Source organism: Pseudomonas frederiksbergensis, from assembly GCF_000802155.2.
GTDB classification, from domain to species: domain Bacteria; phylum Pseudomonadota; class Gammaproteobacteria; order Pseudomonadales; family Pseudomonadaceae; genus Aquipseudomonas; species Aquipseudomonas frederiksbergensis_A.
In genome coordinates, this window is sequence record NZ_JQGJ02000012.1 from 57,672 (window position 1) to 115,342 (window position 57,671).

Annotated in this window: 47 protein-coding genes and 1 pseudogene (2 of these 48 cut by a window edge); 36 read left to right on the top strand and 12 right to left on the bottom strand. The window is 60.4% G+C overall.

Features of this window, described 5'->3' with window-relative positions:
- From JZ00_RS29775 to JZ00_RS20565, 3 genes are all read right to left on the bottom strand, one after another.
- A protein-coding gene (locus JZ00_RS29775; protein ID WP_152668460.1) for a hypothetical protein crosses the window boundary here: on the bottom strand, positions 1–604 show its 5' end (the start). The gene continues 890 nt to the left of window position 1, outside the view; 604 of the gene's 1,494 nt are visible here — the first part of the coding sequence; its start codon is at positions 602–604; the stop codon falls past the left edge of the window.
- A gap of 144 nt (positions 605–748) precedes the next feature.
- On the bottom strand, positions 749–1,144 hold the full coding sequence (locus JZ00_RS20560; protein WP_039593130.1) for a YbaN family protein: 396 nt from the start codon (positions 1,142–1,144) through the stop codon (positions 749–751).
- 8 nt (positions 1,145–1,152) lie between these two features.
- Positions 1,153–1,740 carry a UPF0149 family protein gene (locus tag JZ00_RS20565; protein WP_039593129.1) on the bottom strand — a complete coding sequence of 196 codons (588 nt, stop codon included), beginning with the start codon at positions 1,738–1,740 and terminating at the stop codon, positions 1,153–1,155.
- 313 nt (positions 1,741–2,053) lie between these two features.
- On the opposite strand from JZ00_RS20565, the gene recQ reads away from it, so the two are divergent.
- From recQ to JZ00_RS20580, 3 genes are all read left to right on the top strand, one after another.
- Complete coding sequence (recQ, locus tag JZ00_RS20570; RefSeq protein WP_039593128.1) at positions 2,054–4,180, top strand: DNA helicase RecQ; 2,127 nt, start codon at positions 2,054–2,056, stop codon at positions 4,178–4,180.
- Positions 4,181–4,296: 116 nt separating this feature from the next.
- Positions 4,297–4,731: a MarR family transcriptional regulator gene (locus tag JZ00_RS20575; RefSeq protein WP_003199001.1), complete on the top strand. Its 435-nt coding sequence runs from the start codon at positions 4,297–4,299 to the stop codon at positions 4,729–4,731.
- A gap of 113 nt (positions 4,732–4,844) precedes the next feature.
- Complete coding sequence (locus JZ00_RS20580) at positions 4,845–6,827, top strand: FimV/HubP family polar landmark protein (RefSeq protein ID WP_039593127.1); 1,983 nt, start codon at positions 4,845–4,847, stop codon at positions 6,825–6,827.
- 132 nt (positions 6,828–6,959) lie between these two features.
- Here the strand turns inward: JZ00_RS20580 and JZ00_RS20585 are convergent, their stop codons facing one another.
- Positions 6,960–9,161, bottom strand: coding sequence for a patatin-like phospholipase family protein (locus JZ00_RS20585; RefSeq protein ID WP_039593126.1), 2,202 nt, complete (start codon positions 9,159–9,161; stop codon positions 6,960–6,962).
- Between the two features lie 71 nt (positions 9,162–9,232).
- Here JZ00_RS20585 and JZ00_RS20590 point away from each other — a divergent pair, with 71 nt between their 5' ends.
- A complete protein-coding gene (locus tag JZ00_RS20590; RefSeq protein ID WP_039593125.1) occupies positions 9,233–9,520 on the top strand; it encodes an Rdx family protein in 288 nt (95 codons plus the stop codon).
- Between the two features lie 6 nt (positions 9,521–9,526).
- Here JZ00_RS20590 and JZ00_RS20595 read toward each other — a convergent pair whose 3' ends face one another.
- Both JZ00_RS20595 and JZ00_RS20600 read right to left on the bottom strand, forming a co-directional pair.
- Positions 9,527–10,417: a DMT family transporter gene (locus tag JZ00_RS20595; RefSeq protein ID WP_039593124.1), complete on the bottom strand. Its 891-nt coding sequence runs from the start codon at positions 10,415–10,417 to the stop codon at positions 9,527–9,529.
- Between the two features lie 92 nt (positions 10,418–10,509).
- Complete coding sequence (locus JZ00_RS20600; RefSeq protein ID WP_039593123.1) at positions 10,510–11,259, bottom strand: helix-turn-helix transcriptional regulator; 750 nt, start codon at positions 11,257–11,259, stop codon at positions 10,510–10,512.
- A gap of 135 nt (positions 11,260–11,394) precedes the next feature.
- Here JZ00_RS20600 and JZ00_RS20605 point away from each other — a divergent pair, with 135 nt between their 5' ends.
- Positions 11,395–12,213, top strand: coding sequence for a UDP-2,3-diacylglucosamine diphosphatase (locus JZ00_RS20605; RefSeq protein WP_039593122.1), 819 nt, complete (start codon positions 11,395–11,397; stop codon positions 12,211–12,213).
- 43 nt (positions 12,214–12,256) lie between these two features.
- Here the strand turns inward: JZ00_RS20605 and JZ00_RS20610 are convergent, their stop codons facing one another.
- Positions 12,257–12,838: an HD domain-containing protein gene (locus tag JZ00_RS20610; RefSeq protein ID WP_039593121.1), complete on the bottom strand. Its 582-nt coding sequence runs from the start codon at positions 12,836–12,838 to the stop codon at positions 12,257–12,259.
- An 11-nt stretch (positions 12,839–12,849) separates the two neighbouring features.
- Positions 12,850–13,161 (bottom strand): DUF962 domain-containing protein, encoded by a 312-nt coding sequence (locus JZ00_RS20615; protein ID WP_039593120.1) that lies wholly within the window; start codon positions 13,159–13,161, stop codon positions 12,850–12,852.
- A gap of 298 nt (positions 13,162–13,459) precedes the next feature.
- Between JZ00_RS20615 and JZ00_RS20620 the strand changes: the two genes are divergently transcribed.
- On the top strand, positions 13,460–14,515 hold the full coding sequence (locus JZ00_RS20620) for an AraC family transcriptional regulator (RefSeq protein ID WP_082112116.1): 1,056 nt from the start codon (positions 13,460–13,462) through the stop codon (positions 14,513–14,515).
- Here the strand turns inward: JZ00_RS20620 and JZ00_RS20625 are convergent.
- Complete coding sequence (locus JZ00_RS20625; RefSeq protein WP_039593118.1) at positions 14,472–15,926, bottom strand: TrkH family potassium uptake protein; 1,455 nt, start codon at positions 15,924–15,926, stop codon at positions 14,472–14,474. The genes JZ00_RS20620 and JZ00_RS20625 overlap by 44 nt on opposite strands.
- Before the next feature lie 154 nt (positions 15,927–16,080).
- Between JZ00_RS20625 and JZ00_RS20630 the strand changes: the two genes are divergently transcribed.
- On the top strand, positions 16,081–16,644 hold the full coding sequence (locus JZ00_RS20630) for an NAD(P)H nitroreductase (RefSeq protein WP_039593117.1): 564 nt from the start codon (positions 16,081–16,083) through the stop codon (positions 16,642–16,644).
- A gap of 75 nt (positions 16,645–16,719) precedes the next feature.
- Here JZ00_RS20630 and JZ00_RS20635 read toward each other — a convergent pair whose 3' ends face one another.
- The 3 genes from JZ00_RS20635 to phhA all read right to left on the bottom strand — a co-directional run bounded on the left by JZ00_RS20635 (position 16,720) and on the right by phhA (position 19,153).
- Positions 16,720–17,913: an amino acid aminotransferase gene (locus JZ00_RS20635; protein ID WP_039593116.1), complete on the bottom strand. Its 1,194-nt coding sequence runs from the start codon at positions 17,911–17,913 to the stop codon at positions 16,720–16,722.
- A complete protein-coding gene (locus tag JZ00_RS20640) occupies positions 17,913–18,269 on the bottom strand; it encodes a 4a-hydroxytetrahydrobiopterin dehydratase (RefSeq protein WP_039593115.1) in 357 nt (118 codons plus the stop codon). Before JZ00_RS20640 ends, JZ00_RS20635 begins: the two co-directional genes overlap by 1 nt.
- 98 nt (positions 18,270–18,367) lie before the next feature.
- Entirely contained in the window at positions 18,368–19,153 is a 786-nt protein-coding gene (phhA, locus tag JZ00_RS20645; RefSeq protein WP_039593114.1) for a phenylalanine 4-monooxygenase, read from the bottom strand.
- Positions 19,154–19,482: 329 nt separating this feature from the next.
- Between phhA and JZ00_RS20650 the strand changes: the two genes are divergently transcribed.
- The 29 genes and pseudogenes from JZ00_RS20650 to fliG form a co-directional block, all read left to right on the top strand.
- Positions 19,483–21,042 (top strand): sigma-54-dependent phenylalanine hydroxylase transcriptional regulator PhhR, encoded by a 1,560-nt coding sequence (locus tag JZ00_RS20650; RefSeq protein WP_039593113.1) that lies wholly within the window; start codon positions 19,483–19,485, stop codon positions 21,040–21,042.
- Positions 21,043–21,150: 108 nt separating this feature from the next.
- Positions 21,151–21,852 carry a WbqC family protein gene (locus tag JZ00_RS20655; RefSeq protein ID WP_039593112.1) on the top strand — a complete coding sequence of 234 codons (702 nt, stop codon included), beginning with the start codon at positions 21,151–21,153 and terminating at the stop codon, positions 21,850–21,852.
- Positions 21,853–21,901: 49 nt separating this feature from the next.
- On the top strand, positions 21,902–25,444 hold the full coding sequence (locus JZ00_RS20660) for a glycosyltransferase (RefSeq protein ID WP_039593111.1): 3,543 nt from the start codon (positions 21,902–21,904) through the stop codon (positions 25,442–25,444).
- A gap of 45 nt (positions 25,445–25,489) precedes the next feature.
- Positions 25,490–26,218: a class I SAM-dependent methyltransferase gene (locus JZ00_RS20665; RefSeq protein WP_039593110.1), complete on the top strand. Its 729-nt coding sequence runs from the start codon at positions 25,490–25,492 to the stop codon at positions 26,216–26,218.
- Positions 26,215–27,063 carry an NAD-dependent epimerase/dehydratase family protein gene (locus tag JZ00_RS20670; protein ID WP_039593109.1) on the top strand — a complete coding sequence of 283 codons (849 nt, stop codon included), beginning with the start codon at positions 26,215–26,217 and terminating at the stop codon, positions 27,061–27,063. Before JZ00_RS20665 ends, JZ00_RS20670 begins: the two co-directional genes overlap by 4 nt.
- Positions 27,060–28,037 (top strand): ATP-grasp domain-containing protein, encoded by a 978-nt coding sequence (locus tag JZ00_RS20675; protein WP_039593108.1) that lies wholly within the window; start codon positions 27,060–27,062, stop codon positions 28,035–28,037. The genes JZ00_RS20670 and JZ00_RS20675 overlap by 4 nt, the downstream gene beginning before the upstream one ends.
- The gene (locus tag JZ00_RS20680) at positions 28,018–28,695 is read left to right on the top strand and encodes a metallophosphoesterase family protein (RefSeq protein WP_039593107.1); all 678 of its coding nucleotides are present in this window, start codon (positions 28,018–28,020) and stop codon (positions 28,693–28,695) included. Before JZ00_RS20675 ends, JZ00_RS20680 begins: the two co-directional genes overlap by 20 nt.
- Before the next feature lie 51 nt (positions 28,696–28,746).
- Positions 28,747–29,898, top strand: a complete 1,152-nt coding sequence (rffA, locus tag JZ00_RS20685) for a dTDP-4-amino-4,6-dideoxygalactose transaminase (protein ID WP_039593106.1) — start codon at positions 28,747–28,749, stop codon at positions 29,896–29,898.
- A gap of 173 nt (positions 29,899–30,071) precedes the next feature.
- Positions 30,072–30,809, top strand: a complete 738-nt coding sequence (locus tag JZ00_RS20690) for a flagellar basal body rod protein FlgF (RefSeq protein ID WP_039593105.1) — start codon at positions 30,072–30,074, stop codon at positions 30,807–30,809.
- 49 nt (positions 30,810–30,858) lie between these two features.
- The gene (gene flgG, locus JZ00_RS20695; RefSeq protein ID WP_039593104.1) at positions 30,859–31,644 is read left to right on the top strand and encodes a flagellar basal-body rod protein FlgG; all 786 of its coding nucleotides are present in this window, start codon (positions 30,859–30,861) and stop codon (positions 31,642–31,644) included.
- Between the two features lie 63 nt (positions 31,645–31,707).
- Complete coding sequence (gene flgH, locus JZ00_RS20700) at positions 31,708–32,403, top strand: flagellar basal body L-ring protein FlgH (RefSeq protein WP_039593103.1); 696 nt, start codon at positions 31,708–31,710, stop codon at positions 32,401–32,403.
- Between the two features lie 45 nt (positions 32,404–32,448).
- Positions 32,449–33,519 carry a flagellar basal body P-ring protein FlgI gene (locus JZ00_RS20705; RefSeq protein WP_162488974.1) on the top strand — a complete coding sequence of 357 codons (1,071 nt, stop codon included), beginning with the start codon at positions 32,449–32,451 and terminating at the stop codon, positions 33,517–33,519.
- 14 nt (positions 33,520–33,533) lie between these two features.
- The gene (flgJ, locus tag JZ00_RS20710) at positions 33,534–34,832 is read left to right on the top strand and encodes a flagellar assembly peptidoglycan hydrolase FlgJ (RefSeq protein ID WP_039593162.1); all 1,299 of its coding nucleotides are present in this window, start codon (positions 33,534–33,536) and stop codon (positions 34,830–34,832) included.
- A 10-nt stretch (positions 34,833–34,842) separates the two neighbouring features.
- A complete protein-coding gene (gene flgK, locus JZ00_RS20715; protein ID WP_039593102.1) occupies positions 34,843–36,909 on the top strand; it encodes a flagellar hook-associated protein FlgK in 2,067 nt (688 codons plus the stop codon).
- A 13-nt stretch (positions 36,910–36,922) separates the two neighbouring features.
- Positions 36,923–38,488 carry a flagellar hook-associated protein 3 gene (locus JZ00_RS20720; RefSeq protein ID WP_039593101.1) on the top strand — a complete coding sequence of 522 codons (1,566 nt, stop codon included), beginning with the start codon at positions 36,923–36,925 and terminating at the stop codon, positions 38,486–38,488.
- A gap of 110 nt (positions 38,489–38,598) precedes the next feature.
- Positions 38,599–42,176: pseudogene (locus JZ00_RS20725) on the top strand (glycosyltransferase).
- Positions 42,177–42,238: 62 nt separating this feature from the next.
- A complete protein-coding gene (locus tag JZ00_RS20730) occupies positions 42,239–45,133 on the top strand; it encodes a TIGR00180 family glycosyltransferase (protein WP_039593099.1) in 2,895 nt (964 codons plus the stop codon).
- Between the two features lie 450 nt (positions 45,134–45,583).
- Positions 45,584–46,510: a ketoacyl-ACP synthase III gene (locus tag JZ00_RS20735; protein ID WP_039593161.1), complete on the top strand. Its 927-nt coding sequence runs from the start codon at positions 45,584–45,586 to the stop codon at positions 46,508–46,510.
- Positions 46,511–46,785: 275 nt separating this feature from the next.
- Positions 46,786–47,634, top strand: a complete 849-nt coding sequence (locus JZ00_RS20740) for a flagellin domain-containing protein (protein WP_039593098.1) — start codon at positions 46,786–46,788, stop codon at positions 47,632–47,634.
- A gap of 72 nt (positions 47,635–47,706) precedes the next feature.
- Positions 47,707–48,072: a flagellar protein FlaG gene (locus JZ00_RS20745; protein WP_039593097.1), complete on the top strand. Its 366-nt coding sequence runs from the start codon at positions 47,707–47,709 to the stop codon at positions 48,070–48,072.
- 82 nt (positions 48,073–48,154) lie between these two features.
- A complete protein-coding gene (fliD, locus tag JZ00_RS20750) occupies positions 48,155–49,585 on the top strand; it encodes a flagellar filament capping protein FliD (protein WP_039593096.1) in 1,431 nt (476 codons plus the stop codon).
- A 132-nt stretch (positions 49,586–49,717) separates the two neighbouring features.
- On the top strand, positions 49,718–50,113 hold the full coding sequence (gene fliS, locus JZ00_RS20755; RefSeq protein ID WP_039593095.1) for a flagellar export chaperone FliS: 396 nt from the start codon (positions 49,718–49,720) through the stop codon (positions 50,111–50,113).
- An 11-nt stretch (positions 50,114–50,124) separates the two neighbouring features.
- A complete protein-coding gene (locus JZ00_RS20760; protein ID WP_039593094.1) occupies positions 50,125–50,421 on the top strand; it encodes a flagellar assembly protein FliT in 297 nt (98 codons plus the stop codon).
- Positions 50,422–50,594: 173 nt separating this feature from the next.
- A complete protein-coding gene (locus tag JZ00_RS20765; RefSeq protein WP_039593093.1) occupies positions 50,595–52,070 on the top strand; it encodes a sigma-54 dependent transcriptional regulator in 1,476 nt (491 codons plus the stop codon).
- 128 nt (positions 52,071–52,198) lie between these two features.
- Positions 52,199–53,389: a sensor histidine kinase gene (locus JZ00_RS20770; RefSeq protein WP_200900494.1), complete on the top strand. Its 1,191-nt coding sequence runs from the start codon at positions 52,199–52,201 to the stop codon at positions 53,387–53,389.
- Positions 53,390–53,394: 5 nt separating this feature from the next.
- Positions 53,395–54,783 (top strand): sigma-54-dependent transcriptional regulator, encoded by a 1,389-nt coding sequence (locus JZ00_RS20775; protein ID WP_039593091.1) that lies wholly within the window; start codon positions 53,395–53,397, stop codon positions 54,781–54,783.
- Positions 54,784–54,980: 197 nt separating this feature from the next.
- Entirely contained in the window at positions 54,981–55,307 is a 327-nt protein-coding gene (gene fliE / locus JZ00_RS20780) for a flagellar hook-basal body complex protein FliE (protein ID WP_003199082.1), read from the top strand.
- Between the two features lie 15 nt (positions 55,308–55,322).
- A complete protein-coding gene (fliF, locus tag JZ00_RS20785) occupies positions 55,323–57,107 on the top strand; it encodes a flagellar basal-body MS-ring/collar protein FliF (RefSeq protein WP_039593090.1) in 1,785 nt (594 codons plus the stop codon).
- A protein-coding gene (gene fliG / locus JZ00_RS20790) for a flagellar motor switch protein FliG (protein WP_007958288.1) crosses the window boundary here: on the top strand, positions 57,100–57,671 show its 5' portion. 448 nt of this gene lie beyond the right edge of the window; the window shows 572 of its 1,020 coding nt (coding positions 1–572); the start codon lies at positions 57,100–57,102; the stop codon falls past the right edge of the window. The genes fliF and fliG overlap by 8 nt, the downstream gene beginning before the upstream one ends.

The window sequence follows — 57,671 nt, forward strand, 5'->3', positions numbered from 1 at the left end:
ACGATCCATCCGGCACATCAAATGAAACGGGTATATTGCCGATCACGAAGTCGATGTGGTCGTAACGTCTTCGGTTGGAATAGGTAAAACCAAACTTCACGCCCTCCGCCGCCCGCGCGGCATCGACCCCAGAGGCGATGACATCGGCCGGGATCACCAGATCCAAGCCTTCCGGCGCAGGAGCCCCAGGTACCCGTAGGTGGTACAGCACGTTCAGATCTTTGGAAATGCCCACATTCTGGCTCAAGCGGGTTATTTCATAGTGCAATCTGTTGACGCCCTCCCGCAGGTTGTGGCGGGGGAGGTAAAAGACAAAGACCTGTTTACTTTCTTCTCCTGGCTGGACGGTAAAGCCTGCCCCGTTGATTCGCCCGCCATTGACAAACAGGTCCACTCGGTCGAGCTCCGCCGTGGTCCATGTGCCACTCTTGAGTCCGCTCCAAGCATGGATGATGCACTGCAAACCCTCAGACCGATGATCATAAATGCTATGAGGAATACCGCCACGGGCGGGAACGTCCGACCGCACCGGCTCTACCCAACCCGGTATTTGAACAGGATACAGCTCCAATGGATGATTCAAGGCGGACAATAGAGGGTCCATGGTTTTTACCTTTTCCAAGTGGCGGACGCGTGATTTCGGCATGACGCTATGACACTCCAGCCAGGGAAGGCTGGCTACTGTCAGGATTGACAGGTGCGGACAGGTTTCGGACGAGCGGTTGGGGGCGTGGATACTAAATCGCGCTCAAGACTTACGCAGCGTCTTCTGCCTGAGGATATAGATCGTCACCAGCACAGCACTGGTCAGCATGAACCCGCGGGCCCATGGCAGCGGCACCAGGTAGCAGGACAGCAGGATGCTCGCCCACATCAACCCGATGGCGTAGACCTTGCCCTTGAGCGGAATGCCATTACCGCTGAGGTAGTCACTGATCCATGGGCCGAGGCGGGGGTGTGTTACCAGCCAGTGGTAGAAGCGCGGCGAACTGCGGGCGAAGCAGGCGGCGGCCAAGAGGAGGAAGGGGGTGGTGGGCAGGACGGGTACGAAGATGCCAATGACCCCCAGCACCACGCTCAGCCAGCCGATGGCCAGCAGAGCGTAACGCAGGATCAGCGGGCGCTTGCCGATGGGGGCGGGCACCCGGTGACTCAGTGGTGGCGAGGCTTGAGGATCGCCGGTTTCTCGTCCGGGGCATTGCACAGCAGGTACAGGGCCGTCAGCGCTTCGGGAATCTGCACGATCATGTCGTCCATCAGGTTCGCGTCGGCGGCGATGTCGGAAAACTCCGGTTGCTCGTCGAACAGGCCGGAACCCACCATGATCGGCAGCAGCATTTCGCTGACTTCTTCCTCGGCGGTTTCGAACCAGGCGGCTTCGCGCAGGAATACGCCTTCCATGAAACCGATGCACCAGCCACGCAGTTCCGAATCGTCCGGGTCATCGCCCAGGTCCAGTTCGCACGGCAGCTCGAATTCCTCATCGGAGGCCAACTGACGGGCGATGTGGGCCTTGAGGCCGACCAGTGTGGCTTCGATTTCGGCCCGCTGGGCTTCGTTGCTGTAATGCGGTTCTTCGGCGAACAGGGCGTCGATCCATTCACGGTCCGGCACCGCTTCGGAGCAGATCGACAGGGCGGTCAGATAGCCATGAGCGGCCACGTAGTCCAGCGCCTCTTCGTGCAGCTCATCGGCGTCGAGGAAGACTTGCAGGCGGGTCAGTTGCTCAGCGAAGGACATTACGGGCTACCTTGGGGAATAAACAATGCGGGAATTCTAGGCCTTCTTGAGCGGGCAGGCCAGCCGCGTTGTGGATTTGCCTCGTTGTTGACTGAGCTTAATCCAATGTCAGGGTTCCCTGTGGCGAGGGCGGGCCGGCCGTGATCATCACACCTCTGGTCAGCAGCCCCCTGCGTAACGAAGCCCTCGGGTATACTGCCGCGTTTTGTGATGCCCTGCGGTCGGTTGGAAACGCGCCCTTACGATTTGCCGGTGCAGCGTTTTTGATTCTGGACCAGCCTTGCGGGGATGTTTCGGTGATTTTGGAGTTTCTATGCTCGAACAGGCTCAACGCGTTCTCAAGGACATCTTCGGCTACGACAGTTTCCGTGGTCGCCAGGGTGCCATTATTGAGCGCGTGGCCAGCGGTGGCGATGCCCTGGTGCTCATGCCCACCGGCGGCGGCAAGTCGCTGTGCTTCCAGGTACCGGCGCTGCTGCGCAACGGCCTGGCGGTGGTGGTTTCGCCGCTGATCGCCTTGATGGATGACCAGGTCGCCACCCTGGAAGAACTGGGGGTCGCCGCCGCGTCGCTGAATTCCACCTTGAGCGCCGAGCAGCAGCGGGACCTGGCGGCACGCATCAAGCGTGGCGAGGTGAAAATGCTCTACCTGGCGCCGGAGCGCCTTGTACAGCCGCGCATGCTGGCGTTCTTGCAAAGCCTGGAAATCGCCCTGTTCGCCATCGACGAAGCCCACTGCGTGTCCCAATGGGGCCACGACTTCCGTCGCGAATACTTGCAGCTGGGACAGCTGGCCGAGCTGTTCCCCGATGTCCCGCGCATTGCGCTGACCGCCACCGCCGACAAGCGTACCCGCGAAGAAATCGTCGACCGCCTGCATCTGCGGGACGCCGAGCGGTTCCTCTCCAGCTTCGACCGTCCGAATATTTTCTATCGCATCGTGCCCAAGGAGCAGCCGCGCAAGCAATTGCTGGCATTCCTTGCCGAACGGCGTAGCGACGCGGGCATTGTTTATTGCCTGTCGCGCAAGAAGGTCGAGGAAGTGGCCGCGTTCCTCAGCGAACAAGGTTTCCCGGCATTGCCTTATCACGCGGGCCTGCCCAACGACCTGCGGGCCTATCACCAAAAGCGCTTCCTCAACGAAGAAGGCCTGATCATGGTGGCCACCGTGGCGTTCGGCATGGGCATCGACAAGCCCAACGTGCGTTTCGTCGCTCACCTTGACCTGCCCAAGTCCATGGAGGCCTATTACCAGGAAACCGGGCGTGCCGGCCGTGATGGCTTGCCCGCCGACGCCTGGATGGCCTACGGCCTGCAGGACGTGGTGATGCTCAAGCAAATGTTGCAGAACTCCGAGGGCGATGAGCGACACAAGCGCCTGGAGCAGCACAAGCTCGACGCCATGCTTTCGCTGTGCGAAGAAACCCGCTGCCGTCGCCAGACCTTGCTCGCCTATTTCGACGAAGACATGCCCCAGCCGTGCGGCCATTGCGACAATTGCGTCGACGGCGTGGAAACCTGGGACGCCACCGAACCGGCCCGACAGGCGCTTTCGGCGATTTATCGCACGGGCCAGCGCTATGGCGTCGGGCATCTGGTGGACGTGCTGTTGGGCAAGGACAACGAGAAAGTCCGCAGCTTCGGCCACCAGCACCTGTCGGTGTTCGGCGTGGGCAAGGCCCGCAGCGAGAGCGAATGGCGTTCGTTGTTCCGACAGTTGGTGGCGCGCGGCCTGGCGGACATCGACCTGGAAGGCTACGGTGGCCTGCGCCTGAGCGCGACCTGCCGACCCCTGCTCAAGGGCGAAGTCACCCTGCAATTGCGCCGCGACCTCAAGCCGGCGACAGCGGTCAAGAGCAGCAAGAGCCAGGCCAGCCAACTGGTGCGCGGCGAAGAGCGCGATCAATGGGAAGCCTTGCGTGCCCTGCGGCGCAAGCTGGCCGAGGAACACGGTGTTCCACCCTACGTCATCTTCCCTGACTCAACCTTGCTGGAGATGCTCCGCAGCCAACCGACTTCCCTGGCGGAAATGGCCCGGGTCAGTGGCGTCGGCGCGCGCAAGCTCGAGCGTTATGGCGAGGCCTTCCTCCAGGTGCTGGGCGGCGAAGCCGAGACACCGCCAGCGGTGGCCGATGTGCGCCACGAACTCATCACCCTGGCCCGGGCAGGCATGACCCCACTGCAGATTGCCGGCCAATTGCAATGTTCGGAAAAAAACGTCTACACGATGCTGGCCGAGGCCATTGGTGAACAGCAGCTGTCCTTGGAACAGGCTTTGGATCTGCCGGAAGAGTTGATGGGCGAAGTACAGGATGCGTTTCTCGACGGTGAAGGCGAGTTGCCTCCCGTATCAGAAGTTGCCGCATTGTTTGTCGGACGTGTCCCAGAGGGCGTCTTGTATTGCGTCAGGGCCGCACTGCAATCGGAATTCGAAGTCTGATCAATCCGTTACGTTCCTTTAACGATTCACTACAGTGCGAGCCTTGCCTGAATCCAAAGGCCATGCTTAGCTAACTAATAATTAGTTTTTCTCTATTTCAGATTGATGAGTTTTTTATGCCTTTGACCGATCAACACCGTTTTGGCATGCAACTGGCCCAGATGTCCCGTGGCTGGCGCGCTGAATTGGACCGTCGCCTCGCAGGCCTAGGCCTGTCCCAGGCGCGCTGGCTGGTGCTGCTGCACCTTGCACGTTTCGAACAGGCGCCGACCCAGCGCGAGTTGGCTCAGAGCGTTGCCGTCGAAGGCCCGACCCTGGCCCGCTTGCTCGACAGCCTGGAAACCCAGGGACTGGTGCAGCGCCAGGCTGTGGCCGAAGACCGCCGGGCCAAGAAGATCGTGCTTTGCGCCCCGGCGCTGCCGTTGATCGAACAAATCGAAACGATTGCCACGCAGCTGCGCCGGGAGTTGTTCGAAGGCGTCGACGAAGCGGATATGCGGGTCTGCATGCGGGTCCACGGCACTATCCTGGCCAATCTGGAAAAATCCTGAGGCATATCCCTGGCGCCAGGCTTTTGAGATTCGGCGGTTAGCGAACTATAACCAGTACTAAGCGATCGTATTGGAAGCGTTTGCGCTCAGTCTGGTAGTCGAAAGGGATACCCATGCTTGAAAGTTTGCAGTCCACGTTGCGCAGTTGGATCAACGTGTCGGTCGTCGTGGGCGCCCTGGGTTTTCCCGCCCTGGCGTCGGCGCTGGGGCTGGGGGAGATCACGCTCCATTCAGCCTTGAATCAGCCGTTGCGCGCCGATATCGCTTTGGTTGATGCGGCGGGACTCAGCGAGGGCGACCTGTCTGCAAGCCTTGCGGCGCCGGAGGACTTCAGCCGTGCCGGGGTGGAGCGGGTATTCTTTCTCAATAACCTGCGCTTCACTCCCGTGCTGCGTGGCGGCCGCAGTTTCATTCGGGTGACGTCCAGCAAGCCGGTGGAAGAGCCGTTCCTTAATTTCCTCGTACAGCTCAACCAACCCAACGGGCGGCTGTTGCGCGAGTACACCGTGCTGATCGACCCGCCGGGCACCCCAGGCGTTGTGCCGGTCGCTGATGAACCTTCTGCCGCAGCCCAAGCAACAACATCGGCCATCAAGCCGCCCCCGGCGACACAGGGCAAACGCTACACCGTCGTACAGGGCGACAATCCTTGGGTGATCGCCAAGCGTCTGCATGATGCGGGCAGCAATGCGTCGGTCAATGAACTGATGCAGGGGATCCAGGCGCTGAACCCTGGTAGCGAGCGGCTTTCCATCGGCCAGCGCTTGTTGCTGCCCGATTCGGCTATCTTGCCTCCGGCTGCCCAGCCCCCCGCAGCGGGGCGTTCCGGCGCGTCCGATAACAGCGCCGAACAATTGGCGGCCAGTGTGCTGCTGGGCCAACAGCAACAGCAGACGATCGAACAATTGCAGGCCAAGGTCCAGTCCCAGGACCAGGAAATCGCCGGTCAGCGCCAGCAGATCAGCGAGCTCCAAGCGCAACTGGCCCAGCCCTCGTCACCGACGATCACCTCGGAACTTGCTCCGGAACCCTCCGAACCAGCCGAATCCACCGAACCCGCCGAATCCGTTCCGGCGGTGGACACCGCGCCAGTCACGGAGACCGAAGGCGTTGATTGGCTTTGGGTAGGGGGATTGGGGGGGCTGCTTGGGTTGCTGGCGCTTCTGCTGTTCCTTCGTCACCGGCAACAGCAGGAATCGGCCGGGACCGGGCCATTGGCCGAACATCAGCGTGACTTGAACCTGGACGATGACACCGAAACCTATGCCGAGAGCGCCGACATCGAGCCCCCCGAGGTCGCCGCGTCCTTCAATAACGGCGATGCTCCCATGGGAGACGTGCTCGAAGGCGTGGGGATCTACCTGACCTATGGCCGCTTCACCGAAGCCGCGGGACTGCTGCGCGCGGCATTGCTGGCCGAGCCGGAGCGTACCGACCTGGGCCTGAAGTTGTTGGATGTACTGGGTAAGCAGGGCGACGTCATCGGTTTCCAGGCCCAGGAAAATCATCTATTGGCCCAAGGCGTCGATCATCAGGCCCTGGAGGATATTCGCAAGCGTTACCCGAAAATCACCCTCGTCAACGCGCCGCCGGAAACTTCTGCCGAACCCCAGGCTCCCGTGCCCGAACCTGTTGCTGCGCCTCACGATGAATTCGAGTTGAAGCTCGATGAGCTCTCCCTGGAGAACAGCTGGGATTTGGCCGATGAAGAGCCGGCGCCGCCAGAGCCAAAAAACACGCCGCCCACCGCTGCCGACACGCTGACATTATCGGGTTTTGACGAGCCTGACCTGCAATGGGGGGCGCCGTTGGAAACGGAGTCGTTGGACGATGATTTCCTCGATGGGTTTGCCGACGAAGAGCAGGCGCTGGAGCTGGAGCCGATGCCCATTGGACCCGAATTCGAATCCCTTTCGCTCGAACCTGTTTCCTTCGAACCGCAACTATCGGAGCATTCGGAAAAACTTGAAGAAGCCCAGAATCGCATCGACGAGGGCGACCTGAAGAGCGCCATTACGCTCCTGGAAGAGCTGCTGCAAGAAGGGGATGAGCCGCTCAAGGAAACCGCCCGGGTTTTGCTGGCCGGGATTCGTTGAGGCGTTTGCAAGGCCGGCGCAAGTCCTGCGTGCGAGCTGGCTCGCGATGACGGTTGTATATTCAAGACCAATGCAAGCAGGCCTACCGCTTTCGCGAGCAGGCTCGCTCCCCCAAGGCAGGGACTGTGTTCATCAGAACGTCTGCCCCAGGTTCAGATACACCGCCTGCTCGTCGTCATCATTGAAGCCATAGCTGAAGTTCAAGGGCCCCAGCGGCGTGTCGAAGCCCAGGAAGACACTGGCGGCGTTGATGTAGCCACTGTCGAACTCGTTGTCGTTGTTCCAGGCCCGGCCTCGCTCCAGCGAGCCGCCAATGTACAGCGGGAAGTCCAATGGCAAGTAGGCGCGAGGCGTGAGCCTGCGGTAATACACCGCACGCATCAGGCTCATGTTCTGGCCGGATATCCCGTCCTCGCGAAAGCCCGACAATTGCCGCGCGCCGCCGAGGACAAAACTGGACGTCACGACCTCGGCAGTGTCTAGGGTGCGACCATAGCGCCCGCCCAGAATGAAGGTGTCCGGGCCGCTGCTCAGGGCCTTGTCCAGCTTGAATTCCCACTGGCGATAACGCTGGTCCGAGCCCAGGCCCGGTTCGTACTGGCGCCAGGACAAACCGATATCTTCGCCTTCGTGGGGGAAATACACGCTGTCCAGGGAGTCGAACGAATACTTGAGCTCGTAGAAGCCCTCGTTGAAGTTTTCGCTGGGCTGGTCGTGGTCGCCGATGCGCACGTCTGCCTTGCCCCAGGCCTGGCCGACACCGAAGCGGATCTCCCCGCTGTTGCCTATCTGCCGGCCCAGGTTCAGGCCGAAGCCGTAGCGTTCGACCCTATACTGCGCCACCGGATCGTTGTCGAGGATCGACTCGACATTGCGCGATTCGAACTGTCCGTAGGGCGCGATGAAGTAGCGTGAGCCGACGTCCAGCGGCTGGTAGAACTCGCTGTACAACTCTTGTTTGTCGCCGATCTGCGCCCGGGTCAGCCATTCGGCACCCAGGCGATTGATGCCGTTGACCCGATAACTGGCGCCAAGATTGAAGGCGCTGTCGCCGCGCATGTCGTCTGACAGGCTCAAGCCCAGGCGAAGGTAATCAGTGCCGGTGCGTCTGCCCCGAGCGTTGATGACCAAGGTGTTGTCCGCGCCTTTGTGCACGACGCGATATTGCACCTGCTCGAAGTAATCCAGGCCGTACAGCGTGCCCATGTCGGTTTGCAGGCGACCCAGGTCCAGTGGTTCGCCGATTTGCTGGCGAATGTAATAGCGGATCACGTCGTCACCGACCTTCGAGTCGTTTTCCACCCGGATCCCGGTGATGATCGGCGTGCGCTCGCTCGGGGTGCGTGCCGCCAGCAGTTCGGCGTCGGCCGGCTCGGCAGGACGCAAGTGTTCCAGGCGCGCTTCGAGTATGCGTGTGGCGCGGTAGCCGGCATCGATCATTTCCGGAGCCCGGCCGAAATCGGTGGAGCCAAAACTCGCCAGGGCCGGCTGGATCAACACATCGTCTTTGCCTAACGTGGCCAGTTGCTCCTCGGAGTTGCGCCGGGTCATCAGCGTGGTTGACTGATTCAGCACATCCACCACCGTGACCAATTGCTTGCGGGTGCGCAATGGGGTGCCGATGTCCACGACAATAGCCACGTCCACACCCATTTCCCGGGCCACATCCAAAGGGATGTTGTCGGTCATGCCACCGTCCACCAATAGCCGACCGTCCAGTTCAACCGGCGCGAACACGGCCGGAATCGACATGCTGGCGCGGATGACCTTGGGCAGGTGGCCCTTGCGAAACACGACCTTTTCGCCGGTGGCGATATCGGTTGCCACGGCACGGAAGGGAATAGGCAGTTTGTCGAAATCCCGGGTATCGCTGGCGTGGGCCAGCAGGCTTTCCAGGAGCAGGGCCAGGTTCTGTCCCTGGATCACGCCCAGCGGCAGGCCGAGGCTGCCGTCGTCTCGAAAGCTCAGTTTCTGCTTTACCAGGAAATCACGGTCGTCCTGCTTGCGTCGGAAGGGTACGTCCTTGCGCGGCGGGGCATCGGAGAGGGCTTGTTGCCAGTCGATACCCAGGGCAAGTTTTTCCAGTTCGTCGATCTTGTAGCCCGAGGCATACAGGCCGCCGATCACCGCGCCCATGCTAGTGCCCGCGATGGCGTCGATCTTGATGCCTTGCTCCTCCAAGGCCTTGAGCACGCCGATGTGAGCCAGGCCACGAGCCGCGCCGCCGGACAGCACCAGGCCGATCTTCGGGCGCGGTGTTTCGACGGCAGGCTCGTTGGCATGGCCGAACAGGGGCAATAGCAGAAGAAGCAGGCAAGGCAGCAGGCGGCGCATGGTCAATCTCGAAGCAGGCGATCAAAGGCGAGTAGTATAACGACGCCTTTGGAACCAGGAGTTCACCCGCAATGAGCGCACACAAACCGGAAATCGTCATCACCTACTGCACCCAATGCCAGTGGCTGCTGCGGGCCGCCTGGCTGGCCCAGGAACTGCTCAGCACATTCGGCGACGACCTCGCCAAGGTGTCCCTGGTGCCAGGCACCGGTGGGGTTTTCCATATTGGCTGCGATGGCACCCAGATCTGGGAGCGCAAGGCGGATGGCGGGTTTCCCGAAGCCAAGGTGCTCAAGCAGCGGGTCCGCGACCAGATCGACCCGGAGCGCGACCTGGGGCACAACGACAGGATTCAATGACCGGGCTCAGTGAGATGGGGCCTGGGCGCCAGCGTTGGATTTCTTCGTGCCGTCCAGCTGGCTCGACACCACGATCGCAACGATGATCAGCACGCCACCGAGCAACATGCGCAACGTCGGGTTTTCATCGAACAGCAGCCAGGCGATGGTGATGCCGTAGACCGGCTCCATGGCGAACACCACGGCTGCCGTGCGGGCCTTGATCACCGCCAGGCTGGCGACGAACAGGCTGTGGGCCAGGCCGGTGCAGAACACCCCGAGCAGGCCGATCCACAACCAGTCGAGCGGACGAACCTCGGCCAATTGCGGCGCAGCCATCGGCAGCAGGCAGAGACCGACCACGACGTTCTGGCAAAGCGCGGCCTGTACCGGCGGCACGTGTCCGGAACCGGCGCGATTGGTCAGCGACAACAGTGAGAACAACAGCCCCGAGGCCACCGCCCAGAGCAGGCCAGTGGTAGCGCCGCTGGCCAGGTCGAAGGTTGGCGTGACCAACACCAGGCCGACGCTCACCAGCACCACCAGCAGGATTTCGTTGGCGCGGATTCGCTCGCGGAATACCAGCCCTTCGAGCAGTACCGTAAAGGCAGGGAAACTGGCGAATCCCAGGGTGGCAATTGCGACGCCCGCGACTTTCACCGAAATGAAGAAACTCACCCAGTGCCCGGTCAGCAACAGGCCGCCGAGCAGCAACCGGCGCGTGTCCCGGCCCCGCAGTTTTTCCCAGCGGGTAGGGCTGGCGAATCGGGCAAACGCCGCCAGGGCCAGCACGGCGAACACCGCGCGACCGAATACAATGACCGCCGGCGAGGCCGCGGCGAGTTTGCCGAATACACCGGTCAGGCCGAACATGAGTGCGCCGATGTGCAGGGCGCCGAGGGCGGTACGGGGTGTCATTGCAATCCTTGGTGAACGGTTGGACGTTCGGCTATTAAGCCCGCTGCCAAGCGTTCTTGTCTGTCGCGATCCTAGCGATTTTTAGCGCGAGACTAGCGTGACTGCCTAAGCTTGCCCGGTGAGACGCCGAATTCGCGCTGCACCGCTGCGGCGAAAGCGCTTTGCGAGCTGTAGCCAACCCGATGGGCAATCTCACCGATCGGCAGTTGCGAGTCACGCAACAACCCTACGGCCTTGTGCAGGCGGCGACTGCGGATGTACTCCATCGGTGTCTGCCCGCATTCGGCGACGAAGCGGGCATGGAGGCGAGCGCTGGAAAGCCCGGCGACGCGCGCCAAGTCCGCCACTTGCAGCGGGTAGGCGGCATATTGGTCGATATGAGCATTGAGTGCGGCATAGGGCAGGCGCCGGCCGCCGGCGGTTTCCTGGCGCCCGCCGTTGAGGCTGGCGAGCAACAGCACTGCGCCTTGCTGGGCAATCACCGGGTCGTCCACCGGGCTACTCGCCAACCAAGTCACCAACTGGCTTTGCCCCGCGTCCAACGGCAGGCGACTGGTGCTGTCGAGCAACCGGCGGCTGGCGTCGGCATGGTCGCCCAGGCATTGCCCGACCCACTCGTCGCCAGGCACATCGAGCACCAGGCAGCGACTCCCTTGTGGGCTGCCGCACGCGTGATGAGCGCCGGCCGGCACCACGACGAAGCTCTGCTGTACCACTTGGCTGCCACGACCCTCGACTTCGAAGTCCAGCGCGCCAGACAACCCGAACACCAATTGTGCGTGGTCATGGCTGTGGACAATCAGATCGTGGCTGTAGTGGCGTAGCGTGAGGATCGGTCTCATCGCGGTCTCCCGTGGCTGGCGGTCAGTCTACACCGAGGGCGCGACGCTTCGCGCTGTCATGTAATCGACTTATTGCTGTCACGGAGCATTAACCGCTCGGGTGCACTGTGGTGAAAACGATCAGAGGGTTGCCCAATGACCAGCGCCGAGCTCGCCAGACCCAGCCGCAAGCAGCGTGTTCGCACCCTGTGGATTTCCGACGTGCACTTGGGCACCCGGGACTGCCAGGCCGAACACCTGTCGCACTTCCTCAAGGGCTATCACGCCGACAAGGTCTATCTGGTGGGCGATATCATCGACGGCTGGAAGCTGCGCAGCGGCATGTATTGGCCCCAGGCCCATACCAACGTCATTCGTCGCCTGTTGACCATGAGCAAGCGCGGCACCGAAGTGATCTACGTCACCGGCAACCATGATGAATTCCTGCGGCGTTATTCGAAGCTGATCCTCGGCAATATCCAACTGGTGGACGAAGCGGTGCACGTCACCGCCGACGGCCGTCACCTGCTGGTGATTCATGGCGATCAGTTCGATGTCATCACCCGTTATCACCGTTGGCTGGCGTTCCTTGGGGATTCGGCCTACGAATTCACGCTGACGCTGAACCGCTGGCTCAACCATTGGCGAGCCCGTTACGGCTACGGTTACTGGTCGCTGTCGGCGTACCTCAAGCACAAGGTCAAGACCGCGGTCAGCTTCATCAGCGATTTCGAAGAAGCCATCGCCCACGAATGTGTGAAGCGTGAGTTGCATGGCGTGGTGTGCGGGCACATCCACCATGCCGAGATTCGCAAGGTCGGCGAGGTGGAATACCTCAATTGTGGCGACTGGGTCGAATCCTGCACCGCGCTGATCGAGCATTGGGACGGGACGATCGAGTTATATCGGTTGGCGGACGCCCAGGCGCGGGAGGCGCTGCTCAAGGCTGAATTGAAGGTGGCTGAGCCTGCTTGAGCTTCTTTTTTGTGGAGAGTTTTTGTGGCGAGGGTACTTCGTCTCATGTTTTGGCCATCGCCGCCTTATAGATCGATTGCTTCGGCGCGGCGAATACCCTTTCCAGCATCGGTTCGAAGAAGCTCAGCGGCAGGGTGTCGTACCCAGTATCGAACGCCGCGGCGTCGTATTTCGCACAGAAGTCGATGGTCGCCTGGTACTGCGGATGTTCGCAAAATTGCTCGCGCAAATGCCGGTCCATGCCCAGGTGATGGAAAAAATAATAGCCCTGGAAGATTCCGTGCTTCTCTACCATCCAAAGGTTTTCGGCGCTGACGAATGGCTTGAGGATCGCCGCGGCGATGTCCGGGTGGTTGTAGCTGCCCAGCGTATCGCCGATGTCATGGAGAAGGGCGCAGATCACATATTCCTCGTCCCGCCCATCACGGTAGGCGCGGGTGGCGGTTTGCAGGGAATGGGTCAGGCGATCCACCGGGAATCCGCCAAAATCGCCGTCGAGCAATTTCAGGTGAGCCAGGACCCGACTCGGCAGCTGCCGTGCGTAGGCGCTGAAATCGGCGGCGATGATCGCCCAGTCTTCCTGGGTCCCGTCCTGCATGTGGGTGAAGCGTGCGTGAGAATTCATTCGCAATCCTTCTAGAACGCGACTTTGCCCACCAGCATGTCGCGGTACATGACGAAGTCACCGAGCAGGCTGTAGAACGGATGCTGAAAGGTCGCGGGCCGGTTTTTTTCGAAGAAGAAATGCCCGACCCAGGCGAAGCCATAGCCCGCCACGGGCAGGGCGACCCACAGCCACCATGCACCGACCACCAGTGCCATGGCGAAAACCAGCAAGACCAGCGAGGTGCCGATGAAGTGCAAGCGTCGACAGGTACTGTTGCTGTGTTCGCTGAGGTAGTAGGGATAGAACTCGGCGAAGCTGTTGAAGCGTTTGGTGTTTTCCAAGACTGCAGGCTCTTTGGTTTTTGTTCTGGTGCTTGAAGTCTAGAGCGACCACCTTTAACAGCCAGTGACAATCAGCGCCACTCTAGTGTCCTGTCTTACAAATACTGTTCCTTTTGGACGGCGTCTGTTGCCGTCATGCTGCGTTGCCGCTCCTCGCCATAGCGGGCTATGACTCGTCGCGGCGCCTTGCCTGACGACAACAGCCACTCGTCAAAAAGGAACGTATTCGTAAGACAGGACACTGATATCCTTCGCAAATCCAGCCGTACCCTGCGGCTCGTCATGCAAGTAAAACGTCATGAGCGAACGAACGACTTCTTCAAGCTGGGCGATGGGGATTGTCAAGGCGTTGGAAATCGACGGCCTGGACTGTCGGGCGCTATTCAAGGAACTGGGGCTGGATTTCGACGCGCTGGACGATCCGGATGCGCGCTTTCCCCAGGATTCGATGACACGGCTCTGGCAGTTGGCGGTGGAGCAGTCGGGCAACCCGGCCATCGGCCTGAACATGGGCAAGGTGGTGCGCCCGGCGTCGTTCCATGTGGTGGGCTACGCGTTGATGTCCAGTCGGACACTGGTCGAAGGGTTCCAGCGGCTGGTGCGTTATCAGCGGATCATCGCCGAAAGCGCCGACCTGAGCTTCCGTCATTTGAATGAAGGCTACGGGCTGATCCTGACGGTCCACGGCGACCACCTCCCTCCGACCCGGCAAAGTGCCGAAGCGTCCCTGGCCTGTGCGCTGGCCTTGTGCAACTGGCTGACCGGACGGACCTTGCACCCGGTGAAGGTGCTGTTCCAGGGCGCCGAGCCCGCCGATGTCGGACCTTATCGACAGGCCTTCGGCGCGCCCTTGGTATTCGACGCGCCCTACGACGCGTTGATTTTCCAGCAGGACGACATGGAAGCACCGCTGCCCACCGCCAACGAGGCCATGGCGGTGTTGCACGATCGTTTTGCAGGCGAGTACCTGGCACGGTTTTCCGGCAGTCGCTTCACGCATCAGGCGCGGCAGGTACTGTGTCGGCTGTTGCCCCAGGGCGAACCCAAGCGTGACGTGGTGGCGCAGACGCTGCACCTGTCGCAACGCACCTTGCAGCGGCGCTTGCAGGAAGAGGGCACCAGTTTCCAGAGTTTGCTGGACGACACCCGCCGCGAGCTGGCCGAGCAATACCTGGCGCAACCGAGCATGACCTTGTTGGAGATCGCCTACCTGCTGGGGTTTGCCGACCCGAGCAATTTTTTCCGGGCCTTCCGCCGCTGGTTCGGCACCACGCCCGGCGACTATCGGGCGCGGGGCGTGGCCAAGCCGGTCAGTGACGCCAGAACGCCGGAATACACAGCACGAACACCGTGATAATCTCCAGTCGGCCCAACAACATGCCGCCCGAGAGGATCCACTTGGCCGCGTCCGGCAGCGGCGCGAAGTTGCCGGCCGGCCCGATGGTCTCGCCAAGCCCCGGACCGACGCCGGATACGGTACTGGCCGCGCCGGTCAACGCCGTCATCCATTCCACGCCCAACAGCGACAGCAGCAGGGCGATCACGCAGATGGTGATGGCGAAGAAGAACGAAAAGGTCAGGATCGACCGCACGATCTCTTCATCGAGGCGGTGGCCGTTGTATTTCTGCTTGATCACCGCACGAGGGTGAATCAATTGATTAAGGTTGGCCCGAAGCAGGATATAGGCGACCTGGAAGCGGAAAATCTTGATCCCGCCGGCAGTCGAGCCCGAGCAGCCGCCGACGAATCCAAGGTAGAAGAACAACATCAGTGAGAAATTGCCCCACAGGCTGTAGTCCCCCAGGGCGAAACCGGTGGTGGTGACGATGGATGTCACGTTCAAGGCCACGTGCCGCAGCGCTTCGAGCCAATGCAGGTCGGTAGTCGCCCAATACCAGGTGCCAAGCACCAGCCAGGTGACCAGCAGCACGCCGATCAGGCCCTGGACCTGCTGGTCCTTGATCAGCGCCCGGCGATTGCCGCGCAGCGTCGAGACGTACAGGGCGAACGGCAGGCTGCCGAGGATCATGATGACAATGGTGACCCAGTGCACGGCGGGCTGGGTCCATTTGGCCAGGGACAGGTCCGAAGTGGAGAAACCACCGGTGGAAATCGCCGACATCGAATGGTTGATCGCGTCGAACAGGCTCATCCCGGCCCACCAGAGCGCCAGGGTGCCGAGGATCGTGATGCCCACATAGGACGCCACGATCAGTCGCGCCACCATGTGCGAGCGCGGCATGACTTTCTCCGAGCGGTCGGACGATTCGGTCTGGAACAACCGCATGCCGCCGATGCGCAACAGCGGCAGGATCGCCACGGCCATGCCGATGAAGCCGATGCCGCCGAGCCAGTGCAACAGCGAGCGCCACATGAGGATCCCGGGCGACATCGTGTCCAGGCCGCTCAACACCGTCGCGCCGGTGGCGGTAATGCCCGACATGCTTTCAAAGAACGAATCGGTGTAGCTGATGTGTTGGGTCAACAGGAAGGGCAGCGCGGCAAACACACACACCACCAGCCAACTGCTGACCGTCAGCAGGTACATGTCTCGGGGGCGCAGATGGATATGCTCCGGGCGCCCGGGAAGAATCAGCGCCAGGCCGGCGACAAAGGTGATCATGCTCGACCACAGGAACGATGGCAGATCGCCGGTGCGCTCGTAGATCAGCAACGTGGCCATCGGCACGACCATGAAGATCGCCAGGGTGATCAGGAAGATGCCGATGATGAAACCAATGATCCGCAGGGTCGGCAACGCCATGAAGTCCGCTCGGGCTGAAAGGGGAAAGGGCGCCATTCTACCTGCGACAAGCGGCATGTAAACCGGCGTCCGGCGTTGCTCGTATCTGAATTTGGGCTAACGAATTGACGGCACAGCCACTAGAATAGCCGAACATTTTTCCAGGAGGTCGCCGATGCAGGCTTTAGATGCTTTGCTCAACCGTGTTTCCGTTCCACGCCTGGTGGACCCGGCGCCCACGCCGGAACAGCGCGAAGTCATGTTTGCGGCCGCGATGCGCGCCCCCGATCACGGCCAATTGCGCCCATGGCGGTTCCTGACGGTCGAAGGGCAAGCGCGTCATCGCATGGGTGAGTTGCTGGCCGAAGCCGCACGTTTCAATGATCCGCTGGTGCCCGAAGCCGTTGTGGAAAAGGCCCTCAATGGTCCGTTGCGCGCACCTTTGGTCGTGGTGGTGATTGCCCGTTTGCAGGACCATTTCAAGATCCCGAAATCCGAGCAACTGCTGGCCGCCGGCTGCGCGGCCCATGGCATTTTGCTGGCCGCGTATGCCCAAGGGATCGGCGGCGTGTGGCGCACCGGCGAACTGGCGTACTCGCCGCACGTGGCCAGGGGGCTTGGCCTTGACGACGGGGAAGAGGTGATCGGTTTCCTCTACCTGGGCACACCGCAGAGAGAAGCGCGCACGGCGCCGCAAGAGGATATCGGGCAGTTTGTCCGGGAGTGGACGGGCGTCTAGTAGAACCAGCCTGGCTCCGCTTTTTTGTGACGAGGGAACAAGCTCCCTCGCCATGAGACCAGCGGCGACAGAAAGCTACCTGCAGACATCCGCAATCGCTACGGCCAGCGCATCCAGGCGTGTCGCGTCGATGCCGGCCACGTTGGCCCGGCCGGTGCCGACCATGTAGACGCTGTGGCGTTCGCGCAGGTGCTGGACCTGTTCCGGCGTCAGGCCGGTGTAGGAAAACATCCCGCGTTGCACCCCCATATGGGCAAAGCGCTCGCGCAAGCCGTGGGGTTCGAGCGCCTCCAGCAGGCCGCTGCGCAGTTGCGCGATGCGCAGGCGCATGGCTTCCACTTCGTCTGCCCACAAGCCCTTGAGTTCCGGATTGCCAAGGATCGTCGCCACCACCGCCGCGCCATGGTCCGGCGGCGTCGACCATAGGTTGCGGGCGATGTTGGCCAGCTGACTGCGAATGTCGACCAGCTTGTCGGCATCGCGGGCACAGACAATCAGCGCGCCGGTGCGGTCGCGATAGAGGCCGAAGTTCTTCGAGCAAGAGCTGGTGACCAATACTTCGGGTAACGCTTCGGCAAACAACCGCACGGCCCAGGCATCCTGTTCCAGCCCGTCGCCGAAGCCCTGGTAGGCGAAATCGATCAACGGCAGCAGATCACGGCTGCGCACCACTTCCAGCACCTGGCGCCATTGCTCGTGGGACAGATCAAATCCCGTCGGGTTGTGGCAGCAGGCATGCAGCAGCACCACGTCGCCCTTCGGCACGTCGCCCAGGGTCGCGAGCATTGCGTCGAAATCCAGGCGATTGTCGGCGCCCACGTAGGGGTAATGGCTGGCCTTGACGCCTGCGGCGGCGAAGATGGTTTCGTGGATTGGCCAGGTCGGATTGCTCAGCCAGACGCCACGGCCCGGCAGGCACTGGGCGATGAAATCGGCGCTCAGGCGCAGGGCGCCGGTGCCGCCGGGTGTCTGGGTGGCGCCGGCGCGTTTTGCGCTGATCAGCGGCGAGTCGGCACCCAGCACCAGCGCATTGATCAACTGGCCGAACGCGGCATCGCCATGACCGCCGATGTAGGTCTTGGTGGACTGGCGGTCCACCAACCGCTGCTCGGCCTGTTTCACGGACTGCAGGATCGGCGTCAGGCCCTGGGAATCCTTGTAGACGCCCACGCCCAGGTCGAATTTCCCGGGGTTGCTGTCCGCCCCATAGGCCTCCATCAGGCCCAGGATCGGGTCGCCGGGCACGCGACCGATGGCATCGAAATGCATTACTTGCGGCCCTCGGCGGTCTTGGCGACCTCGTCGGTGCGGGCGGCCATGATGAAGTCGTTACGGTGCAGGCCCTTGATCGAATGGCTCCACCAGGTGACGGTGACTTTGCCCCATTCGGTGAGCAGGCCTGGGTGGTGGCCCTCGGCCTCGGAGATCTCGCCGACGGCGTTGGTGAATGCCAGGGCGTGCTTGAAGTTCTTGAACAGGAAGACTTTCTCCAGCTGCATCACACTGTCGCGCACTTCGATGTTCCAGTCGGGGATCTGCTTGATCAACATTGGCAGTTCTTCGTCGCTGACTTGCGGGGCATCAGCGCGGCAGGCTTCGCAGTGGGCTTGGTTCAGAGTGTTCATGGTGTGTTCCTGGATCGAATATTTATTAAACGTCGATGCGCCACGCTAAAGCAAAGCCGCTTGGCGCAACAGACTCAATTGGAATCAAAACTAGCGGTTCACGCCGCTTTGGGTGGGAATTTCGGCGCGTGCAACCCCAATTCCCGCCCGCGCTTGACCATGCCCATGATGTCTTCATGGGCCAGGTCGAAGAGGCGCTTGAGCTCGGGCAGCACGAAATACACGGGCTGCAGGATGTCGATGCGATACGGCGTGCGCATGGCTTCCAACGGATCGAAGAGCTGATGCTCCGGCTCGTCAGACAGGCAGTACACGGTTTCCCTGGGCGACGAGAGGATACCGCCGCCATAGATGCGCCGGCCCTGCGGAGTCTCCACAAGGCCGAACTCGATGGTCATCCAATACAGGCGCGCCAGATAGACGCGCTCTTCCTTGGAAGCCTGTAGGCCGAGTTTGCCGTAGGTGTGGGTAAATTCAGCAAACCAAGGGTTGGTCAGCAAGGGGCAGTGGCCAAAGATCTCGTGGAAGATGTCCGGCTCTTGCAGGTAATCCAGTTCCTCACGGGTACGAATGAAGGTCGCGACTGGAAACTGCTTGCTGGCAAGCAATTCAAAAAAAGTCTGGAAGGGGATCAGCGCCGGCACCCGGGCGACCTGCCAACCAGTGGTTTCGCCCAGCACTTTATTGATTTCGTCCAGTTGCGGGATGCGGTCGTGGGGCAGGCCGAGCTTGTCGATGCCGTCCAGGTATTCCTGGCACGCACGGCCCTCGATGACTTTGAGCTGGCGAGTGATCAGCGTGTTCCACACCGCATGTTCTTCGGCGGTGTAGTGGATAAAACCTTGCGCATCGGGCTCGCGGGCCACGTACTGCGTCTGCTTCATGCTGCTCTCCTGCTGATATCCCTCAGGGGGAAGACTTGTTTGTTGTTATATCCAGCGATGCAGTAGAGATAACTTGAAGCAGTGATCGGCGCAGCAGGCTACCCCGAGGTTAAACGGCCCGTCATAACCCATATCGTAAAAATTTCGTTACGTATGTCGGTGCGTCTCGATATTTCGGGCGTTTTTGCTTGGGAAACTTCCTACAACTGTCACATAATCTTGACGGCTATTTGCGCCGCAGCGCAGAAAACCGTGGCGAGGGAGATTGCTCCCGCTGGGCTACGAGGTAGCCCACCCATTTCCATGCTTGCAAACACATCGGGCCTTTTATGCGCATCAAAGTCCATTGCCAGAACCGCATCGGCATCCTGCGGGATATTCTCAACCTGCTGGTGGAATACGGCATCAACGTCGCCCGCGGTGAAGTAGGGGGCGAGCATGGCAACGCGATCTACCTGCATTGCCCGAACCTGATCAATATCCAGTTCCAAGCCCTGCGTCCGAAATTCGAAGGCATCGCCGGGGTATTCGGCGTCAAGCGTGTAGGCCTGATGCCCAGCGAACGTCGGCACATGGAGCTCAACGCCTTGCTAGGCGCCTTGGAGTTCCCGGTGCTGTCCATCGACATGGGCGGCTCCATCGTCGCGGCCAACCGGGCGGCGGCGCAGTTGCTGGGAGTTCGGGTGGACGAGGTGCCGGGGATCCCGTTGTCCCGCTACGCCGAGGATTTCGACCTGCCGGAACTGGTGCGCGCCAACAAGTCGCGCATCAATGGCTTGCGGGTCAAGGTCAAGGGCGACGTGTTCCTGGCGGACATCGCGCCCTTGCAATCGGAACATGACGACAGCGAAGCCATGGCCGGCGCGGTGCTGACGCTGCACCGCGCCGACCGGGTGGGCGAGCGCATCTATAACGTACGCAAGCAAGAACTGCGTGGCTTCGACAGCATCTTCCAGAGTTCGAAAGTGATGGCCGCAGTGGTCCGGGAGGCCCGGCGCATGGCGCCTCTCGACGCGCCGTTGTTGATCGAAGGCGAAACCGGTACCGGCAAGGAATTGCTGGCCCGTGCTTGCCACTTGGCCAGTCCACGAGGGCAGTCACCGTTGATGGCCCTCAATTGCGCCGGTCTGCCGGAGTCGATGGCTGAAACCGAGCTGTTCGGCTACGGCCCAGGTGCTTTCGAAGGCGCCCGGGCCGAAGGCAAGCTCGGCCTGCTGGAACTGACGGCGGGCGGGACGCTGTTTCTCGACGGCGTCGGGGAAATGAGCCCGCGCCTGCAGGTGAAACTGCTGCGCTTCTTGCAGGATGGGTGCTTCCGTCGCGTAGGCAGCGACGAAGAGGTGTACCTGGATGTCAGGGTGATTTGCGCGACCCAAGTCGATTTGTCCGAGCTCTGTGCCCGGGGAGAATTCCGTCAAGATTTGTACCATCGCCTGAATGTGCTGTCCTTGCACATTCCGCCGTTGCGTGAATGCCTCGATGGGCTGGCCCCGCTGGTCGAGCATTTTCTTGACCAGGCCAGTCGCCAGATCGGCTGCCCGCTGCCCAAGCTGGCCCCGGCGGCGATGGATCGTCTCAGTCACTACCATTGGCCGGGCAACGTCCGGCAGTTGGAAAACGTATTGTTCCAGGCCGTCTCCCTGTGTGACGGCGGCACGGTGAAGGCCGAGCACATCCGCCTGCCGGACTACGGCGTGCGCCAACCCCTCGGCGATTTTTCCCTCGACGGAGGGTTGGACGAGATCGTTGGCCGCTTCGAGAAGGCCGTCCTCGAACGCCTGTATTCCGAACACCCGAGCAGCCGGCAACTGGGCAAGCGGCTGGGGGTTTCCCATACGACTATTGCTAATAAGTTGAGAGAGTATGAGGTGGGCAAAACCGAATCCTAGCTGGTATGAGATTTGCTGTGTCCCGTCCTGTCCACGCTTATTCATGTCGGGTGGCGATTTTTTGACAGGGCAGGGCCCCCGGTTTCCGCCGCGTACGTGAGGTTAAGGATGCATAAGAAAATAGCTGTGGTGCAGTCGAACTATATTCCCTGGAAGGGCTATTTCGATCTGATCCGCAGCGTCGATGCGTTCATCCTCTATGACGACGTGCAGTACACCCGCAGCGATTGGCGCAACCGTAACAAGATCAAGACTGCCCAGGGTGAGCATTGGCTGAGCATTCCGGTCATGAAGAAGGGCCGTCTCGGACAGTTGATCAATGAGGTCCAGATCACCCATCCGGACTGGGCACCGGCGCACTGGAAGACGATCGAGCAGAGCTACCGGCGCGCAGCGTGTTTCGCGCAGATGGAGGCGCCGATCCGCGCGCTCTACGAGCAGGCTGCCAACCTGACCCATCTGAGCCGCATTAACCACTTGTTCATCGCCGGCTTGTGTCCCCTGCTGGGAATTCATACGCCGCTTTACCGTTCCGAAGACCTAGGGGGAGTGGAGGGCAAGAATGAACGCCTTATCCATTTGTGCCATACCCTGGGCGCCAGCGAGTACCTCTCGGGACCGGCAGCCAGTCACTACCTCGACGAAGCGGCGTTCGCCGCCAAGGGCATTTCGGTCTCGTACATGAGCTATGCAGGTTATCCCGAATATCCCCAGGTGTACGGAGAGTTCCAACATGCGGTCAGTGTCATCGACCTATTGTTCAATACCGGCGCGGATGCATCGGCTTTTCTGAAGAAATGGACTGCCTGAGCGGGCCTTGCGACACCCCTGATTGATTTGATTCTGGAGATTGCACCCGATGTCTAACCTAGCGCAGCTGGACGCTTACTCGCACGAACAGGCGTTGGCGCATCTGCGGTTGATGTATGCCAAGCCCGAGCATCCTTATTACTTCCTGGCGCCGGCATACCGTGAGTCGTCGTCGGGCGTCGTCTCGCTGCACTATCTTTGCCATATGCTCAATCTTAGTGGGCGTGAGGCCTACATGTGTGGCTCGGACGTGGTCAATCCAGACCTGAAGACACCGGTCATCACTTCCGCAATCAAGCAGCGCCATAAGGCGGCAGGCAAAGTACCAATTGCGGTTTATCCCGAGGTGTTCCCTGGCAATCCGCTCAACTGTTCGGTCGTGGCGCGTTTCCTGCTGAATTTCGAGGGGTTCCTCACGGGAAATGGCATGGACGCTGCGCCGTCCGACTTGTTTTTCTATTACGCGGCCCGGCTCGCCGAGCACCGTGGTGATCCAGATGGCGACTTGCTGTGCCTGCCGGCCATCGACATCGAACTGTTCGCGCCACCGCCCGCCGGAACCGAGCGCGCGGGCAGTTATCTCTACCAGAACCGCCATCCGCTGGAGCAGGTCGATTACTCACTACTGCCAGCCGATATCCGCCTGCTGAGCATGACCAACCCCCTGACCCTGCCGCAGTTGGCCGAGGCGCTGCGCAAGGCAGAGGTGATGTATTCCTATGAGTGGTCGATGACCTGCGTAATGGCGGTGTTATGTGGCTGCCCGGTGATTTTCATTCCAGGCCATGGCGTCGACCAGCCACTGCTCGACAACAGCTTCTTCGGCAGTGTCGGTTTCGCCATGCTCGATCATCCGGAGCCGTTGGCACATGCTCGAGCTAGCCTCGGTGAAGCCTTGCCGCGTTATGTCGAACGCACGGCATCGTTCTGGCAACAGTTGGACGTGTTTATCGACAGGACCCAGGAGGCTGCCGATCGCGAGGCGGTCGGCAACCGTCTGGGTGTGCTCGATTGGTTGCGCCAACGTACCCCGACCGCTCAGCAACTGCTCCAGATCAATGAGCGCTTGGCGAGCCCAACTGCGCCCAGCTTCACTGTTCTGGTCCGCGATAATGGAGATCAGTCGGCGCTGGCCCTGACCCTGGACAGCCTGGATCAACAGCTGTATCAGCGTATCCATGTGTGCGTGGTGGGTGGGACTGACCCGGCGCGTGCCAACGTGCAATGGGTAGAGGGAGATCCCGGCCGACCGGCGGGAGTGATCAATGGTTTGCTCGACGGCACCCAGACCGATTGGCTCATGTTGGTCGAGGCAGGGGAGACGTTCGTCGCCGCGGGGCTGCTGGTGGCGGCGGTGAATTTGCTCGAAGCCCCCGACAGTTGCCTGGCGGTTTTCGCCGACGAAGCCGTACGTATAGGCGGGGTCGTTAATCTTTCGTTGCGGCCCGACCTGAATCTCGATTTGCTCTTGGCCTCTGCGGCCAGTCTTTCCCGCCACTGGATGTATCGTCGCGAGGCGTTGGTGCGCCTTAGCGGTTTTGACCCCTCGTGCGGTGGCGCCTTCGAGTTGGCTTACCAACTGCGCCTGATCGGCGAGCAAGGGATGGCGAGCATTGGCCATGTCAGCGAACCCCTGCTGATCGCCAACGAATTACGACAGTCGGAATGCTCCGATGAGCGCGCCGTCATGGAAGCTCATCTGCAGGCGCGTGGCTACGCTCAGGCGCGAGCCATTGCATTGCAAGAGGATCCAAGTCGTTATCGTATCGACTACGGCCACGAACAACAGGCCTCGGTCAGTATTGCGATTTACCTGGAAGGGCAACTGGCAAATTTCCAGCGTTGCCTGGAAAGCCTGCTGATACAGACCAGCGCCGTGGACTTCGAAGTACTGCTGATCGAACCGGGCAACGACGACCCGGCATTGCTGGAGTGGCTGGGGCTGGTGGAGCAGATGGGTGCAGGCCGTTTCCAGTTATTGCGGTTCATGCCGGGCCAGTCCCGTGCAGCGATGTGCAATGCGGCGGCGCAGGAGGCGCGGGGCGATTACTTGCTCTGGCTCGACGCCCATAGTGCTGTGCTTGAGCCGGGTTGGATGCAAGCTTTGCTCAATCAGGCCCAGCGCCCGGAAGTCGGCGCCGTGGGAGGCAAGTTGCAGGATAGCCAGGGGCGTATACGCCAGGCGGGCCTGGTGTTGGGGCTGGGTGGTGTGGTCGGTCGGGCTTTTGAGGGCGCGTCGGCCCATGCCGCAGGGCACATGGGACGGCTCGGACTTGAGCAGAGCTATTCGGCCCTGGGCGGCGAGTGTCTGATGCTGCGTCGATCCCTGTTCCTTGAGGCCGGCGGCTTCGATACCGATCCGCTGTTGGCACCCTGGACGCATGTTGACCTGTGCTTGAAGCTGCAGCAGGCAGGCTACGTGAATGTCTGGACGCCTTTTGCACGACTGTTGGTTGACCCTTTGCCAGATATACAGGCGAGTAGCGAGCAGGAGGATGCCTTTTTTGCCCGCTGGATGCCTCGGTTGGCCTGCGATCCGGCCTACAACGCCAATTTTTCTCTGCGCGCCGCTGGCGGCTTTGTTCCGCAAAACAATGACCTGAGCTGGTTTCCTCTGCAAGGCAGCGTCCCGAAGGTGTTGGTTTGCGTCACCGACCAGCAGGCGGGGGCCTATTCGCGGCTGGTCCAGCCGTTCAGCACTTTGGTCGAAGCGGGGCAGATCGAAGGCGCTGCCGTTTCGAGTCTGTTGTCGCCGGTGGAGATCGAGCGCCTGGCACCGACCGCTGTGGTGCTGCAGCGTCCTCTGGATGATGCCGGGCTTCTTACCCTGAGCCGCCTGAGAGCGTTTTCCAAGGCCTTTACCGTCTACGATCTGGACGGTTATTTGCCGGAGGTGGACTTGAAGGGGGCGTGCTCTGCCGATGAACTGCTGGAGCGTCTGCGGTTCGGGCTGCTGCAGGTCGATCGGGTGTTGGTCCCCACGGCGGCGCTGGCTGAACTGCTGCAAGGCCAGCACGACGACATCCGCGTGCTGGAGCCCGTGCTACCGGCTGAATGGGGGCGTGTACAAAGCAACCGGAGAGTAGGGGCCAAGCCGCGCCTGGGCTGGCTGGGCGGCAAGGATACTCAACTGCTGGCTGACGTGCTGCCCGCATTCGCGGGTGAAGTGGATTGGGTGGTGCTAGGTGACTGCCCTGCGGCGCTGCAGCCATTCCTGAAGGAGCAACACCCCAATGTCCCGCAGCAGCAGTTGGCAACAGCCATGGCCGCGTTGAATCTTGACTTGGCACTGGTGCCCATGGCGCACACCGTTGGCAATGCCTGTTCGGGTGACTTGCGTGTGTTGCAGCATGCCGCGTACGGGCATCCGGTCATTTGCAGTCGTGTGCCGGGTTTCGTCGGGGGCGAGGTTCTGCCGCTGACGCGAGTAGATAACCAGACGCAAGATTGGGTCCGGGCGATTCGTTTGCATCTGGAAGACCGCGACGCGTCCGCGGCCTTGGGCGATGCCTTGCAGTCGACGGTGCGCGCGCAGTGGTTGCTCGAAGGCGAACGCCTGGAGGCCTGGCGACGGGCCTGGCTGGCCGATTGATCTGTACTGACTATTACTTTGACTGCCCAGCGGAGTGCATGTGACATGAGCAACGATCTTGATTCCTTCATCGCAGCCTACAGCGACAGCTTTGGCTATGCGTATGACAACAACATCATTCTCAACTGGTATCCGCAACGCATCATGGCGCTGTGCACCCAGGCGCAAAGCCTGCTGGAGCTTGGTGTTGGCCATGGCTTCAGCACAAACCGCTTCTCGCGGTTTTTCAGTGAACACACGGTCATTGATGGCTCCGCATCGGTGATTGCTCAATTCAAGTCCCAGTACCCGGACAGTAAGGCGGAAATCGTCGAGGGTTATTTCGAGACCTTCGATACCGACAAGCGTTTCGATCTGATTGTGATGGGATTTGTCCTTGAGCACGTCGAGGATCCACAAACCATACTGCGACGGTTCAAGCGCTTCCTGGCGCCGGGTGGCCGTTGCTTTGTACTGGTTCCCAATGGTGAGTCGTTGCATCGCAGGTTAGGCCATGCGGCCGGGTTGCTTGGCGATATGACGGCATTGGGCGGTGGCGATCTGGAGCTGGGCCATGTGCGCAGCTACTCGTTACAAACCCTGACCGCTGAGTTGGAAGCCGCCGGGCTCCAGGTGGTGCGCAAGGAAGGTGTGTTTCTCAAGCCGTTCACCACTGGACAATTGAAAGAATTGAACTTAGGTGCGGACATCGTTCAGGCAATGTGCACTGTTGGCATCGACTACCCTGAGCTTTGCTGCGCGATGATGCTGGAAGCGACAGTCGTCCAGTCATGAAAAGCCTGGTCATCGGAAGTACTTCGGTCATTGGAAAGGCGGTCGCCCGAATGCTGTCACGCTATGGCCAGGTCAAGCTGGCAGGGCGTCGGGAGGCCGATCTCACCTTCGACCTGAGTAGCCAGGTACCCTGTGCCTGCGACGAGCGCTTCGATGTCGTTGTGTTGGCCGCAGCCGATTTCGGTGGTCGCGCGCCGGATGATCTGATTCGTGCCGAGCTGAACAATGTTGTCGGGACGCTGGCTGCCTGTCGACTGGCCGAACAATGCGGAGCACGCCAGTTCATTCTGCTGTCGTCGCGTTGGGCCAGCCACCAGCCGACGGATCCCTATTTTGGCATCTACTCGCTCTCCAAGCGCCATGCCGAAGAAGCGGCGAGCCTCTACTGCCAAGAGCGCGGCATGGCGTTGACGGTCCTGCGCATCAGCCAGGTCTACGATAGCGGCGAGCAATGCAGGCCTCATCAACCGTTGCTTTACGCCATCGCCGACAAGGCGCAGGCGGGGCAAACCGTCGAGCTGTATGGCAGCAATGACGCCAAGCGCAACTACCTGCATTTGAGCGACCTTGCCGAGGTCTGCGCTCGGCTGGCGGAGAAAGGCGTAACCGGCTTTTACAATTGCGGCCATCCCGAATCCCCCCGTCTTTCCGAGATCGCCCATGCCGCATTCAGGGCGTTCGGCAAACCGTCGGCTGTCCGCTTCCTGCCGGAAAAAAGCGACATTCCCGATCTGCCTGACTTCGATTGTTCACATGAGCTGTATGAACGAATTGATTTCGTCCCGCGAATAGACATTCGTCGGGGCTTCGAATTGATGCGAGTGCAGCGGGAGATCCTGTCATGAAGACCGTCATGGTGACTGGCGTAGGCGCCATCATGGGCTATGGCCTGCTCAAGTCGCTGCGTGCGGCAAATCCCGCTGTTCGCCTGGTCGGCACGGACATCTACGACGATGCGGTCGGCCGTGGCTGGAGCGATGTGTTCGTGCAAGCTCCGTTGACGGCTGACCCCGGTTATAGCCAGTGGCTGGGCGATACCCTGGCCCTGCACAAAGTCGATCTGCTGATTCCTGGAATCGAACAGGATATCCACTGGTTCTCGGACCACCGAGCCTTCTTGGACACGTTCGATTGTCAGGTCGTGCTCAACAACCAGCAGTTGATCGAACTCTCCAGGGACAAGTGGGCGATGGACCAGGCGCTGCTGGCCCTCGGGGATTCCAGCCGTATTCCCAGCCTGCTGGCGGGAGACTTCCATTCGCTCAAGGCTGCCTTGGGCCTGCCGTTCCTGCTCAAGCCGCGCCGGAGTTACGCCTCCAAAGGGCTGGTCTGGGTTCGCGAGGAGGGCGATTTCACCCCGCACGCCGCACTGCTGGGTGACTACCTCATGGCCCAGCCGATCATTGGCAGCGCCGCCGACGAATTCACCGTGGCGGCGTTTGGCGACGGACGAGGTGATACCGGTCCAATGATTGCCTTCCAGCGCAAGCTGGCTTCCGATGGATCCACTGCCAAGGCCTGGGTGTACCAGGACGATTCGCTGGACGATGTGGTCGCCAGGCTGTGCCGTGCCTTCAAGCCGGTAGGGCCGACCAACTTGCAGTTCCGTCGTGGCAAGGGCGGCTCATGGAGCCTGCTCGAGATCAATCCGCGAATCTCCTCGACCAGCTCGATACGTCGCGCGTTTGGCTACAACGAGGCCGCGATGTGCCTGGATTATTACCTCGACGGCAAGACACTGGCCCAGCCAACCATTCGCACTGGCTTCGCTGTTCGTTATATAGAGGATTTCATTGTCTATGATCGGGATCATTTCTGACGTACATGGCAATTACAGCGCCCTTCGAACAGTGCTTGCCAAGCTTGATGGGCTCGGCGTATCGCGGATCATCTGCCTGGGCGATACGGCCGGTTACTACAGTCAAGTCAACGAGTGTTGCGAGGCCCTGCGCGAGCGAAACATATTCTCGGTGATGGGCAACCATGACTGGTATCTGGCCAGGGATGAGCGATGCCCTCGTTCCAACAGCGCCAATACCTGCCTCGACTATCAACAGGGTGTTATCACTGCGCAGAACCTGGCCTGGTTGGGATCGCTCCCGGAGCGCTCCACGGAGGACGGACTGAGCATCGTCCATGGTGGCTGGAGCGATCCGCTGGACGAGTACGTGCGTCCCTCGCAGGCCTACTTTGCGCCGTTGCCCGGCCGATATTTCGCATCGGGTCATACCCATGTCCAGCACCTATGGCTCGGCGAGGACAAGGTCTATTGCAATCCCGGTTCAGTCGGCCAGCCACGTGACGGTGATCCCCGGGCAGCGTTCGCCACCTGGGACGGTGAAGCGTTCAACTTGCACCGGGTGGAATACGACATCGGCGAAACCCAGCTCGCCATGAAACGTGCCGGCTTCACCCCATATTTCTATGAAAATCTCGACATAGGCAGCCAGATAGGTGGGCGGATCAGTGCAGTTTGATGCCTTGTGCTGTGCGCCACCCATGACCATGCCCACCCAGGGGAACTTGCAATGAGTCAAGAAACAATCCTGTTCAATCGCCCGTTCATGACCGGCAAGGAGCTGGACTACATTGCCCAGGCCAAGTTCGGCAACATGCTCGCCGGTGATGGTCCATTCACCAAGCAATGTCATGGCTGGCTGGAGTCGCACACGGGCTGCAACAAGGCGTTGCTCACCCATTCATGTACTGCTGCGCTGGAAATGGCGGCGCTGCTGTTGAATATCCAGCCTGGCGACGAAGTCATCCTGCCTTCGTTCACCTTCGTTTCCACGGCCAACGCCTTTGTGCTGCGTGGCGCGGTGCCGGTCTTCGTCGATATACGACCCGATACCCTGAACCTGGACGAACGCTTGATCGAGGCTGCAATTACGTCGCGGACCAAAGCTATCGTGCCTGTTCACTATGCCGGCGTGGCCTGCGAGATGGACACGATACTGGCGATTGCGCACAAGCATGGGTTGGCGGTGGTGGAAGACGCTGCGCAAGGCGTGATGTCGACTTACAAGGGGCGTGCGTTGGGCAGCATCGGCGACCTTGGGGCGTTCAGTTTCCACGAAACCAAGAACGTGATCTCGGGGGAGGGTGGGGCTTTACTGGCCAACAATCCAGCCATGGCCTTGCGCGCCGAGATCATCCGCGAGAAAGGCACCGATCGCAGTCGGTTCTTCAGGGGCGAGGTAGATAAATATACCTGGCAAGAGGTGGGTTCCTCGTTCCTGCCCGGAGAAATGACGGCTGCCTTCCTCTGGGCCCAGTTGGAAGAGGCTCAGTCCATCACCAATCGCCGCTTGGCAATCTGGGATCACTACCATGGCGCTTTGGCAGAGCTTGAGCTGCAAGGATTGTTGCGTCGTCCAATAGTGCCTGAAAATTGCCAGCACAATGCGCACATGTATTACGTGCTGCTGGCGCCTGGTGTCGAGCGCCAAGTTGTTCTTGAAAAACTCAAGAGCCACGCCATCTACGCGGTGTTCCACTACGTACCGCTGCATTCGTCGCCCGGCGGGATGCGGTATGGGCGCGTGCACGGCTCGATGGACATAACCGACGGGTATTCCGAGCGTCTGTTGCGATTGCCGCTATGGCTCGGTTTGACGAATGAACAGCAAGACCGGGTTGTCGATGTGCTCGGCGGTGCGTTGGCGGCGCTTGCCACCTAGCGGCATAACTCCGCCGGTTTTTCGACTTCGACATAACGCCTCCACAACCCCAGGAGCCCGGAACCCTTTGTTTTCCGGGCCTGGGCCCGCCAGAAAAAAGTTGGTCTGCAATTTGCTTAAGGCTGTGCAACACAGCAGTGGACGGCAAACGTCCGGCATGCAGAGGAACGACAGTGGACAAGTACCTTTATGTGGCAATGACCGGCGCCAGCCAGAACGCACTGGCGCAACGGGCCCATGCCAACAACCTGGCGAACATTTCCACCAATGGTTTTCAGAAAGACCTGGAGCAGGCACGTTCGATGCCGGTATTCGGCGACAGCTTTCCGGCGCGGGCATTTGCCATGTCCGAGCGGCCTGCCACTGACTTCACCCCGGGTGCGCTGGTGGAAACCGGCCGTGACCTGGACGTGGCGGTCAGCGGGCCGGGTTGGATGGCCGTGCAGAATCCCGACGGCGGTGAAAGCTACGTGCGCACCGGCAGCCTCAACGTTGACGCCCTGGGCGTGCTGCGGGCCGGCAACGGCATGCCGGTGATGGGCAATGGCGGTCCGATCGCCGTGCCGCCGGAGCAGAAAATCGAAATCGGCCAGGACGGCACCATCAGTATCCGCGCCATGGGCGAAGGCCCGCGTGTGATGGCTGAGGTGGACCGCATCAAGCTGGTCAACCCGGACCTCAGGAACATGACCAAGGGCCTGGATGGCTCGATCCGTACCAAGGACGGCCAGCCGGCGCCGATCGACGGCAACGTGCAACTGGTGTCGGGCTTCCAGGAGGCGAGCAACGTCAATGCCGTGGATGAAATGACTTCCGTGCTGGCGTTGGCCAAGCAATTCGAGCTTCACGTCAAGATGATGAACACCGCCAAAGAAGGCGATGAAGCCATGGCTCGGGTCTTGCAGATCTAATCATTAATTACAGCGCTGCGCCGAAAAACAGGCGTGAGAGGAGAATCGAATGCTTCCGGCTCTTTGGGTTGCCAAAACAGGTCTGTCCGCCCAGGACACCAACCTTTCCACTATTTCCAACAACCTGGCGAACGTCTCGACCACGGGCTTCAAACGTGATCGCGCCGAGTTCCAGGACCTGCTGTACCAAGTAAAACGCCAGCCAGGCGCCCAGTCGACCCAGGACAGCGAATTGCCGTCGGGCCTGCAAGTGGGTACCGGTGTGCGCATCGTCGGCACCCAGAAAAACTTCAACGCCGGTAGCCTGCAAACCACCGAGCAGCCGCTGGACATGGCCATCGACGGTCGCGGTTTCTTCCAGATCCTGCAGCCGGACGGCACCACGTCCTACACCCGTGACGGTACCTTCCACCTCGACTCCAATGGCCAGATCGTCAACGCCAGCGGTTTCGCCCTGGAACCGGCCATCGTCATCCCGAACGATGCCCAGACCTTCACCGTGGGCCGCGACGGTACCGTGTCCATCACCGTGGCCGGCAACCCTGCTTCCCAAGTGATCGGCAACCTGCAGACCGCTGACTTCATCAACCCGGCCGGCCTGCAAGCCGTGGGCAACAACCTGTTCATGGAAACCGCCGCCAGCGGCGCGCCGCAAGTCGGCACTCCGGGCCTGAACGGTTTCGGCACCACGCTGCAGAACACCCTGGAAACTTCGAACGTGAGCACCGTTGAGGAGATGGTCAACATGATCACCACCCAGCGCGCCTACGAAATGAACTCCAAGGTGATCTCCACCGCCGACCAGATGCTCTCGTTCGTCACGCAGAATCTGTAATCGCGTCGCAAAATCCGTAGACAGGGCGGCCTGAGGCCGCCTGCAACACCAAGAGGTAGGGTCATGAATCGCTTCGTATCTGTTCTGGCATTGAGTGGGATTACCGCATTGGCGGGCTGTGTCGCGCCAACACCAAGGCCCAATGACCCGTATTACGCTCCGGTGTTGCCACGCACGCCGTTGCCGGCCGCCGCCAATAACGGCTCGATCTACCAGGCCGGTTTCGAACAGAACCTGTACAGCGACCGTAAGGCTTTCCGGGTCGGTGACATCATCACCATTACCCTGAACGAGCGGACCCAGGCCAGCAAGAACGCCAACTCGCAGATCGACAAGACCAGCGAGACCAGCGTCGGCCTGACCTCGCTGTTCGGCTCCAGCCTGACCACCAACAATCCGATCGGTGGCGGCGACCTGAGCCTCAATGCCGGATACGGTGCCGACCGATCGAGCAAAGGCGACAGCCAGTCCGGCCAGAGCAACAGCCTGACCGGCTCGATCACCGTGACCGTGGCCGATGTATTGCCCAACGGCATCATCGCCGTGCGCGGCGAGAAGTGGTTGACGCTCAATACCGGTGACGAACTGGTGCGCATCGCCGGCATGGTCCGCGCCGATGACATTTCCACCGACAACACTGTTCCATCGACCCGCGTGGCCGATGCGCGCATCACCTATTCGGGCACTGGTGCCTTTGCCGATGCGAGTCAGCCAGGTTGGTTCGACCGTTTCTTCCTCAGCCCGAAGTTCCCTTTCTAGGTGATCAAGTTGAATCTTAAACAGCTGTTGATCGGTGCCCTGGTGATGTCGGCAGCCTTCACCGCTCAAGCCGAGCGCCTGAAAGACATCGCCAGCATTTCCGGCGTGCGTTCCAACCAGTTGATCGGCTACGGCCTGGTCGTGGGCTTGAACGGCACCGGTGACCAGACCACCCAGACCCCGTTCACCCTGCAGACTTTCAACAACATGCTGTCGCAGTTCGGCATCAAGGTGCCGGCCGGTTCCGGCAACGTGCAATTGAAGAACGTCGCGGCGGTGTCGGTCAGTGCCGATCTGCCCGCGTTCGCCAAGCCCGGCCAGCAAGTGGATATCACCGTATCGTCCATTGGTAACTCCAAGAGCCTGCGTGGCGGCACCTTGTTGCTGACGCCGCTCAAGGGTATCGACGGCAACGTCTACGCCATCGCCCAGGGCAACCTGGTGGTGGGCGGTTTCGATGCCGAGGGCCGCGACGGTTCGAAGATTACCGTCAACGTTCCATCGGCCGGTCGCATCCCTGGTGGTGCGTCGGTGGAACGTGCGGTGCCGAGCGGTTTCAACCAGGGCAACAGCCTGACGTTGAACCTCAACCGTTCCGACTTCACCACGGCCAAGCGCATCGTCGACAAGATCAACGACATGCTCGGCCCAGGCGTGGCCCAGGCCATCGATGGCGGCTCGATTCGCGTCACCGCGCCACTGGACCCGAGCCAGCGCGTCGACTACCTGTCGATCCTGGAGAACCTCGAAGTCGACCCGGGCCAGGCGGTGGCGAAAGTCATCATCAACTCGCGCACCGGCACCATCGTGATCGGCCAGAACGTCAAGGTTTCGCCGGCCGCCGTGACCCACGGCAGCCTCACCGTGACCATCACCGAAGACCCGATCGTCAGCCAGCCGGGCCCATTGTCCAACGGCCAGACCGCCGTGGTCCCGCGTTCGCGGGTCAATGCCGAGCAGGAAGCCAAGCCGATGTTCAAGTTCGGCCCGGGCACTACCCTGGATGAAATCGTCCGGGCGGTGAACCAGGTCGGCGCGGCACCGGGCGACTTGATGGCGATTCTCGAAGCCTTGAAGCAGGCCGGCGCGTTGCAAGCCGACCTGATCGTGATTTAAGGAAGGCGGTCATGGTGGATATGCGCAAAGGCGCCTTGATCAGTGGGGATTCAGCGTCCTATTCGGACCTCAATCGCCTCAACCAGCTCAAGGTCGGCGACAAGAACAGCGAAGGCAACCTGCGCAAAGTGGCGCAGGAATTCGAGTCGCTGTTCCTCGGTGAAATGCTCAAGTCCATGCGTTCGGCCACCGAGGCCCTGGGCAAGGACAACCCGATGAACACGCCGGAAGCCAAGCAATACCAGGAAATGTACGACCAGCAGTTGGCCGTTTCCATGTCCCGCGAAGGCGGGGGTATCGGCCTGGCCGATGTGCTGTTGCGCCAGATGTCGAAGAACAAGCCGCTGGCCTCGGGCGAGGCGGCCACCTTGTCTGCCGCCAAGCAGCAAGAGGCGCTGGACAAGGCCAAGGCGCCAGTGCCTACGCCTGTGGCGGCCGGAACGCTGCCCGATGGGCCTTTGTCGCGCAGCAACGGCCAGCGTCCGCTCTGGGCCTCGCGGGCTGTGAGCGCGCCGCAAGGGGCCGAGGGCATTCACCGCAACGACATGGAATTGATCAACCAGCGCCGCCTGGCCCTGCCGCCGAAACTGGCCGACCGCCTGCTCGCCGGGCTGGTGCCTTCGGCGTCGGTCAAGCCTGAGGCCGTGGCGCAGAACGTCTTGCCGGATCGTGCCGTTGCCGCCGTCAAGCCTGCCACCGGTGAGCTGGCCAATGGTGACTGGCTGGCCGCGCTCAAGGCTGCCGAGCCCAAAGGCGACATGCAGGTTTACGGTCGCGCCGTGGCCCAGCCACCGCTGGCACCGGCGCGCAAGGCCTTCCGCGATGCCGATGAATTCGTCAACGCCATGCTGCCAATGGCCAAGGAAGCCGCTGATCGCATCGGGGTCGACCCACGTTACCTGGTGGCCCAGGCCGCCCTGGAAACCGGGTGGGGCAAATCGGTGATGCGTCAGCCCGATGGCAGCAGCAGCCACAACCTGTTCGGTATCAAGGCCAGCAAGAACTGGACGGGCGATTCGGCGCGGGCGATCACCAGCGAGTTCCGCAATGGCGAGATGGTCAAGGAGACGGCCGAGTTCCGCTCCTACGCCTCGTACCGCGACAGTTTTCATGATCTGGTGAACCTGCTGCAAAGCAACAGTCGCTATCAAGATGTGCTGAAGTCGGCCGATAACCCGGAACAGTTTGTACGCGAGTTGCAGAAGGCCGGTTACGCCACCGACCCGAACTACGCCAACAAGATTTCGAACATAGCCCGGCAGATGACGAGTTACCAAAACTACGCCTCGGCTGGTGCCACCACGACTTTATAAGGTCTGAACCATGAGTTTGCTCAATATCGGGATGTCGGGTCTGTCCGCAAGCCAGACCGCACTGGTGACCACGGGTAACAACATCGCCAACGTCGATACCGCCGGGTATTCGCGTCAGCAGACCGTGCAGACCACCAAGGCGTCGAACCAGTACGGCAACGTGTTCATCGGCTCCGGCACGACCCTGGCGGATGTGCGCCGGGTCTATAACTCGTACCTTGAAGCACAACTGAAGACCACCACCTCGCTCAACAGCGATGCGGCGGCCTATCAGGGGCAGATCACCCCACTCGATTCCCTGCTGTCGGACAGCGGCACCGGCCTCAATGGCGCACTGACCAAGTTCTTCGCCTCGGTGCAGAACGTCAACGCCAAGCCGGGCGACGATGCTTCCCGCCAGTTGCTGCTCAGCGATGCCCAGGCCCTGAGCAACCGTTTCAACTCGGTTGCCAGCCAGCTGACCGCGCAGAACGAGAACATCAACGGCAACCTGTCGAACATGGTCGACCAGATCAACAGCCTGGCCACCACCGTCGCCCAGTTGAACAAGAAAATCGCCGAAGTCTCCAACTCCGGCGGCGCTCCGAACGACCTGCTCGACGCCCGCAGCGAAACCATTCGCCAGCTGTCCACCTTCACCGGCACTCAGGTCGTGGAGAACGGCAGCAGCCTGGACATCTACCTGGGTTCCGGCCAGCCACTGGTGATGGGCAATATCACCAATAAACTGGAAGCAGTGCCGGACAAGAACGATCCTGGCCGCATGGGTATCCAGCTCAACAGCGGCTCCAGCGTCATGGACCTTACCCAGGTGCTGACCGGTGGTGAAATCGGCGGCCTGATGCGCTACCGCAGCACCGTGCTCGACCCCGCCATGAACGAGCTGGGTCGCGTGGCGCTGGTCGTCGCAGACCAGATGAACAGCATCCAGGCCTCGGGCATCGACAAGAACGGTGCGTTTGGCTCCAACCTGTTCAGCAGCATCAACAGCGCCGCCCAGATGAGCCAGCGCAGCGTCGCCTCGCTGGGCAACAGCGCCGGGTCCGGCAACTTCAACGTGTCCATCGAAGACACCGGCAAGCTGACCACCAACGACTACAAGATCACGTTCACCAGCGCTACCGACTACACGGTGCAGCGCTTGCCCGATAACACCTCGATGGGGGCGTTCAACACCGCGACCACGCCTCCACCGGTGGTCGATGGTTTCGCCTTGACCTTCGGCGGTGGCCCGGCGGTGGCCGGTGATTCGTTCAAGATCACCCCGACCCGCAACGCGGCGGGCAGCATCAAGACCGAGATGACCGACTCCAAGCGGCTGGCGATTGCCGCGCCGCTGGGCGCCGCCATCACGCCGGGCGGCAGCGGCACGCTGACCATTCCGGCCAGCGGCCAGCCGACCATGACCACCAAGCTGGACATCTACGACGAAGCCACCACCAGCATCATCCAGAACGGCATCAAGAACTCGATGCCGGTCAAGGTGGTGTTCGGGGCGACGTCGGCCGGTGGCTCCAGCCAGGCTTACCAACTACGCGATGCCCAGGGTGGCTTGATCAGCAGCGGCACGATCATACCCGGCCAGAGCAACACCCTGAGCCTGAGCGTTCCGCTCAAGGACGCCACGGGTGCCCCGATCATGGATTCGTCCGTACCGCCGGTGCAGCGTACCGTCACGTTCGACATGTCGATCGCCGGCGCTCCATCCGACGGCTCAGGTATCAACATCAGTCTCAGCCAGCCCGGCAGCCTGGACAACCGTAACGGGACCATCCTGGCGGGCTTGCAGACCGCCAAGACTGTGGACACCAACTCCGGCAGTAAAGGCATTTCCCTGAACGATGCCTACGGCAAGTTGGTGGAAGGCGTCGGTGCCAAGGCTGCCCAGGGCAAGCTGGACAGCGCCGCCACTGGCGCGATCCTGGACAACGCCAAGAATGCCCGCGATTCGTTGTCCGGCGTGGACCTGGATGAAGAAACCGGCAACCTGGTCAAGTTCCAGCAGTACTACACCGCATCCTCGCAGATCATCAAGGCTGCGCAACAAATCTTCAGTACATTGATCAACAGTCTTTAAGGAGCCGTAGCCCATGCGCATTTCTACTTCTCAGTTTTACGAAAGCACGGCTGCGAACTACCAGAAAAACTTCGCCAAGGTCGTCAAGAGCAGCGAGGAGGCCAGCAGCCTGGTGCGTGTGAACACCGCCGCCGATGATCCAGTCGGTGCTTCGCGCTTGCTGCAACTGGGTAACCAGGCTTCGATGCTGTCCCAGTACGAAGCTAACGTCACCACCATCAAGGCGACCCTGGGCAACACCGAAGCGGTCATGACCAGTATCGGCAACGTACTGCAGCGCGCCAAGGAGTTGGCCGTTAGTGCCGGCAACGCCGCCTACACCGACGCAGACCGTAAAGCGGTCGCTTCGGAATTGGGCTCGATTGAAGAACAGCTGCTCAGCCTGATGAACACCAAAGATGAGAACGGCAAATACATCTTCGCCGGTTCCAAGGGCGATGTCGTGCCGTTCACCCGCAATGACGACGGCACCTACAGCTACAACGGCGACCAGGTCACCCTGGACCTGCCGATCGGCGACACCATGTCCATGGCCACCAACAGCACCGGCTGGGAAGTGTTCCAGCAAGCCGTCAACACCAGTCGTACTCAGGTCACCATGACCGCGCCGCCAGTGGATGATGGTCGTGTGGTGTTGACCAACGGCCAGGTGTCGTCCAGCGTGAGCTACAACAGCCAGTTCCGCAGTGGTGAGCCGTACACCGTTGAGTTCGTCAGCGGCACCCAACTGAAAATCACCGACTCGGGCGGCAACGATGTGACCGCCGAAGCCAGCAAGGGCGGTGTCATCCAACCGCACAACCAGGCCGGGCAGACCGTGAGCTTTCGCGGTGTTGACCTGACCTTGAACGTCAACCTTCATGCAGGCGAGGTCGCGGACACGGTTTTGACAGGTCGTACCTTCACCCTGGCCGCCAAACCTGACTCAATCACGCCGGCACGCAGCCCGGGCAATACCACCGCGACCCAGATTACGGGCAGCCAGATCACCGATCCGGCTGCTTACCACGCCAGTTTTCCGACGGGGTCTGCCGTTCTGAAGTTCACCAGCGCCACGGATTTCGACCTCTACGCCGCGCCACTGACCGCCGACAGCAAACCAGTATCGAGCGGCACCCTGGCAGGCAACGTCGCCACCGCATCCGGGGTGAGTTTCACCCTTAATGGTGCTGCGGCGGCCAACGATCAGTTCAGCATCGCAGTCAACACCCACGAGACCCAGAACATCCTGGACACCGTGAGCCAGTTGCGGACCGCATTGAACACACCGGCTGATGGCGACAACATCGCCATCCAGAAGTTGAACGCGGCGCTGGCTTCGGGTATCGGTAACCTGGCCAGCGGCACCGACCAATTGACCAGCGCATTGAGTTCGGTTGGTGGACGTGGGCAGTCGCTCGATACCCAGAGCGATACCAACCAGAGCTTCGTCCTCGCCAATTCGCAAACCCAGTCGGCGATTCGTGACTCCGACCCAGCGGAGGTGATGACGCGCCTGACGTTGCAGCAGACTATGCTTCAAGCGTCGCAGTTGGCGTTCAGCAAGATCGCTCAATTGGGCTTGTTCAACAAGATGTGATCCAGGGCAGGGGCCGTGATGCTATAAGCGGTCCCCGACCCGTTTCTTTATACGATTCAGGACGTCCTGCTCTCGCCTGAGTTGGCGCCCACCGGTTGAGAGCCAAGCGTGTGAAATCAGCTCCTCTTGTCAGCATCGCCATCCCCGCGTACCACTCACGCTTTTTCCGCCTCGCCTTGCAAAGCGCGCTCGAGCAGAGCTACGAGAATCTTGAGATTGTTATCTGCGACGATTGCCGCGGCGATGAAGTCGAGCGTATTGTCCAGGAGCTTGAAGCAGGCTCGAGTGTTGCGGTGCGCTACCTGCGCAACCCTACCCGGCTGGGGTTCCAGCAAAACCTGTTGCGTTGCCTTGAAGAGTCCCGGGGCGAGTACATCAAGTTCCTCTGCGATGACGATCAGTTGCTGGCGTTCTGCGTCAGCCAGCAGGCGGCCATCCTGCAAGAACATCCGCAAGTATCGTTGGTGATCAACAAGCATCACCTGATCGATGCCGACAACTACGCCTTGCCGATCCGTGTTGAAAACACCGGCATCACCCAGTTCGATGCGCTGTTCAACGGCAGCGACATGCTGGCGTATTTTGAAAAAACCACCCGCAATATCCTTGGCGGTTTAAGTGGTGCATTGATGCGTCGCACCGACGTCGAGGCTTTGCTGCCGGCGTTGGCGCGGCCCGGCGAAGGCTTCGAGGCGGTCCTGGATTTTGCCTTGTTCATCTGCCTGTTGCGACGGGGTAACCTGGTCCAACTGTACGCCGAGGGAAGCGGTCAGCGCTTGCATCCGGACCGCCTGGCGCGTCAGGCCAAAATGCTTGAAGCGGCCACGGTGGAGCTGACGTGGCTCAAGGAAATGCTTGGCCAGCGCAGTGGCGAGCCGGCGCCGGCCAGTGGCTGGGTGCGTTACCAGGCGCTGGACCGAAGCAAGGAGGATGCGACCGAGTGGGAAGAAATAAACGTTTACTCGGTCATCGCGACTCGGCAGGGCGTTATCGGCTCGCAAGTTGGCACTGACATCGAAAGCTACGCAGACCTCTATGTGCAGTGGTTGGAGTGCCGCCGTTTCAGTCCATTGCGCAAGCAAGTCCTGTCCCGGCAGATCGCGCGCTGGGCCTATCGTCCGAGGATCGTCCCCGTCATTATCGATGAGCAGGACGATCCTTATGCGCTCGGCATTACCCTGCAAAGTATCACGGCCCAGGCCTATGCCTGCGAATCGGTGCTGCTGCTGTCCAACGGTCGCCAGGGTGTGGACAACCATATCCTGCGCCTTGGACTGCAGGCTGACTGGGTGCAGCAGCTCAATGGGCTTTTGCCTCAATTGGACGGCGCCGATTGGTTCTACCTGCTGCGTGCCGGCGACCGCTTGACCGAGTCTGCGCTCCTGGTCATGGCCGACCGGATTGTCAGCTCGCCAAGTGCTGCCTGCATCTACAGCGATGAAGGCGCGCTGGTGGATGACAAATCGGCGGAGCCGATCTTCAAGCCCGACTTCAACCTCGATCTGATGCGCGGTTACCCCTATGTCGGTCGGACTCTGGCTTTCGAGCGCGCGCGATTCCTGGCCTCGGGTGGATTCGATTCGAGCCTGGGCGAATTGGCGCCCCATGACTTGATCTGGCGACTGGTCGAAACGGACGGGCCGCAAGTTATTGGTCATATCCCTGAAGTCCAGGTCGAGTCGACGTTATCGTTCGCCCAATGGCTGTCGCAGCCGGAAGTCATCGAGCAAAACACCCGGCTGATCAGTGCGCATCTGCAGCGTATCGGCATTCCGCACCGGCTTCACCCCGGGGCGCTCCTCGCGCTGGTTCCGCGCATTGAATACCTCTTCGCCGAGCGTCCTCTGGTGTCGATCGTCATCAGCGTCAAGGATGACCTGAGTGCGCTGGAGCGTTGTATCAACAGCCTGCTCAGTGCGACGACATATCCGCACTACGAAATCATCATTGTCGATAACGCCAGTGAAAACGCCGCGCTGCAGCATTGGCTGCGGGGCATGGCTGAGCTGGGCAGCGAAAAATTGCGAATACTCCTGCACCCGGGAAGTAGTAGTGAAGCAGTGATCCGCAACTTCGCCCTACAGCATGCCCGTGGCGAATATCTGTTATTGCTCAACCCCAATTGCATCGTGCTGGAAGCCGCTTGGCTGGATGAGCTGCTCAATCATGGGCAACGCCCCGAGGTCGGTATCGTGGGGCCTCGCACGCTTAACCAGCAGGGCCGGGTCATCGATGCCGGCATGATCATGGGGATGGGCGGGTTGGCGGGCAGGGCCTTTGTCAACGAATCGGTAACGTCTGGCGGCTACATGCAGCGCTTGCAGACCGTGCAGAACTGGAGCGCCGTTGGCGATCATTGCCTGTTGGTACGCAAGCAAGTTCTGGAGGAAGCTGGCGGGTTCGATGAGTCGATCACAACGCAGCGCATCAATTCTCTGGAGTTGTGCCAGCAGGTCGGAAAAAACGGTTACCTGATCGTCACCACGCCATACAGCGATGTCGTGCTGGCCTCCGGTGTGGAGCCTGGTCGTGATCCTTCTTGGAAGCAGCGGCTGGAGGAGGAGCAGGAGGCATTCTATCAGCGCTGGTTGCCCAAAATCGCCAACGATCCCGCCTACAACCGTAACCTGACCCTGACCGGAAAAAGCTTCAGCCTTGAACCCGGGCCACGCACCGGCTGGAATCCGTTGATCACCCGTAACGTGCCCTCGATCCTGGGGATGGCGGTCAACACCTCGGCGGTGGGGCATTACCGGGTCAGCCAGCCATTGTTCGAGCTGGAGGCGGCGGGTCGAATCGTCGGGCGTGTTGCCTACGATACGCCCTCGATCATTGACATCGAGCGCCAGTCACCGGATGTGATCATTCTCCAGGGTCGCTATAACGTGGGTAAGTTCAAGGACATTGCCCAGGTCAAGACTTACTCCAAGGCCATGCGCATCTATGAACTGGATGATTACATCGCCAGGGTCCCGGAGAAAAACGAACACCGTCGCAATATGCCGGACAACCTCGAAGACTTGCTGCGCCAAGGTATCGCCCAGTGCGATCGGGTCGTGGTGTCCACCCATCCGTTGGCGGACGCTTTGTCGAGCATGCACCACGATATTCGCGTCGTGCCGAACATGCTGGCGGCCGGCCTGTGGAACCAGCTTCGAAGCCAGCGTGCGACCTCCAGCAAGCCGCGTATCGGTTGGGGGGCGGCACCAGCCACCGTGGCGACCTGGAGCTTATCGCCGATGTCGTTCGGGAACTCGCTGATGAAGTCGAATGGGTTTTCTTTGGCATGTGCCCCGATTTGCTCAAGCCCTATATCCATGAATTCCATCCAGGCGTTAGCCTTGCGCTTTATCCGGCAAAACTGGCCAGTCTGAATTTGGACTTGGCCCTGGCGCCGTTGGAATTTCATATATTCAACGACTGCAAAAGCAACCTTCGCCTGTTGGAGTACGGTGCGTGTGGCTATCCAGTCATCTGCTCGGATACGGAGGCCTACCGAGGTCATTTGCCTTGCACGCGAGTCCTCACCAACAGTACCGAAGAGTGGCTTGAGGCAATCCGTATGCATTTGGCAGATCCGATTGCCAGTTACCGGATGGGCGACGAATTACGTGAAGTGGTGCTGCGCGACTTTATCTTGCGCGGCGATAACCTGCAGTACTGGGCCAATGGTTGGCTGCCGGATTGATGGGTTTCCCCGCGAAACTCCCGGTGTCGCTGATGCGGCCACCCACTTGTTAAGGAATGAATATGCAAAGCAATGTCCCAACAGGAACGACTGCGCCGTTGAGTGAACGGTTTACGCTGGTACTGCTTGCTCATGACCAGTCGACCGCCCTGCGGCGGGCGTTGCGCTATTACCGCGACAGTTCATTCGCCGTGTTGGTGGTTGACTCATCAAGCCGGATCGATGGCAGTATCTCGATGGCATTCCCCGGCGTGCAGTGCCTGCATGCGCCTGAGGCGCGCGGCTTCGGCGAAAAGGTTCGCCAGGCCCTCGAGCGCGTTGCCACGCCTTACCTGGCGATTGCCGATGCCGAAAGTTTCCTGCTACCCCAGGCGCTCGAACAATCGTTGAGTTTCCTGGAGGCGCATGCTGAATATGGCGTATGCCAAGGCTACAGCCTGGCGTTCGAGGCCCATGCCGACCGTGTCGACTATTATTTGCTCGATCGCAAGGGCTGCGAAGATTACCCCGGCGCATCGGCCGAAGCTCGGCTGACGGTGTTTGCTGAAGATTGTCCTTCACTGGTTAACGCGGTGACACGCACTGAAACCCTGCGGCGCAGCTACGCTTCGTTGCCCGCCGATTTTGACTCTCGGTTGCAGGAGGCTGGTCATTCCCTTGGGTTGGTGACGGATGCAAGGGTCCGCTTGCTGGACATTCCCCATGGCGTAAACGAGCGTAGTCGCGTGGCGAAGCCATGCAACCCCGTCGGCACGGCGCCTGGTACCGAGGACTTGCGAGCCGTCGCTGAACAGGAACGCATGGCCACGATGCTGACCAGCGCTTCTGGTATGGATGATTCGGCGCTGGAACATGCCCGGGCCATACTCAAGAAGCTGGTCGAGCGTTCGGCGCCGCAGGCTGGGAAACTGTTCGAATCGACCTGGGATTCGCGGCGTGGCGAACCGATCCGACGTTTCGAGCCGACGCAGTACGTTGAGTTGCCTTTTTACAACCAGGCTTTCTTCGATGTGCTCGCGGCGCTGGAATTCCTGATTCATGCGGCGCCAAGCGGACAGGTGCAGCTGAGAGAGCTGGAAGCGGTCATGCTCAGGCAGAAAGAACTGTCGCGCCCTCAGCGCAATACCAGTGCCGAACCGCTTGATGAACAGCTGGCGAGGGCTTTTTTGAGCTATGCATTCAATCAGGATCTGGTGAAGCAATTGCTCGGGCTCATGCAGGCCAAGGGTGACACGCGCTACGTGCAGATGCTTCAGGCCTGGGACCAACGACTCAAGGCTTCGGCGTTTGAAAATACCGCGAGGTTGTTCGACGCCACGCGCTCCGGTCAATTGCTGCGTTGGCTCGAGGCGCGCGAACCGAGTGCCAGTGAAGCTCAGAAAGTGTCCCAATACCTGGCCGCTCGCAACGGTGGACCTACCTTCGGTATTTTGATCCTCGATCTGGAAGCCGACATTTTCAAGATGCAGGCCACCTTCGACAGCATAATCAACGGCTACTGCCGGGCGTTCAAGATTGTGGTGTTCACCACCGGCGACCTGCCGGCCGAGACGACGCCACAAAACGTCCTGCATTTCGTCAAGGTCAACGAAAGCAATTACGTCGAGAAGATCAATCAGGTGGTCAACCAGATCGATTGCGATTGGGTGGTCATGGCCGAAGCCGGCGATGAAGTCACGCCGGGAGGCCTGTTCCGCGCGGGTTTGGAGCTACTGGACGCTGGGCAGTGCCAGGCCGTGGCAATGGACGAGTTCCAGCGCCAGCCGGACGGGACCTTGGCTGATGTATTCCGGCCTGGGTTCAACTTGGACTTGCTGCAAAGCAACCCGGCGTTGATGGCCCGTCATTGGCTGATCCGCCGCGAGACATTCCTGAAGCTTGGCGGTTATTCGCGTGAATTCAAGAACGCGATGGAGTTCGACCTACTGTTGCGTCTGATCGAGCAGGACGGACTGGAAGGGCTTGCTCATCTGGATGAGCCCCTGCTGGTCTGCCAGGCGCCACCGGCGGAAAACAACGCCGATGAGCGCAAGACACTGCTGCGTCACCTGGCGGTTCGTGGCTATCAAGCTGACGTAAGCTCAGTGGTGCCGGGGACGCATAAGATCGACTATCGCTTTGCCGTCCGCCCGATGGTGTCGATCATTGTCCACGGCATTGGCGATCTGACAGCGTTGCAACGTTGTTTGCTCAGCGTCCTGCAGCGCACTCGATATCAGCGCTACGAAGTGCTGGTCCCCACCCCGACCGCTAACCATTCGGTGCTGCGCACCTGGCTCGACGGTCAGGGGCACCAGGCCGGTCGCGTCCGGTTGCTGGATATCGACGCGGGCGTCGCGACGGGGACCCTGATTAACGCTGTGAGCCAGGAAGCCAAGGGCGACTACTTGGTGACGCTGGCGGCTGACAGCGAAGTGGTCAACGTCAACTGGATCGAATCGCTGCTCAATCAAGTGTTGCGCCCGGAGGTCGGCGTGGTCGGCGCCAAGCTGGTCGAGCGCGATGGAAGCATCGCCCAGGCTGGCCTGATCCTGGGACTGAACGACACAGTCGGCTCGGCTTTCGTCGGTGAGCCGAAGACCGTCCGGGGCTACATGAACAGGTTGGTAGTCGAGCAGAACTGTTCGGCGGTGTCTTTCGCCTGCCTGATGATTGCCAAGCAATTGTTCGAAGCGGCCGACGGCATTGATACGGCATTGTTCGACGATGCGCTGGGTGACGTCGACTTGTGCCTCCGGGTTGGCCAGGCAGGTTATCTGACGGTATGGACGCCGCATGTGCAAGTGATCCAGCCCGGCGTGCTGGTGAGTACGCCGCAGGCGCTTGCGGCGCTGCGTGAGAAGTGGTCCGGGGCGTTCGCCCAGGACCGGTTCTACAACGGCAACCTGGCGCTGCAAGGTGCGGGTTTTACCCTCGGACCGGTGCGCAACGTACCTTGGACCGACTTGCTGAACTAACCGCCGCATAACCGTGCGGATGAATCGTGGCGAGGGAGCTTGCTCCCGCTGGGCTGTGAAGCAGCCCCTTTTGTGAGCGCTTCGCACTCAAGCGGGAGCAAGCTCCCCCGCCACAATTAATCAAACGCCTTCTGCAGTTTTCCACCGGGTACGGCAGGTAAATCTACCGTCGCTCTCACACAATTGCATCGCCATCCCCTACATTCCTGTCCGGTGTCCAATCCGATCGCGAGAAATGACACTGCTTCATTTGTCATGAAAAAATGCCCCTTGAGGACAAAACAGCGTGACGCATAGGTCATAAAGTGCATCTTCACTGTATTGTATTCCCCGGAGTGGAGGCCCGTTCGTTCGCCTGGCAAGGCTTCCGCCCTCGGAAATCAACCATTTTGAAGCGCCCCTGAGCTTTTGGGGGTGAACCTAGTCGCAGTACATGATCGGGAAGCCATGATGATTGGCATAAAAAGCATAGCGAGTTATGTGCCGACCGCTGGTGTGGATAACTACGCTCAGGGTGCCAAATTCGAGAAGGATGAAGAGTTCATCCTCGGCAAGATTGGTTCGGCGTTCCTGCCGCGCAAAGACGCTGATCAGGAAACATCGGACCTGTGTGTCGAAGCAGTGAACGCGCTGTTCGCCAACAACCCACAGCTTTCGCGCGAATCGATTGACGCGCTGATCGTCGTCACCCAGAACGGTGATGAGGAAGGATTGCCGCACACGGCCGCCATCGTGCAGGACAAACTCGGGCTGCCGACCCATGTGGCGGCGTTCGACATATCCCTGGGCTGCTCGGGCTATGTCTATGGCATCTATGCCCTGAAAGGCTTCATGGAGGCTGCAGGGCTGAAAAACGGGTTACTGGTCACCGCTGACCCCTATTCGAAAATCGTCGACCCTGAAGACCGCAACACCACCATGCTCTTCGGCGACGCCGCCACGGCCACTTGGATGGCAGAAGGGGCCAACTGGCAGTTGGGCAAGTCCAAGTTCGGGACTGACGGTTCCGGTGCGCCGCACCTGAAGGTGAGCGACGGTGTGTTTTTCATGAATGGTCGCCAGGTCTTCAACTTCGCCTTACTGAAAGTGCCGGCTCATTTGCATGAACTGCTGAACGAATCGTCATTGCAAGCCAGTGATATCGACGCGTTCTGCATCCATCAGGGGAGTGCGGCTATCGTCGATGCCGTTGCACGGCGTTTCGAGGGTGAGCCTGAGAAATTCATCAAGGACATGGTCGAGACCGGCAATACCGTGTCGTCGAGCATTCCGCTGTTGCTGGAAAAGCACGTCCTGGATGCCGACTGGAAGCGCGTGGCGATCAGCGGTTTCGGTGTTGGCCTGTCGTGGGGCTCGGCGATTCTCTATCGCGACTGATCCGATCCTCTCCTTCTGATAGCGCTTCAGGTTCGCCTGAAGCGCTATTTTTTTGCCCCTGACCATGTCCTGCGGTTTATTGGCGCCATTTTTCGGGCCTTTATCCATCGCTAAACCCTTGTTTCACAAGGGGTGGCAGTCTGCTAGTAAATTTTTTAAAAAAAGCCCTCAAGCAAGTCCCCAACCCGACGATAACTATTACGAAGGTTCTCTAGGCCACACCCGGCGGTTGCCAGGGCCGGAAGCCGCAGTACCCAACCAACGAGGAATTCGTCATGGCTTTAACAGTAAACACTAACGTCACATCGTTGAACGTTCAGAAGAACCTGAACAAGGCTTCCGATGCTCTGTCCACTTCGATGACCCGCCTGTCTTCCGGCCTGAAAATCAACAGCGCCAAAGACGACGCCGCTGGCCTGCAGATCGCTACCCGTATGACCTCGCAAATCCGCGGTCAAAACATGGCGATCAAAAACGCCAACGACGGTATCTCCATGGCGCAGACCGCTGAAGGCGCGATGCAAGAGCAGACCAACATTCTGCAACGTATGCGTGAACTGGCCATCCAGGCACGTAACGACAGCAACAGCGCAGATGACCGTATCGCTCTGAACAAAGAGTTCTCGCAGATGAGCGACGAACTCACCCGTATCGCCAACAGCACCAACCTGAACGGCAAGAACCTGCTTGACGGTACCGCTAGCACCATGACCTTCCAGGTCGGTTCGAACAACGGTTCTGACAACCAGATCACTCTGACTCTGAGCGCCAGCTTCGACGCTGCAACTCTGGGTGTTGACTCGGCGATCACCATCGTTGGTTCCGACAGCGCTACTGCTGAAACCAACTTCTCGGCCGCCATGGACGCAATCACCAGCGCCATCGACACCATCAACAGTGCTCGTGCGGACCTCGGTGCTGCCCAGAACCGTCTGAACAGCACTATCTCCAACCTGCAGAACATCAACGAAAACGCCAGTGCTGCACTGGGTCGCGTACAAGATACCGACTTCGCTGCTGAAACTGCACAACTGACCAAGCAGCAGACTCTGCAGCAAGCGTCTACCTCGGTTCTGGCCCAGGCCAACCAACTGCCATCCGCTGTACTGAAGCTCCTTCAGTAATAGCCGGATGAGTTTTAGCGGGGGAGTGCGCTTGCGTGCTCTCTCGCTTTTTCCGTTCAAGAGGTGATGGACATGGATATGAGCGTGAAGCTGAACTTGTCTTATCCAGCGGCGAAGCCGGCACCCACCGTGGTCGACAAGCCCGTGGAGAAGCCTCAAGCCGACGTTGCTACCGTAACCCCGGTCAAGCAAGCGCCTAAAGACGCTGCCGCCGAGCAGGACAAACTCAAGAAGGCCGTTCAGGAAATCGAGAAGTTCGTCCAGTCGGTCAAGCGCAACCTGGAGTTCTCTATTGATGAGCCTTCAGGCAAAGTAGTAGTCAAAGTGATTGCCAGTGGCTCCGGTGAAGTGATTCGCCAGATCCCGAACGAAGAAGTTCTGAAACTGGCCAACAGTTTGAATGATGCAAACAGCTTGTTGTTCAGCGCTGAAGCCTGACAGCCGGCACGAATTTTGTTGTTATGTTCTTTTGGGCGTTGTAAAGGTCAAAAGGCCGGCGACACACTGAAGGGAGTCCCACATGGCAAGTCCAATTCTACCTGGCTTGGGTCTAGGCTCTGGCCTCGATACCACTGCGATCGTCAAGGCGCTGGTCGATTCCGACAAGGCCGCCAAGCAAGGTCAGATCACCCGAGCGACAACGACGACTACCAACAGCATTTCCGGGGTGGGTACCCTGAAGTCATTGTTGGCAGCTTTCAATACCGCCATGAAGGACTTGTCCAGCACAACGACCCCGCAATTCTCAGGTTTTGCTGCGACATCTTCAGCTCCCGGTGTTCTCACGGCTACCGCCAGCAACACGGCGGTGAATGGCACTTACGCCATCAAAGTCACCAACCTGGCCACTGCGTCCAAGGTCACTTCGGCGGCCTTCGCGGGTGGTACGACCAGTGCCATTCCCACGGGTACGATGACCATCTCGCAGGGCGGTAACAACTACAACCTCAATGTGCCGGATGGCTCCACCTTGCAATCGGTTCGAGACGCGATCAACGCCGACTCTTCGCTCAAGGCTGCCGGAGTCAGTGCGAACATCATCACCGACTCCTTTGGTTCGCGCCTGGTGTTGGGTTCGACCACGACCGGTGCAGGTTCCGATATCTCGGTGAGCGGCATCGCGGGGCTGGAGATCGATGGCACGAACGTTGTGGGCGCTGGCAATACCGCGCTGACGGCCACTTCGGCGGGCGCCATCGGTGCCCTGGCCCAGGATGCCAACTTCACCGTCGATGGCATGGTGCTGACCAGTAAGAGTAATACGGTCAGCACGGCGATTTCCGGATTGACGTTGAATTTGCTCGGAGTAGCCGATGGCGGCACTTCAACCGTTACCGTGGCGCCGAACAACGATGGCCTGAAAGCCTCGATTCAGAAATTCGTCGATGCCTATAACGCAGTCGCTAACAGCATCACCGCACTGACCAAGCCGTCGCTCGACGATGATGGCAACCCGACGGTATCGGCCAAATTGACTGGCGATGCGTTGCCTCGCTCGCTGTTGGCGGCGATTCGTACTCCCTTGTCCGAGACGGGCTCTGGGGACAAGCTCACAGCGCTGGCCCAACTGGGTATCACCACCGACCAGAAGACCGGCGCACTGAACTTCGATAGCGTCAAGTTCAGCGCAGCGATGAACGATAAAAAGCTAAGCGGCGAAGTGCAGACCTTGTTCACTGGCACCAACGGCTTGCTGGAACGCATGGGCAAAGCTATCGAACCCTACAGTCAGACCGGCGGTATCCTCGATCAGCGCACCACGGCGCTGAACAGGACCCAGACGCGGCTGAAGGCTGATCAGGAGGCTCTGGATCGCCGGGTCGAGACATTGACTGCCACGCTGACCAAAAAGTACAACGACATGGACACTCTGGTCGGGAAGCTCAAAGCGACTGCCAGTAACATCACCTCGATGTTCGAAGCGCTGACGGCACAACAGAAAAACAGTTGATTTTCGACAGACGCAAAAAAGCCCGGCAACGTTTTGACAACGTTCCGGGCTTTCGGCTTTTCGGTCTAAAGTTTTTTGACGCAGCGTCGATACGCTGTTTATACGAACCGAAGTTTTTTGATGAGGTAGAACATGAATCCGATGTTAGCCCTTCGCCAATACCAGAAGATTGGCGCCCAGGCGCAAACCTCCGAAGCAAGTCCCCATCGTCTTGTGCAGATGCTCATGGAGGGCGGGCTGGACCGTATCGCCCAGGCCAAGGGCGCCATGGAGCGCAAGGATATCGCAAACAGAGGCATCCTGATCAGCAAGGCCATCGGCATCGTCGGTGGTTTGCGTGAAGGCCTGGACCTGGAAAATCGGGCCGAGTCGGTTGCTGAACTGGATGCTCTTTACGCGTACATGATGAAACGTCTGGCCGAGGCCAACGTCAAGGCCGATCCGAAGATCCTCGACGAAGTCGCCGATCTGCTTCGCACGGTCAAGGAAGGCTGGGATGCCATTGCCACGCCTGGTCCGCAATTCTGAGGAATATGCTCATGAGTCTTGTCCTGCAGCGCATAGAACAAACCCGCGATGCCTTGGTTGGCGCCTTGGCTGAGCGCAATTGGGAAGCCATCGGTCAATTGGACCTGGCGTGCCGTTCCTGCATGGAAGACGTCATGAGCGAGTCCGAGGTGGACGAGGCGGCGTTGCGTAACAATCTGGAAGAGTTGCTGGGGGTGTACCGGCAATTGCTGGAGGCGGCGACTGGGGAGCGTCAGGCGATCGTGAACGAAATGTCGCAGGTGCATCAGTCACAGAACGCGGCGAAGGTTTACAACCTGTTCGGATGATTTAATTTTCATTTAATCCGAACAAAGTGCGCCATAAATTTGACTGTGCACGATTTTTTGACTTAACTAGTGGCTGTTTACAGATTTCAGGCGTCTACAGGCATGACAAGTCTGCAAGCGTCTAGCTTGCCCCCAAATTCGGGCACTGAGTTGACTAGGGAAGTTGCTATTGCATGTGGCGTGAAACCAAAATTCTCCTGATCGATGACGACAGCGTCCGCCGCCGCGACTTGGCGGTGATCCTTAATTTTCTCGGCGAAGAAAATTTACCCTGCGGCAGTCATGACTGGCAGCAGGCTGTCGGCGCCTTGTCGTCCAGTCGTGAAGTCATTTGCGTCCTTATCGGGACCGTAAATGCCCCCGCATCGCTTTTGGGCTTGCTAAAGACACTGTCAACCTGGGATGAGTTCCTTCCAGTTTTGCTAATGGGCGAAAATTCTTCCCTGGACTTGCCGGAAGACCAGCGCCGCCGGGTACTTTCCACCTTGGAAATGCCGCCGAGCTACAGCAAATTGCTCGATTCGCTGCACCGTGCCCAGGTTTATCGCGAGATGTACGACCAGGCGCGCGAGCGCGGTCGGCATCGTGAGCCCAATCTTTTCCGCAGCCTCGTCGGCACCAGCCGTGCGATCCAGCACGTGCGCCAGATGATGCAGCAGGTGGCCGACACCGACGCCAGCGTGCTGATCCTGGGCGAGTCCGGTACCGGCAAGGAAGTGGTCGCGCGCAACCTGCATTACCATTCCAAGCGCCGCGAAGCGCCGTTCGTACCGGTCAATTGCGGGGCGATCCCAGCCGAGTTGCTGGAAAGCGAATTGTTCGGTCACGAGAAGGGCGCGTTTACTGGGGCAATCACCAGCCGCGCCGGGCGTTTCGAATTGGCCAATGGCGGCACGCTGTTTCTCGATGAAATCGGCGACATGCCGCTGCCGATGCAGGTCAAGCTGCTGCGGGTACTTCAAGAGCGCACGTTCGAGCGCGTGGGCAGCAACAAGACCCAGAGCGTCGACGTGCGGATCATCGCCGCGACCCACAAGAACCTGGAGAGCATGATCGAGGTCGGCAGTTTCCGCGAAGACCTCTATTACCGCCTCAATGTGTTCCCGATCGAGATGGCGCCGCTGCGCGAGCGGGTCGAAGACATTCCGCTGCTGATGAACGAACTGATCTCGCGCATGGAGCATGAGAAGCGCGGTTCGATCCGCTTCAACTCGGCGGCGATCATGTCCCTGTGCCGCCATGGCTGGCCGGGCAACGTCCGTGAGCTGGCCAACCTGGTTGAACGCATGGCGATCATGCACCCCTACGGCGTGATCGGCGTGGCCGAGCTGCCGAAGAAATTCCGCTACGTCGACGACGAAGATGAGCAAATGGTCGACAGCCTGCGCAGCGACCTGGAAGAGCGCGTGGCGATCAACGGCCATACGCCGGATTTCACCAGCAATGCCTTGCTGCCGCCGGAAGGCCTGGATCTCAAGGATTACCTCGGAGGCCTGGAACAGGGCCTCATCCAGCAGGCCTTGGACGATGCCAATGGCATCGTGGCGCGCGCGGCGGAACGGCTGCGCATCCGCCGCACGACCCTGGTGGAAAAGATGCGCAAGTACGGCATGAGCCGTCGCGAAGGAGACGAACAGGCGGATGATTGACGCCTGTTTTATAACCGCCTGAATTTCAGGCGGTTTTTTTTCGGCACGGGTATTGCTACTGCCCTCGCAACGTTCCGTTTAACTGACGGTCAGCCAAGCGAGAGAGCACGATGACCCAAGCCGCCCTGATGTCTCCTGTCCCCGAGCCGGGACACATGCCGTCCGCCGAGCAGGCTAGCCGGCTTGGACTTGAACAGGCGTTTTCGCTGTTTAACCAGATGTCCAGCCAGTTGACTGACTCCTACAGTTTGCTCGAAGCCCGGGTCACCGAGCTCAAGGGTGAGCTGGCGGTTGTCAGCGCCCAGCGCATGCAGGAACTGGCGGAAAAAGAACGCCTGGCCAATCGGCTGCAAAATCTCCTTGATCTATTGCCTGGCGGCGTCATTGTCATCGACGCCCACGGTTTTGTGCGCGAAGCCAATCCGGCGGCGTGCGAGCTGCTCGGGCTGCCGCTGGAAGGTCAGCTTTGGCGCCATGTCATCGCGCGCTGCTTCGCTCCGCGAGAAGACGACGGTCATGAAGTCTCCCTGAAGGACGGTCGTCGCCTGTCCATCTCGACCCGTTCGCTGGACGCCGAGCCCGGGCAATTGGTGCTGCTCAATGACCTGACTGAAACCCGTCATCTGCAAGATCAACTCGCCCGCCACGAACGCCTGTCTTCCCTCGGGCGGATGGTGGCGTCGCTGGCCCATCAGATCCGTACGCCTCTGTCCGCCGCGTTGCTGTACGCCAGCCATTTGACTGAGCAGCGGTTGCCCATGGAAACCCAGCAGCGCTTTGCTGGCCGCTTGAAAGAGCGTCTGCACGAGCTGGAGCACCAAGTGCGCGACATGCTGGTCTTCGCCCGGGGCGAATTGCCGTTGACTGATCGCGTGACGCCCAAGGCATTGCTGCAATCCTTGCAAGCTGCGGCATTGACCCATGTGCAGGATTTGCCGATCCGCTGGCAGTGCGACAGCCATGCGGGCGAGATCCTGTGTAATCGCGACACGCTGGTGGGCGCGGTGTTGAACCTGATTGAAAACGCGATCCAGGCCAGCGCCGATGGCGTCCGCTTGAAAGTCCATCTGTACACCCGCGGCAACACGTTGCGCCTGTGCGTCAGCGACAACGGCAGCGGTATCGATCCAACCGTGTTGTCCCGCCTGGGCGAGCCTTTTTTCACCACCAAGACCACCGGGACGGGCCTGGGCCTGACCGTGGTCAAGGCCGTGGCCCGTGCCCATCAGGGAGAATTGCAGTTGCGCTCGCGGCCGGGACGCGGCACGTGTGCGCTGGTCATCCTGCCGCTGTTTTCCAGTGCGCCAGGGGTGGAGTGAAGGTAATGGCAATCAAGGTTTTGCTGGTGGAGGACGATCGCGCCCTGCGCGAGGCGCTCGCCGATACGCTGCTGTTGGCCGGGCATGATTATGCCGCCGTCGGTTCGGCAGAGGAGGCGTTGCAGGCTGTCGCTTGTGAACCGTTCAGCCTGGTCGTCAGCGACGTCAACATGCCGGGCATGGACGGTCATCAATTACTCGGTCTGTTGCGCGCCCGTCAGCCGCAATTGCCGGTCCTGTTGATGACTGCCCACGGTGCGGTCGAGCGTGCGGTGGATGCCATGCGCCAAGGTGCGGCGGACTATCTGGTCAAGCCGTTCGAGCCCAAGGCGCTGCTGGACCTGGTCGCACGTCATGCCTTGGGCAGTCTGGCCGCCGAAGGCGAAGGCCCGGTGGCCATCGAGCCGGCCAGTGCGCAATTATTGGAACTGGCTGCGCGGGTGGCGCGCAGTGATTCAACCGTGTTGATTTCCGGCGAGTCCGGTACGGGCAAGGAAGTGTTGGCCCGGTATATCCACCAGCAATCCCGTCGCGCCAGTGAACCGTTCATTGCCATCAACTGCGCGGCGATTCCCGACAACATGCTCGAGGCAACGTTGTTCGGGCATGAGAAGGGCTCGTTCACCGGCGCCATCGCGGCCCAGGCCGGCAAGTTTGAACAGGCTGACGGCGGCACTATCTTGCTGGACGAGATTTCCGAAATGCCGCTGGGCCTGCAGGCCAAGCTGTTGCGTGTATTGCAGGAACGTGAAGTGGAGCGGGTCGGCGCACGCAAGCCCATCAGCCTGGATATCCGCGTGGTGGCGACAACCAACCGCGACCTGGCGGGTGAAGTGGCGGCGGGCCGTTTCCGAGAAGACCTGTATTACCGGCTGTCGGTTTTTCCGTTGGCCTGGCGTCCGTTGCGTGAACGCACCGCCGATATCCTGCCGCTGGCCGAGCGCCTGCTGGCCAAGCACGTCAATAAAATGAAGCATGCGACGGCACGGCTGTCCGCAGAAGCCCAGGCTTGCCTGATCGCTTATCCGTGGCCCGGCAACGTTCGGGAGTTGGATAACGCCATTCAGCGCGCGCTCATTCTGCAACAGGGCGGCTTGATCCAGCCCGAGGATTTTTGCCTGGCGGGTCCGGTGGCATGTGCGCCTTTGCCAACCTTGCCGGCCGCGCCGGCGTCAATTTCTATGCTGGATACGCCCGGTGAAACCGCTGGCGCCTTGGAAGACGATCTGCGTCGCCGTGAATTCCAAATGATCATCGACACCCTGCGCGCCGAGCGTGGTCGACGCAAGGAAGCAGCCGAGCGCCTCGGCATCAGCCCACGTACCCTACGTTACAAATTGGCGCAGATGCGTGATGCAGGAATGGACGTCGAGGCTTATCTCTTCGCTAGTTGAACCCCCCGTCGCAAGGGCGCTGGCCCGCTCATGAGTGCGAAACGCCCATGCCTGAAAACCGTTGAACCGTGTAGCGCCGGATGCGCTCGCGCGCGCATTTGTTTCTGACGGCCATGGAGCTGGCACCCTTGTTGCTAACACCTATGTACCCGCTGAGTAAGTGTCAAAAAAACGCGGGCCGCCAGAGAGAATAGACCATGAGCCAAGGTATTGAATTTAATCGATTGATGTTGGACATGCGGGCCATGCAAATGGACGCCATGGCCCAGCCTAAATCGGTAGCTGTCCCTCAGGTGGGCGGCAGCAGCTTTTCCGACATGCTCGGTCAGGCCGTCAATAAAGTGAACGATACCCAGCAGGCTTCGAACCAGTTGGCCAGTGCTTTCGAGATTGGCAAAAGTGGCGTAGACCTGACGGACGTAATGATCTCCTCGCAGAAAGCCAGTGTCTCGTTTCAGGCATTGACCCAGGTACGCAACAAACTGGTCCAAGCCTACCAAGACATCATGCAGATGCCGGTTTAAGGAAATTATTGAGTCATGGCAGAAGCAGCCGTTGATAACGTTCCAGCCAAGGCCACTCCGGTAGACGGCAAACCACCGTTGTTCGGTCTGTCTTTCCTGGAAAACCTCTCCGAGATGACCATGCTGCGTCAGGTGGGCCTGTTGGTCGGCCTGGCTGCCAGCGTGGCGATTGGTTTCGCCGTCGTGTTGTGGTCCCAGCAGCCAGACTACCGTCCGTTGTACGGCAGCCTGGAAGGCATGGATGCCAAGCAAGTCATGGAGACCCTGGCTTCTGCCGACATTCCCTACACCGTTGAACCCAACTCTGGCGCCTTGCTGGTCAAGGCCGACGATGTGGCACGCGCGCGCCTCAAGCTCGCTGCCGCCGGCGTGACGCCGACCGATGGCAATATCGGTTTCGAGATCCTCGACAAGGACCAGGGCCTGGGCACCAGCCAATTCATGGAAGCGACTCGTTATCGTCGCGGCCTTGAAGGCGAACTGGCGCGTACCATCTCCAGCCTCAACAACGTCAAGGCCGCCCGTGTGCATCTGGCGATTCCGAAAAGCTCGGTGTTCGTGCGCGATGAGCGCAAGCCGAGTGCTTCGGTACTGGTTGAACTGTATTCCGGCCGCTCCCTGGAGCCAGGCCAAGTCGTTGCCATTATCAACCTGGTGGCGACCAGCGTTCCCGAATTGAGCAAGTCGCAAATCACCGTGGTCGACCAGAAGGGCAACCTGCTGTCCGACCAGGCGGAAAATTCCGAGCTGACCATGGCCGGCAAGCAATACGACTACAGCCGCCGCATGGAAGGCATGTTCACCCAGCGCGTGCACAACATCCTGCAACCTATCCTGGGCAACGGCCGCTACAAGGCCGAAGTCTCGGCAGATGTGGATTTCAGCGCGGTCGAATCGACTTCCGAGCAGTTCAATCCGGATCAGCCAGCATTGCGCAGCGAGCAGTCGGTGAACGAACAGCGTACCGCCAGCAATGGTCCGCAAGGCGTGCCGGGTGCCCTGAGCAACCAGCCGCCATCGCCGGCCAGCGCACCGCAAACCACCGGTGGCGCCACCGCCGCCGCGGGCATGGTGCAGCCCGGCCAGCCGCTGATCGATGCCAACGGCCAGCAGATCATGGACCCGGCCACCGGCCAGCCGATGCTGGCACCGTACCCGGCCGACAAGCGTCAACAATCCACCAAGAACTTCGAGCTCGACCGTTCCATCAGCCACACCAAACAGCAGCAGGGCCGTTTGAATCGCCTGTCGGTCGCCGTGGTCGTGGACGATCAGGTCAAGGTCAACCCGGCCAACGGCGAAACCAGCCGTGCGCCGTGGAGCGCCGACGAATTGGCGCGCTTCACTCGCCTGGTTCAGGACGCCGTCGGTTTCGACGCCAGTCGTGGCGACAGTGTCAGCGTGATCAACGTGCCGTTCTCCCTGGAGCGCGGCGAAGAAATCGCCGACATTCCGTTTTATTCGCAACCCTGGTTCTGGGATGTGGTCAAGCAAGTATTGGGTGTGCTGTTTATCCTGATCCTGGTGTTCGGTGTGTTGCGTCCGGTACTCAACAACATCACCGGTGGCGGCAAGAACAAGCAGTTGGCAGGCTTGGGCGATGTGGAGCTGGGAGGCATGGGTGGCCTGGATGGCGAATTGGCCAACGATCGCGTCAGCCTCGGCGGGCCGCAGAGCATCCTGCTGCCAAGCCCGAGCGAAGGCTATGACGCTCAGTTGAACGCCATCAAGAGTCTGGTGGCAGAAGATCCGGGTCGTGTGGCCCAGGTCGTGAAAGAGTGGATTAACGCAGATGAGTGATAATCGAGCCGCTGTTGCCAAATTGTCCCGGGTCGACAAAGCCGCGATCTTGCTGCTGTCCCTGGGTTCGACCGACGCTGCCCAGGTGCTGCGTCACATGGGGCCCAAGGAGGTCCAGCGCGTCGGCGTGGCCATGGCGCAGATGGGTAACGTGCACCGCGAGCAGGTCGAGCAGGTCATGAGCGAGTTCGTCGACATCGTCGGCGACCAGACCAGCCTGGGCGTCGGCTCCGACGATTATGTGCGCAAGATGCTCACCCAGGCGCTGGGCGAGGACAAGGCCAACGGTTTGATCGACCGGATCCTGCTGGGTGGCAACACCAGTGGCCTGGACAGCCTCAAGTGGATGGAGCCGCGCGCGGTGGCAGACGTGATCCGTTACGAGCACCCCCAGATCCAGGCGATCGTGGTGGCGTACCTCGACCCGGACCAGGCCGGCGAAGTGCTGGGCAACTTCGACCATAAGGTTCGCCTCGATATCATCCTGCGCGTGTCGTCGTTGAACACCGTGCAGCCGGCGGCCCTGAAAGAATTGAACCAGATCCTCGAGAAGCAGTTCTCGGG

Coding starts and splice junctions, on each gene's coding strand:
- JZ00_RS20650 (WP_039593113.1), top strand. CDS start 19,483: ATGCGCATCAAAGTCCATTGCCAGAACCGCATCGGCATCCTGCGGGAT.
- JZ00_RS20585 (WP_039593126.1), bottom strand. CDS start 9,161: ATGCGCCGCCTGCTGCCTTGCCTGCTTCTTCTGCTATTGCCCCTGTTC.
- JZ00_RS20600 (WP_039593123.1), bottom strand. CDS start 11,259: ATGAGACCGATCCTCACGCTACGCCACTACAGCCACGATCTGATTGTC.
- JZ00_RS20740 (WP_039593098.1), top strand. CDS start 46,786: ATGGCTTTAACAGTAAACACTAACGTCACATCGTTGAACGTTCAGAAG.
- JZ00_RS20590 (WP_039593125.1), top strand. CDS start 9,233: ATGAGCGCACACAAACCGGAAATCGTCATCACCTACTGCACCCAATGC.
- JZ00_RS20605 (WP_039593122.1), top strand. CDS start 11,395: ATGACCAGCGCCGAGCTCGCCAGACCCAGCCGCAAGCAGCGTGTTCGC.
- flgH (WP_039593103.1), top strand. CDS start 31,708: ATGAATCGCTTCGTATCTGTTCTGGCATTGAGTGGGATTACCGCATTG.
- recQ (WP_039593128.1), top strand. CDS start 2,054: ATGCTCGAACAGGCTCAACGCGTTCTCAAGGACATCTTCGGCTACGAC.
- flgG (WP_039593104.1), top strand. CDS start 30,859: ATGCTTCCGGCTCTTTGGGTTGCCAAAACAGGTCTGTCCGCCCAGGAC.
- JZ00_RS20595 (WP_039593124.1), bottom strand. CDS start 10,417: ATGACACCCCGTACCGCCCTCGGCGCCCTGCACATCGGCGCACTCATG.
- JZ00_RS20765 (WP_039593093.1), top strand. CDS start 50,595: ATGTGGCGTGAAACCAAAATTCTCCTGATCGATGACGACAGCGTCCGC.
- JZ00_RS20745 (WP_039593097.1), top strand. CDS start 47,707: ATGGATATGAGCGTGAAGCTGAACTTGTCTTATCCAGCGGCGAAGCCG.
- JZ00_RS20770 (WP_200900494.1), top strand. CDS start 52,199: ATGTCTCCTGTCCCCGAGCCGGGACACATGCCGTCCGCCGAGCAGGCT.
- JZ00_RS20705 (WP_162488974.1), top strand. CDS start 32,449: ATGTCGGCAGCCTTCACCGCTCAAGCCGAGCGCCTGAAAGACATCGCC.
- JZ00_RS20720 (WP_039593101.1), top strand. CDS start 36,923: ATGCGCATTTCTACTTCTCAGTTTTACGAAAGCACGGCTGCGAACTAC.
- JZ00_RS20675 (WP_039593108.1), top strand. CDS start 27,060: ATGAAGACCGTCATGGTGACTGGCGTAGGCGCCATCATGGGCTATGGC.
- fliS (WP_039593095.1), top strand. CDS start 49,718: ATGAATCCGATGTTAGCCCTTCGCCAATACCAGAAGATTGGCGCCCAG.
- JZ00_RS20610 (WP_039593121.1), bottom strand. CDS start 12,838: ATGAATTCTCACGCACGCTTCACCCACATGCAGGACGGGACCCAGGAA.
- JZ00_RS20680 (WP_039593107.1), top strand. CDS start 28,018: ATGATCGGGATCATTTCTGACGTACATGGCAATTACAGCGCCCTTCGA.
- JZ00_RS20775 (WP_039593091.1), top strand. CDS start 53,395: ATGGCAATCAAGGTTTTGCTGGTGGAGGACGATCGCGCCCTGCGCGAG.
- JZ00_RS20635 (WP_039593116.1), bottom strand. CDS start 17,913: ATGCATTTCGATGCCATCGGTCGCGTGCCCGGCGACCCGATCCTGGGC.
- JZ00_RS20660 (WP_039593111.1), top strand. CDS start 21,902: ATGTCTAACCTAGCGCAGCTGGACGCTTACTCGCACGAACAGGCGTTG.
- fliF (WP_039593090.1), top strand. CDS start 55,323: ATGGCAGAAGCAGCCGTTGATAACGTTCCAGCCAAGGCCACTCCGGTA.
- phhA (WP_039593114.1), bottom strand. CDS start 19,153: ATGAAGCAGACGCAGTACGTGGCCCGCGAGCCCGATGCGCAAGGTTTT.
- JZ00_RS20565 (WP_039593129.1), bottom strand. CDS start 1,740: ATGTCCTTCGCTGAGCAACTGACCCGCCTGCAAGTCTTCCTCGACGCC.
- fliD (WP_039593096.1), top strand. CDS start 48,155: ATGGCAAGTCCAATTCTACCTGGCTTGGGTCTAGGCTCTGGCCTCGAT.
- JZ00_RS20580 (WP_039593127.1), top strand. CDS start 4,845: ATGCTTGAAAGTTTGCAGTCCACGTTGCGCAGTTGGATCAACGTGTCG.
- flgK (WP_039593102.1), top strand. CDS start 34,843: ATGAGTTTGCTCAATATCGGGATGTCGGGTCTGTCCGCAAGCCAGACC.
- JZ00_RS20730 (WP_039593099.1), top strand. CDS start 42,239: ATGCAAAGCAATGTCCCAACAGGAACGACTGCGCCGTTGAGTGAACGG.
- JZ00_RS20630 (WP_039593117.1), top strand. CDS start 16,081: ATGCAGGCTTTAGATGCTTTGCTCAACCGTGTTTCCGTTCCACGCCTG.
- JZ00_RS20655 (WP_039593112.1), top strand. CDS start 21,151: ATGCATAAGAAAATAGCTGTGGTGCAGTCGAACTATATTCCCTGGAAG.
- rffA (WP_039593106.1), top strand. CDS start 28,747: ATGAGTCAAGAAACAATCCTGTTCAATCGCCCGTTCATGACCGGCAAG.
- JZ00_RS20760 (WP_039593094.1), top strand. CDS start 50,125: ATGAGTCTTGTCCTGCAGCGCATAGAACAAACCCGCGATGCCTTGGTT.
- JZ00_RS20670 (WP_039593109.1), top strand. CDS start 26,215: ATGAAAAGCCTGGTCATCGGAAGTACTTCGGTCATTGGAAAGGCGGTC.
- JZ00_RS20620 (WP_082112116.1), top strand. CDS start 13,460: ATGAGCGAACGAACGACTTCTTCAAGCTGGGCGATGGGGATTGTCAAG.
- JZ00_RS20640 (WP_039593115.1), bottom strand. CDS start 18,269: ATGAACACTCTGAACCAAGCCCACTGCGAAGCCTGCCGCGCTGATGCC.
- JZ00_RS20575 (WP_003199001.1), top strand. CDS start 4,297: ATGCCTTTGACCGATCAACACCGTTTTGGCATGCAACTGGCCCAGATG.
- JZ00_RS20735 (WP_039593161.1), top strand. CDS start 45,584: ATGATTGGCATAAAAAGCATAGCGAGTTATGTGCCGACCGCTGGTGTG.
- JZ00_RS20665 (WP_039593110.1), top strand. CDS start 25,490: ATGAGCAACGATCTTGATTCCTTCATCGCAGCCTACAGCGACAGCTTT.
- JZ00_RS20625 (WP_039593118.1), bottom strand. CDS start 15,926: ATGGCGTTGCCGACCCTGCGGATCATTGGTTTCATCATCGGCATCTTC.
- fliE (WP_003199082.1), top strand. CDS start 54,981: ATGAGCCAAGGTATTGAATTTAATCGATTGATGTTGGACATGCGGGCC.